Raw genomic sequence first — 57,671 nt, forward strand, 5'->3', positions numbered from 1 at the left:
TAGGGGGAATCGGTAACAAGTGTCAGACTCGGAACACTAGGCATGAGAAGCTTTCTGTTCCTTTGCCACGAACGCAGAAAGACCTGACGGAGTCATGCGACTTTCCTGTTCTTCCTGACAGGCCAGGAGAACAGACCGCAACGCTTCCAGCCGGATTGGCTTTGGCAGATGGGCGTCAAACCCGGAGGCAAGATAAAGTGTCAGATCAGAGGACAGGGCATTGGCCGTCGCCGCCACGGCATAGGCGGGTGTACGGTGCCGATCCTTCTCCAGCTGGTGCAGGTGATGCAATGTCTCGATCCCCGAAAATCCGGGCATCGAGATGTCCAGCAGATAGATATCGAAGGCCTGCTGTTCGGTCATCCTGATCGCGGCATGCCCGTCTACGGCAATCTGCGGCTCTATCCCCAGCTGGCGCAGCATCGCACGCAAGACCATGAGATTGACCGCGCTGTCATCGGCACACAAAACCTTCAGCGCCGAGAAGTCATGCAGTGGGACCAAAACCGGGTCGGTCTCGACCTCTTTGACAGGTGTGGCGCGGTCCAGCGGCAGGGAAATGGTAAAGCGGGTGCCCTGCTGCGGCTGGCTTTCAACCGCAATGGTCCCGCCCATGGCCGTGACCAGCCGGTGGACGATTGTCATGCCCAGTCCGGTGCCACCAAAGCGCCGCGTGATGCCTTCATCCGCCTGATTGAATTCATCGAACAGGGTCGCGACCTGAACCTCGGTCATGCCAATTCCGGTATCTTCGATCACGATCTGCAATGCCTCGGTGCCGCTGATTGCAACCCTGACGCATCCGGTTTGCGTGAACTTGACAGCGTTTCCGACAACGTTTTGCAGGATCTGGTTCACCCGATGCCCATCTCCCAGCCAGTCTCCGGCGGCCTCGGGCCCAAGCTCTACCGTCAACGCGATTCCACGCTCGCGGCATTTCGGGTCATGACTGGCCCGGATTTGGTCAAGCAAGGTCTCCGGGTCGAAGGGGCGTTTCTCCAGCGTGACGGCATTGGCCTGCAGTTTTGACACATCCAGAATGTCGTTCAGGATGTAAATGAGCAAATCCCCCGAATGCTGGATATGGCCAATCAGCTTGCGCGCATCCGGTTGTTTCACGATCCCTTGCAACACATCCGCCAGCCCGATGACAGAGTTCAGTGGCGTGCGGATTTCATGGCTCATATGCGCCAGAAACCGGGCGCGGGACTCGGCAAGCTCATAGGCACGTTTCTGTTCACGGTTGAGAGACTGATTCAACCGGGCCGCGCGCAGGGCAATCAATGCAAAGCTCCATTGCAGGGCAGAATAGGCCAGAGCAAAGGCAATCAACGCAGTGGTCGTCAGATGCACCGAAAGCGGTGCACCCGTCGCAAGCAAGGCCAGACGAAGCATGTATCCGCTGAACAGCACAAAAAATGGAAAGCTGACCAGCAGCCGCAACTCGCGCTCATAAGGTTTTGACAGCCGCAGGATGATCACAGCCATGATCAGGGTATAAATGCTGTTCATGACAGACGTGGTGACAAACAGCACCGTGGCCGCCGGCCCGGTCAGCACAAACGCCCAGTGCAGCCCCACATTTATCGCACTGACGGACCCAAAAAGCCAATAGCGCGGGCGCCTACCCAGGCCGCGGTACATGGCAAAAAAGCCGAACAATATGCCGAAATGTGCCCCACAGATTATGATGCATGCGCCCAGCCAGAACGGCAATGCCTCGTGAAACAGCAAAGCGATGGCAGCCGTCAGCATGGCCACATTGGACAGGCTCAGCCAGGTTGAAGCTGTTTTCAGGTCCGCGTCGAAAAACCGCGTTCTGCGCTCCAGAAGGCAGATCAGCAGCGCGAAAAGTGACATTGTCGCTGCAATCAGGACAACGACGCTGATTTCTACAGTGGTGCTCAATCTGTTTCCTTTGTCAGGTCAACGCCTGACCCGTTCATGGTGCTGGCCCGGATGTAGACGGCTTCTGGCCGTCGTGCGGCATCGCGGGAAGTTCGGAAAACTCGTGTACTCGTAAAGAACATCTATATGGCAGGCATACAGGCGATTACGGCGGTCTTATGTTTGAATGCAGCAAATACAGTACACTGACCGGCGATTGGGGCGCCGGCCACGCCTGCCGCAGCGAACATGTCACCTTTTGACAGATTCGCCTGAAATGGCACCGTGATCAAGCTGCATTTCCAGAACCGCGCTGGCGATCCCTGACCGAGGCTGGCAGGACAGTCTGACCGCAGGTGTCAAAGTCGGGTCTGTGCGGGCCGGGTGCGGAAGATTTTGTAATGCTGAGCAAAAAGACACTTGCTCCTCGCGCCAATCCCCGCGACTCTTCCGGAAGTTGATGAAGCTTTACCGAAAGAGTGCCTTATGAACGCACAAATTTGCAGTTTGGCCGACCGGTTTCCTACAAACCAAAGGGTCGACATGCGATGATTGATTGGCAAATTGCAAACGATCTGAAACAGGCAATCGGTGCAGACGTGTTCGATGAAGTGATTGCGGTTTTTTTTGCGGAAGCCGACGACACCCTGACGCGAATGATGGCTGCAACCACTGCCGAGGACATGCAGAATGAGTTGCATTTCATGAAGGGCAGTGCCCTGAATCTGGGGTTCAGCGACATGGCACAGCTTTGCCAGAGGCTTGAGCTTCGCGCCGAAGCGGGTGACACGGATCTGCCGCTGGCGCAGGTGCAGACAGTCTATGCCGCCTCTCGGGAAGAGTTTTCGCTGCGCCGCGCCCAGATGCTCGACTAAGGCCAAAGCGCGGAAAAGCACGCGGGCCTTTGGCTATCCGCGCGGCGCGTGGGCGAGGCCGAGGTTTTTCCTGCGATGATGAGCAGACTGCCGGTTGTCATGGGCTACAGGGGGCGATGCGGATGGATTGCTCCGGCGTTTCCCCAAGCGTGTGGCAGGTGGCCCCGTCGCAAAGCCGCCAACCCGCGCCCGTGCTGCCGGATGCAGCGAGGTGCAGGGCGGGCACCTCGGTTCCCGGCGACCAGACCCACCAGCCGTCTTGCTGCACCGCCCCCGGCCCGGGCTCCATTCCCGCGCCCGTTCCTTTGATGCGGGCCCGGGTCAGGCGCAGGCCCTGTGGCTGAACCTGCCAGTCCTCGACCCATTCGGTTTTCTCGACCGAATGGGTCCAGTGCAGCGAAAAGGCGGGGCCTGACAGGGCAAGCACCATGGCCCCGGCCATCAGACAGGTCACGCGGCGGCCTTCCGGCGCAGCAGCAGGATATGCTGGGCGGCAAAGGCCAGCACCAGCGCAAAGCCGATGCCATCGGTCGCGGGCAAAGCAACTACAAGCGCCCCTGCGGCAACCATGGCAAGCGCGCGCTGCCACAGCTGCAACGGCGTACCAAACCACCCGATCACCGCGATGCCCCACAAGCCGATGGCCAGCACGGTCTTGGTGACCACATAGATCACGGCCGGGATAAAGCCGATGGCTTCGGCCAGCGGCCCGCCGTTCTGCAGCATCAGGGCGGGGGTGTAGACCGCCATGAACGGGATCACGAACCCCGCCGCTGCAATCTTCACCGCATGGATCGAGATGGTCAGCCCGCGCTCTTTGGCAATCGGAGCGGCGGCAAAGCAGGCCAGCGCCACTGGCGGGGTCAGGTCCGCCAGGATGCCGAAGTAGAACACGAACATATGGCTGACGATCAGCGGCACACCCAGTTCCAGCAGCGCAGGGCCAGCGATGGAGGAGGTGATGATGTAATTGGGGATGGTCGGGATGCCCATGCCCAGCACGATACAGGTGATCATGGTCAGCACGAGGCTAAGAAACAGGCTGCTTTCTCCCACGCCCACGATGAACTGGCCAAAGGTGTTGGCCGCTCCGGTCAGGGTCATGGTGCCGATGATGATGCCGACCAGTGCGCAGGCGATGCCCACCGGCAGCGCGGTTTTCGCACCATCTGCCAGTGCATCGCGGCAGATGATCAGCGTCTCGCGCCCGCCCTTTGACAAGGCGTTGAGCGCGATCAGTGCGGCGACCACGGTTGCCACCACCCAGATGCCCCATTGCAAAAAGGCTCCGGCGGCAAAGCCAAGCCCGATCCAGAACATCACCCGGATCACGCCCGCAGGCAGGCCAAGCGCCACGCTGGCCCCAAGGATCAGCATCAGGGTCAGGCCAAGGCCGACGGTGCCCGCGAACAGCGGCGTGTAGCCGGAAAACAGCAACCAGACCAGCACCGCCAGCGGCAGGATCAGATGCCAGCCTTTTTTGATCGCGGCCATGGGTGAGGGCAATTCGGCCTTTGACAACCCGCGCAGGTCCAACCGTCCGGCTTCCAGATGCACCATCCAGAAGGCCGCGGCGAAATACAGGATCGCCGGAATGATTGCGGCGCGGACCACCTCAATATAGGCGACCCCCAGCGTTTCGGCCATGATGAAGGCCACCGCCCCCATCACCGGCGGCATGATCTGCCCGCCCATGCTGGCCGTGGCCTCCACCCCGCCCGCGAAAGCGGGGCGGTAGCCAAAGCGTTTCATAAGCGGAATGGTGAACTGCCCCGTGGTGACCACATTGGCCACGCCCGACCCGGAAATCGTGCCCATCAGGCCGGAAGACAGAACCGAGACCTTGGCTGCCCCGCCCATCTTGTGCCCGACAAGCCCAAGTGAGACATCGGTGAACAGCTTGATCATCCCGGCCTTTTCCAGAAAGGCCCCGAACAGGATGAACAGGAAAATGAAGGTCGACGACACATAGGTCGGAATGCCGTAGATGCCTTCGGTGCCGTAGGCCATATGTTCGACCACCTGGGCAAAATCATAGCCACGATGGTTCAGGGGGGCGGGCAGATACTCGCCAAACAGGCAATAGGCCAGAAAGGTGCCTGCGATGATCGGCAGGGCGATGCCCATCATCGCCCATGCCGCCCCGAACACTGTGGCAAGCGCTATGACGCCGATCACAATATCCAGCGGCAGTGGATCACCGGCCCGCATCAGCAGCGGCACGTATTCCAGCCATTGATAGAACGCCACCCCGACCGACAAACCGGCCAGACCCCATGCAATGACCCGCACCACCGGCCCCGCGCCACGCATCAGTGCCAGTAGCGGGAAGCCCAGCAGCAGCAAAAAGCCTACGTGAATGGCACGGGTGATCTGGCTGGCAAAATCCACCAGATGCGCCGCCGTCAGGATCTGGAAGACTGAAAAGGCAATCGCGATCCAGAACAGCGCGCGGCCCTCCCAACCGGGCGGAAAGCCAGCGGCCAGCGGATCATGCGGATTGTGCGCCTCTACCACGGCGTCGGCTTTGTCTTTGGTCATCATAACCCTCCCTGGCCCGATGCAGACGGGCCGTTTGGCCCGCCTGTTCCAGTGTTTCGTGCTGGGTTACTGGATCAACCCGGCTTCGCGGTAATAGCGTTCCGCGCCCGGATGCAGCGGCACCGGCATGCCGTCAAGCGCGGTTTCCAGGGTGATGGCCGTCGCCGCCTGATGGGCTGCCGCAAGCGCAGGCAGATTTTCGAACAAAAGCTTTGTCATCTGATAGGCGGTTTCCTCGTCCACACCGTCATGGGTCAGGAAGAAGTTGCCAACCGCAAGGGTCGGGATGTCCTCGGTCTGGCCTTCATAGGTGCCAGCCGGGATGATCGCCGACAGGTACGGCGCACCCAGCGTTTCGGCCACCTCTGGCGGGACCGATACGATGGTGGTGGACACCGAGGTCGCCAGATCCTTGAGCGAGGACACGCCCAGGCCCGCCGATTGCAGTGTGGCATCCAGCTGGCGGTTCTTCATCAGCTCGACCGATTCCGCAAAGGGCAGGTATTCGGTCTTGCTCAGATCGTCATAGCTCATCCCCAGTGCGCCAAGGATGGCGCGGGCATTGAGTTCGGTCCCGGATTTCGCGGCACCGACCGACAACGACATTCCCTTGAGGTCAGTAACAGTGACGATGCCGCTGTTGGCGCTGGCCGCAATCTGGATGTAGTTCGGATAGGCCGCGGCGATGCCCCGCAGCTTGTCCAGCGGGGCGCTGAAGCCCGCATCGGCATCGCCTTCCCAGGCCAGTTTTACCGAATCGCCCAGAGCGATGGCAAACTCGCCCTTGCCCTGCTGCAACAGATTCAGGTTTTCCACGCTGGCCTTGGTGGCCTGCACCTGGGTGCGTGCGCCTTCGATGCCGTCGGCATAGATTTTCGACAGGCCCACGCCGATCGGATAATATACCCCCGACGTGCCGCCGGTCAGGATGTTGATGAATTGCTCGGCCTGTGCCGACATTGGCACGACAGTCAGCGCCGTGCAGGCAACGAGCGCGCGAAATCCGCGCGTCATGGAAATGGTCATGTGATCCTCCTCTGATCCGGACAGGGTTTGCCTGCCCCTCCTTTTCCCTGCTCCTCAGCGGGATGGTCTACCTTGGCGTATAAGTGCTGCAGAACGAAAGGGGTTTCTGAGTGTGGCACTAGTAGCTTTGTGATGATCCGCCACCAGGTTTTGCGTGGAACGCTGCCAAAACAAACGGGCTGCGACATAGGCAAAGCGGACCACGCCCCTGCGTCAGGGTGCCCCAAAACCCATCGAAGACTTTCTTTACCTGTCATGTTCTGTCAATGTTCCAAGGGTTCACCCTTCACCGTGAGTCTGCAAACGCCCATGTGCAACCTGTATTCCCAGACCAAAAGCCAGGATGCGATGCGCCATGTCTTTGATGAGATGGTGGAGGGGGATGAGCCGGTCGAGGATGCGACAGGCAACCTGCCGCCGATGCCGGGGATCTATCCTGACTATGCAGCCCCCATCCTCCGGCACCGGGATGGTGGCGGCTGGCAGATGGTCATGGCGCGTTGGGGGATGCCCACACCGCAGGTGTTTCTGGCGGGCAAGCGCACCGATCCGGGCGTGACCAATATCCGCAACACCGCCTCGGCACACTGGAAACGCTGGCTTGCGCCTGCGCACCGCTGCCTCGTGCCCTTCACCAGCTTTTCCGAGATCGACAGCCGCCCGGGTGCGCCGCGCAACCACCCGGTCTGGTTCGCGCTTGGCGCGGACCGCCCGCTGGCGTTCTTTGCCGGAATCCGCACCGAATGGACCTCGGTGCGGAAGCTTAAAGAGGGGGAGGTAACGACAGAGCTGTTCGGCTTTCTGACCTGTGACCCGAATGCCGAGGTGAAACCGTTTCACCCCAAGGCGATGCCGGTGATTTTGACCACGCCGGAAGAGTGCCGGCTCTGGCTGACCGCCCCCGTGGCGCAGGCGCTGACCCTGCAACGGCCTTTGCCCGATGGGATGCTGCAGGTTGTCGCGGAAGGGGGGCGTCAGGATGCGGCCTGACCCTGCCCCCGCCGACCCCTTTGATCTGCGCAAAGCCCGCGTGCATGAGGCCGAAGGGCGCGGCCGCCGTGCCTTTGCCCTGTTGCAGGCCGCGCGGCATCCGGGGCCGCTGGTCTGGATTCTGCCCGGCCATGTGCCGGAACTGCCCATGCTGCGCGGCCTGCCGCAGGGGGTGGGGGCACGGCTGCACCTGTTGCGCCCGGCCAGCGAGGTCGATCTTTTGTGGTGCATGGAAGAATCGCTGCGCGCCGCCCCGGTCGGTCTGGTGATTGCCGAGCCGGAAAAGCCGCTGTCGCTGACGGCAGGCCGCCGGTTGCAGTTGGCGGCGGAAAAGGGCCGCACCACCGGCCTTGTGCTGATCCGTCAGGATGCGGGAAGTCCGGCCACGGAAACCCGCTGGCACTGTGAAGCGATGGCAGGCCCGGTTGCGGACTCGACTCTTCACGATTGGACTCTTACAAAGAACAAAAAGGGAACATTAGGACATTGGGTTGTAAACTGGGATGGCACGTCGGCTGCTTTCACTCTGGTTCCCAAGGTTGGCGAGCGACGTCAGCTTGCGGAACCGGCCCGTTGAAGGGCCCTTTGCTCTGACCCATCGGTCGGGCAATTCCGATCATCTGCATTGCCTGAACCTGGCCGCGGATCAGCGCGGGTTGCACCGCGGCATGCCGCTGGCCGATGCGCGCGCGATCTGCCCGGATCTGTCCACCCGCCCCGCCGATCTGGTACGTGAAGCGGCGGCGCTGGCCAGCCTGCGGCGCTGGGCCAGCCGCTATGCGCCGATGGTCGCCAGTGACGGAACCGACGGGCTGATCGCCGACATCACCGGGGTCGCGCATCTGTTTGGCGGCGAGGCAGAGCTGCGCGCCGACCTGCACGCGCGGCTGACCCGCGCCGGGCTGCAGGCCAGCAGTGCCGTCGCGGGCACGCGGGGCGGTGCGCATGCGCTGGCCCGCCATGGCGGCGGGATCATCGCCGATGGCGCGCTGGCTCAGGGCCTTGGCCGGTTGCCAGTCTCGGCCCTGCGGGTCGATCATGACACGGCCGAAGCGCTGGCCCGTGTGGGTCTGGCCCGGATCGCTGATCTGGCCCATCTGCCACGCGCGCCGCTGGCCCGCCGCTTCGGGGCGGGGCTGGTGTTGCGGCTGGATCAGGCGCTGGGCGTGCAGGCCGAGCCGGTGGCGGCAGAACCCGAAGCGCCACATTTCGGGGTGCGGATGACCCTGCCAGACCCGATCGGCCTGCAATCCGATGTGATGGCGGGCCTGTCTCGCCTGCTGGACCGGCTGTGCGCCAAACTCTCCCTGCACCGGATGGGGGCACGGCGCGTGCGGCTGGAACTTCGCCGGGTAGATCGCGGCACAGCGCAGGTCGAGATCGGTCTGGCACGCGCCATGCGCGACCCTGCCCGCATCGCCGCGCTGTTTGCCAAGGGCGTGGATGAGATCGACTCGGGCTTTGGCATCGACGCGATGCGCCTGACTGCGCCTGTGACAGAGCCGCTGGCCCCGGAACAGATCGGGGGCGGCCCCGATGCCCGGCATCAGGATGCGCTGGCGGATTTTCTGTCCTCGACCGGCAACCGCATCGGCTTTGACCGGGTGCTGCGGCTGCTCCCCGCCGAAAGCCTGATCCCCGAACGCAGTTTTCTGCTGGTCCCGGCGGCCTATTCGGCACCGGAGCCGGCCTCGCACAGCCATGGCTCCGCCCGTCCCGCCCTGATCTTTCCGCCCGAGCCGGTGGATGCCGCCGCTGGTTCCCCCCCTGCCAGTTTCCGCTGGCGGCGGATGCGCTTCACCACGCTGCGCGCGCAGGGGCCGGAACGGATCGCCCCGGAATGGTGGTTTGACGATCCGGCATGGCGCACCGGCCTGCGCGATTACTGGCGGATCGAGACCCGCGAAGGCCCACGCCTGTGGCTGTTCCACACGCCGCAATCACCGGAATGGCGCATTCAGGGGGAATTCGCCTGATGCCGCTTCCTCACGGCGAAGATACTCTGGGGGGGGCGGGGGACAAAGCCCCCCGGCTTTCTACCGAAGATGGGCGGGGCAAAGTCCCTCTGCTGTCCCAAAGGGTTCCCCAGCCTTATGCCGAACTCTGCGTCACCTCGAACTTCACCTTCCTGACCGGGGCCTCACACCCCGAAGAACTGGTGACCCGCGCGGCAGAACTGGGCCTGACCGCCATCGCCATCACCGACCGCAATTCGGTGGCGGGCGTGGTGCGGGCGTTTTCCGCGCTCAAGGAATTGGCGCGCCTGCGCGAAGAGGCGCTGGCCACTGATCACGCCGCGCAAGACGGGCCGAGCATCCGGTCGCAGCATGTGACCGATCATTCCAGTCGCCAGACCGTGCCGCATTTCACCGGGGCCACTGCCGCGCCTGTGTTGCCCGACAGTCCGCTGCCCCGGCTGATCCCCGGCGCACGGCTGGTGCTGACCGATTCCCCCGTCGAATGGCTTGCCCTACCGACCGACATTTCGGCGTGGTCCCGGCTGACTCGGCTGCTGTCCGTCGGAAAACGTCGCGCGCCCAAAGGTGACTGCCACCTGACGCAGGCCGATCTGCTGGAATGGGGCAAGGGGATGATCCTGATTGCCCTGCCGCCCGACCCGCTGGAGGATCGCGCGTTGAAAACCACCCATACCGCGCTGCTTGCCATTGCTCGCGCATTTCCCGGCCAGTGCTTTCTGGGGGCCACGCCGCATTATGACGGTCGCGATCAGGCCCGGCTGGACCGTCTGGCGGCAACGGCGCAGCAGACCAATCTGTCGATGGTGGCCTTGGGTGATGTGCTGATGCACCGCGCCGCGCGCCGCCCTTTGGCCGATGTGCTGACCTGCCTGCGCATCGGCTGCACCATCGACGCCATCGGCCAGCATCGCCTGCCAAATGGTGAGCGCCGTTTGAAGTCGGGGACCGAGATGGCCCGGCTGTTCCACCGCTATCCCGCCGCCCTGCGCCGCACGGTGGAAATTGCCAATGCCTGCGCCTTCCGCCTTGATGAATTGCGCTATCAATACCCCGATGAGGCGCTGAACGGCGAACCCGCGCAGGCAAGGCTGGAGCGGTTGACCCGCAACGGTTTGATCTGGCGCTATCCTGACGGTGCCTCGCCCAAGATCGTCGCCCGGGTGGAAAAGGAACTCGCCCTGATCCGCGACGTGGAATACGCACCCTATTTCCTGACCGTGCATGACATCGTGGCCTTTGCCCGCGCGCGCGGCATCCTGTGTCAGGGGCGTGGGTCGGCGGCCAATTCGGTGGTGTGCTACCTCTTGGGCATCACCGAAGTGCCGCCTGAATCCATCACCCTGATCTTCGAGCGCTTCATCAGCAAAGAACGCGGCGAGCCGCCGGATATCGACGTGGATTTCGAGCACGAACGCCGCGAAGAGGTGATCCAGTGGATCTATGAGCGCTATGGCCGCGAGCGTGCAGGCCTGACCGCCACCGTGATCCACTTCCGCTCCCGCGCTGCCATCCGCGAGGTCGGCAAGGTGATGGGTCTGTCACAGGACGTGGTCGCCCGCCTGTCAGGCCAGATCTGGGGCTGGTCGTCATCGGCGCCGGGGCAGGACCGGATGCGCGATGCGGGCCTTGACCCGACCGACAGGCGGATGATGCTGACCACCCGGCTGATCGCCGAGATCATCGGCTTCCCGCGCCATCTGTCGCAGCATGTCGGTGGCTTTGTGATCACGCAAGGCCGCCTCGATGAACTCTGTCCCATTGAGAATGCCGCGATGGATGATCGCACCATCATCGAATGGGACAAGGATGACATCGACGCTTTGGGCCTGTTGAAGGTGGATATTCTGGCACTGGGCATGCTCACCTGCATCCGCAAGGCCTTTGGTCTGCTGAAAGACCATCGCGGGCTTGGCCTGACACTGGCCAATACCCCGGCAGAAGATCCGACGATCTATGACATGCTGTGCCGGGCCGATGCCATCGGGGTGTTTCAGGTGGAAAGCCGGGCGCAGCTGAACTTCCTGCCCCGTATGCGCCCACGCGAATTCTACGATCTGGTCTGCGAGGTCGCCATCGTCCGCCCCGGCCCGATTCAAGGGGGCATGGTGCACCCGTTCATCAACCGCCGTCAGGGGCGCGAGCCGGTCGAAGACCTTGGCCCCGCCATGATGGAGGTGCTGGGCCGCACCTACGGCGTGCCGCTGTTTCAGGAACAGGCGATGCAGATTGCCGTGGTGGCAGCGGGGTTTACCCCAGCGGAGGCCGACCGTTTGCGCCGCAGCCTTGCCACCTTCAAACGCATGGGCACCATCGGGTCGTTCCGTGACCGATTCGTGTCGGGCATGCTGGAGCGCGGCTATGGCGCCGATTTTGCGCTGCGCTGCTTCGCGCAGATCGAAGGCTTCGGCAGCTATGGCTTTCCCGAAAGCCATGCTGCCAGTTTTGCGCGGCTGGTCTATATCTCGGCCTGGCTCAAATGCCATCATCAGGCGGTGTTCACCTGCGCGCTTCTGAACAGCCAGCCGATGGGGTTCTATGCACCCGCTCAGTTGGTGGGCGATGCCCGCGATTGTGGGGTGGAGGTGCGGCCGGTCTCGGTCAACCATTCGCAGTGGGACTGCACGCTGGAACACCGCGCCGATGGCGCTTTGGCGCTGCGGTTGGGGTTCCGGCAGATCAAGGGGATGCGCGAAGAGGATGCCGATTGGATCGCTGCCGCGCGCGGCAACGGCTATCCCGATGTCGAAAGCCTGTGGCGGCGCGCGGGCGTGCAGCCGGCCACGCTGGAACGGCTGGCCGAAGGAGATGCCTTCGCCGCCCTTGGCCTGTCGCGCCGTGATGCGCTCTGGGCCGCAAAGGCTTTGCGTGCGCCTGCCCCCCTGCCGCTGTTCGGCCCGGATGGGGAAGGGGGCATCGAACCCGCCGTCACCCTGCCGCGCATGACCCTTGGGCAAGAGGTGATTGAGGATTACCTGTCGCTGCGCCTGTCCCTACGTGCTCATCCGATGGAACTGCTGCGCCCCCGCCTGCCCGAAAGCCTGCCCAACGACCGTCTGGCGCAGACCAAGGGCCGCGTCACCGTCACCGGCCTTGTCATCACCCGCCAACGCCCTGGCACCGCATCGGGTGTGATCTTCCTGACGCTGGAGGATGAGACCGGCACCGCGAATGTGGTGATCTGGAAAAAGGTCTACGAGACCTTTCGCAAGGCGGTGATCGCGGGGCGTCTGGTGCAGGTGCGGGGCCGGATCGAACGCGATGGCCCGGTGATCCACCTGATCGCCGAACATGTGGAGGATGTCTCGCCCCTGCTGGCCACGCTTGGCCGTCCGGTGATCATCCCGTCAAACGACGGGCGCGCGGACGAGACCAAGCGCCCTGTCATCAGCCGGGGCCAGTCCAGCGCCCGCCACCCGCGTGAACAGGCGCGAAAACTGTTCCCAAGCCGCGATTTTCATTAAGGCGGCGGGGCATGCCACCATACTGACGTCACATCCAGGCTTCAAAAAGCCAAATGATCACAAAACCAGCCATGGTCATAAATGCAAGGCACTGCCTACCCTTCCGGCTGCAAAGCTCCGACCAAGCCATCCCGAAACCCGCTTCGGTCTGGACCATCGCAGGAATGTGGGTCACAGGTCCGGTCAGGACAGCGGAGATGACAGAATGAAGGTTGCCCTGGTCGGATGCGGATCCCGGCATCAGATGTTTCGCAACGCGCTGACCGGCCCCTATGCCGACCGGCACGAGCTTGTAGCCCTGTGCGACAGCAATCCCTATCGCCTGTCACTTTCGGCCGCCGCTGTGGCAAAGCCCGGCACCAACGGGATCGCCACCTATCTGTCTGCCGATTTCGACCGGATGCTTGCAGAGCAAGGCGCGGATACGGTGCTGATTTCCACGCCCGACAACACCCATGCCGGTTATATCGTGCGCGCGCTGGAGGCTGGGTGTGACGTGATCTGCGAAAAGCCGATGACCATCGACCTGCCCTCCTTGCGCCAGATTCTGGCGGCGCAGGACCGTACGGGCCGCAAAGTGCGCGTGGCCTTCAACTACCGCTATGCCCCGGCCCGCCAGCAGATCCGCGCCCTGTTGGCCGCCGGAACGATCGGCACTGTGACCGGGCTCGATTTCCGCTGGCATCTGGATCAGGTGCACGGATCGGATTACTTTCGCCGCTGGCATCGCGACAAGGCCAATTCCGGCGGGCTCTTTGTTCACAAGGCCACGCATCATTTCGACCTGATGAACTGGTGGCTGGGAACCACGCCTGCCGCCATTTCTGCCTCGGGCGGGCGCCATGCCTATAGCCCGGTCCGCGCGGCGGAACTGGGGCTTGTGGGCCATGGCCCGCGCTGCACGGGTTGCCCGGTCGCCTTGCGCTGCCCCTATCCGCTTGATCTTGATGCCGACAAACGGCTGGCTGCCCTCTACCGCGACGCCGAGGCCGAGGATGGTTATCACCGCGATCAGTGCATCTTTTCGCCCGAGATCACGCTGGAAGACACGCTTCAGGCCCAGATCCGTTTTGCCAATGGTGCCACCGCCAATTACAGCCTGACCGCCTATGCACCGTGGGAGGGGCTGGAGGTGATGTTCTACGGCACCGGCGGGCAGCTGAGCCATCGCCATGTCGAGGTACATGGCGTGTTTGGCGGCAAGCGGCCCAAGGAAAAGCAGTCTGTCACCACCACCCTTCATCTGGCGGGGCAGGATCCCACAAACCTTGCCGTGCCAAAGGCACAGGGCGACCATGGCGGGGCAGACCCTTTGATGCTGCAAGACATCTTCGGCGAAGGCGGGTCTGAAACCCACGCATCAGACCATCGCGCAGGGGCCTGGTCGATCCTTGCCGGGATCGCGGCCAATGCTGCGCTGGCGTCGGGTCAGGTCGAGGAGATTGGCGATTTGCTTGCACAGGTTGGCATCGCCCGCATCTGAAGCGGCAGGCTCCGACCGAAATCTGCGAGGCTCAGACCAACGCCGGGCGGGCCGTCAGGCGCGTGGCCCCAAAGCCCTCGATGCAGGCCGTGATGATCTGCCCTTCTGGCTGATCCTGCGCGAAATCCACCTCGGTAAACTGTTCTGTCCGGCCCATGCGGGGGCCCTCCATCAGAATGCGATGGGTCTGGCCGGTCTGCGCCGACAGGTGCTGCGTCAGCGCAGCCTCTCCCTTGGCGCGCAGCTGGGCCGCGCGGGTCTTGATCTCGGGCCCCTTCAGCTGTGGCATCCGGGCCGCAGGGGTGCCTTTGCGCGGGCTGAACGGGAACACATGCAGAAAGGTCAGACCGCAGTCATCCACCAGCTTCAAGCTGTTGTGGAACATGGCTTCCGTCTCGGTCGGGAAGCCCGCGATGATATCGGCCCCGAACACCATGTCGGGCCGCAACCGGCGCGCGTCTTCACAAAACCGGATCGCATCGTCGCGCAGATGGCGGCGCTTCATCCGTTTCAAGATCATGTCATCGCCCGCCTGCAAGGACAGATGCAGATGCGGCATCAGACGCGACTCGGTCGCGATGGCCAACATCAGGTTGTCATCTGCCTCGATGCTGTCGATGCTGCTGATGCGCAGGCGCGGCAGATCCGGCACCAGCCGCAGGATCCGCATCACCAGATCGCCCAGACGCGGGAGGCCCGGCAGATCCGCCCCCCATGACGTCAGATCAACGCCGGTCAGCACCACCTCGTTGAATCCCTTGTCCACCAGCCGCTTGATCTGTTCGATCACCACACCGGCGGGGACAGACCGCGAATTGCCGCGTCCGAAGGGGATGATGCAGAATGTGCAGCGATGGTCACAGCCGTTCTGCACCTGCACATAGGCGCGGTGGCGGCCAAAACCGTCAATCAGGTGTCCGGCGGTTTCGCGTACCGACATGATGTCATCGACCTGCACGCGTTCAGTCTGGCCGATGAAATCGGGGCCGGCGATGCCCTGCCAGGTTTTGGCCTGCATTTTCTCGGTGTTGCCGATCACCCGCGTGACCTCGGCCATCGCAGCAAAGGTTTCCGGTTCGGTTTGCGCGGCGCAGCCGGTGACGATCACCGCAGCGCCCGGGTTTTCGCGCGACAGTCGGCGGATCTCCTGCTTGGCCTTGCGCACCGCCTCAGCCGTCACGGCGCAGGTGTTCACGATTACCGCGCCCTGCAACCCGGCAGCTTCGGCCAGCTCTTTCATCGCCTCGGATTCATAGGCGTTCAGGCGGCAGCCCAGCGTGGCGAAAACTGGCGCGGTCATCGGTGGGCCGCCAGAAAGGCAGGCGAGAGCCAGCCGTCAAACACATGCGCCACTGGACCGGTCATCCAGACGCCATCCTCGCGCCAGTCGATTTCCAGCACGCCCCCGTCAAGGGTCAGTGAGACCCGTCGCCCGGTCAGCCCGCGCAGGTGGGCAGCTACAGCGGTGGCGCAGGCACCGGACCCGCAGGCCAGCGTGATACCCGCCCCGCGTTCCCATACCCGCATCCGAAGGTGGTCGGGGGCGAGAACAGATGCGAACTCCACATTCGTGCGCTCTGGAAACAGAGGGTCATGCTCATAGCGTGGGCCAAGGCCGGCCACGTCCACCGCTTCGGCATCATCGACAAACAGCACGCAATGCGGGTTTCCCATTCCCACCGCCACCGGATCGCCGGGCAGGGGCAAGTGCAACAAGTCCATATCCCGCACCAGCGGCACCGATGGCCAGTCCAGCTGCGGTGCACCCATGTTCACGGACACCTGACCATCGGCCAGCCGTACGGCGAACAGGCCGCCGCGCGCGGTGATCAGTGTTACCGCGTCCCGCCCCAGCCCTCGCATCACGTAATCCGACACGCAGCGCGTGGCATTGCCGCAGGCTCCGGCCAGGCTGCCATCGCTGTTCCAGAAATCCAGCGTAAAGTCGGCACCATCGGTGCCGTCCCGAATCTCGGCCAGCTGGTCAAAGCCTACACCACGGTTGCGATCCCCCAGCGCCCGTGCCAGCGCAGGCGTCACCACCGCGCCCGCACGCCCACGCGAGTCGATCACCACGAAGTCATTGCCGGCACCGTGCATTTTCATGAAGGGCAGGCCGTCTGGCGGGGTCACTTGGTCCATTCGCGGGCATATACGCCCGATCCGGCAGATTTGCCAGAGCCCTGCATCTTTTGTCCTTGACCCCACCCGTCTCTGACCGTAATCAGCGCCCCAGTCGTGGGCCGGTAGCTCAGTTGGTAGAGCAGCTGACTTTTAATCAGCGGGTCACAGGTTCGAATCCTGTCCGGCTCACCACGATTCCAAAAACCCGGGCCTTCGCCCGGGTTTTTTGATTTCTGGGCCACCAATGATCATGAAAAAACCCGCCGTTTCCGGCGGGTTATGTCTTAGAATTCCAGCAGCCGGTCGCTAGAGGCATCCTTGATGCGCGTGGGCAGCCCGATCTGGTTCAGCAGGTTGATGAATGGGGCAGGGTCCATGTCTTCGACATTCGCCATCGCGCCCACATCCCAGGTGCCATCGGCAATCAGCAACGCCGCAGCGACCGGCGGGACGCCAGCGGTGTAGCTGATACCCTGAGAGCCGACTTCCTCAAAGGCCTCTTTGTGATCCGCCACGTTGTAGATCAGCACCTCAACCGGCTTGCCATCCTTGGTACCCTTCACAAAGTCACCGATGCAGGTCTTGCCGGTATAATCGGGCGCAAGGCTGGCGGGGTCGGGCAGCACGGCCTTGACCACCTTCAGCGGGATCACCTCCAGCCCTTCAGCGGTTTTCACCGGCTGTTCCGACAAAAGGCCAAGGTTTTTAAGCACGGTAAAGACGTTGATGTAATGGTCGCCAAAGCCCATCCAGAACCGCACATCCGCTTGTGGATAGCGCGCCGACAGCGAATGCACCTCATCGTGCCCGGTCAGATAAGCCTTCTGGGTGCCCACAACCGGCATGTCAAATGTCTGGCCGACCTCGAACATGGTATTCGATTGCCAGGCCCCGTTTTGCCAGGAGTAGACCGTGCCGGTGAATTCGCGGAAGTTGATCTCGGGGTCGAAATTGGTGGAAAACCATTTGCCATGCGACCCGGCGTTGATGTCGACAATGTCGATGGAGGTGATGGTATCCATCAGCCCTTCGGCCACGCGGGCATAGGCGTTGACGACACCGGGATCAAACCCCACGCCCAGAATGGCGGTGACGCCCGCGGCTTTGCAAGCCTCGCGCCGTTTCCATTCGTAATTGCCATACCACGGCGGCGCTTCGCAGACTTTACCCGCGTCTTCGTGAATCGCGGTGTCCATATAGGCGACACCCGCCTGAATGCAGGCATCCAGCACCGGCATGTTCACGAAGGGTGAACCGACGTTGATCACGATCTGGCAGCCGGTCGCCTTGATCAGCGCGACCACCGCCGCCGTGTCCATCGCGTCCAGCGCATGGGCCTGAAACACGCCCGGCACCTTCATGGCCGCTTTGGCATGAACGGTCTCAATAATCGCTTCGGCCTTGGCCACAGTGCGGCTGGCGATATGCAGGTCGCCCAAGCGGTCATTATGCTGCGCCGCCTTGTGCGCCACCACCTGTGCCACGCCGCCCGCGCCGATGATCAGAACATTCCGTTTCACTTCGAACCGTCTCCTTTAAGGACAGAGGGAAGGGTGCAACTTTGGTTACCCAAGGTTGCCTTCAAAATCGGCATAGCCGAATTCACGCGCGACGGTCATCGACCCGTCCAATTCCTTGATGACGATGCCCGGCATCTTCACCCCATTGAACCAGTTCTTCTTGACCATGGTATAGCCCGCCGCATCGGCGATGCTCAGCCGGTCGCCCACCTGCAGGGGTGCTGGGAAATTGAATTCACCGAACACATCGCCCGCAAGGCAGGATTTGCCGCAGATCTGGACGGGGTGATCGCCCGTCGTCTCGATCTTGCCAGAAATGCGGTAGATCAGCAAATCCAGCATATGCGCCTCGACCGAAGAGTCGACCACCGCCAGATCCTTGCCGTTGTTCAGCACGTCCAGCACAGTCACCTCAAGGCTGGCCGCCCCGGTGATCGCAGCCTCGCCCGGTTCCAGATAGACCTGCACGCCGAAGCGCTCGGAAAACGCTTTCAGCCGCGCGGCCAGTTTCGCAACCGGGTAGCCTTCACCGGTGAAATGGATGCCGCCGCCAAGGCTGACCCATTGCAGGCGGCTGAGCAGCGCGCCGAACTCGTCCTCGATTCGTGTCAGCTGGCTGTCGAACAGGTCGAAATCGTCATTCTCGCAATTGTAATGGATCATGAAGCCGGAAATCCGGTCCATCACCCGCTCGATCTTGGTCGCATCCCATTCGCCCAGACGGCTGAACGGGCGGGCCGGGTCTGCCAGATCAAACCCGCTGGTGGAAAAGCGCGGGTTCAGGCGCAGACCACGGTTGATGCTGGCCGACTGGTTGTCGAACCTCTCCAGCTGTCCGATGGAGTTGAAGATGATCTTGTCGGCATAGCCCACCGCTTCGGCAATTTCGTGATCGGCCCAAGCCACCGAATAGGCGTGCGTCTCTTTGCCGAACCGCTCCCGTCCCAGTTTCAGCTCATACAGGCTGGAGGACGTCGTGCCGTCCATATGCTGGCGCATCTGGTCAAACACCCCCCAGGTGGCAAAGCATTTCAGCGCAAGAAGGGTCTTTGCCCCCGACGCCGCGCGCAACTGGTCCATGATGGCCATGTTCCGCGCAAGCTTGCTGCGGTCGATCAGGTAAAACGGCGTCTGGATCATCGCATCCCCCCTCAGGGCAGCCTAAAGGACAAGAGGGGCGCTATGTAGAACCCCCCACCCCCCTATGCAAGCCCTGTGACGGGAGGATGACGCTCAGACCATGCGGATCACGTCCTTGCCGACCGCCAGAACATAGCCGCGCCGGGCAATGGTCTTGACCAGCAATTCGCTGACCAACTGATTGCCCAGCGTGTCGCGCAGGCGTTTGACCCGAGTGGCCCCCGCAGCCTCGTCGCAATCCACCTCGTTGCGGCCCGAAATCACCGATTCGATCTGTGCCCCGGTCAGCACTTCGTCATCCATCCGCGCCTCGGCCAGCACCGACAGGGTTTCCAGTGCCGCCTCGGTCAGCGCGAATTCCATGTCATTGATATAAACCGCCCGGCCTTCACGGCTGATCATCAGGCTTGCCACCTGAATGCCCGACCGCTGGATGGCGGAGATCCGGCGGTTCAGGGCGATGATCATCACCAGAAACACCAGTGCCGAAATCAACAGCGCGGTCGAAAACACCAGCAGCACAAAGATCACCATGCGGTAGCTTTGCAGCACCTCGGAAAACGAGGTGCCTGATTGCGCCAGGATCTCCAGCAGCTTGATCTCGGCCCCGGTGGTCAGGTTGTCGTTTTCGACAAACAACCGCTCCACCCGCGCATTGAACGCATTGGCATCCGGCAGGCTGAGGAACAAAAACAGAGCCGCCCCGAGCAGGATCAGCACGATTGCCGCTATGCCAAAGCTGACAACGCGGTTGCCCGCCTTGAGACTGTCAGTAACGGAGGTAGTACTCTCCTGCACTCGCTTGCCTTTCGCCGAGGCCCTCGGGGCCGAAAGTGGACAACACGTTCAACAACGTCCAGCCCGCCGATGCAAGCCGGGGCTTCAACTCGCCCTGCGCGGCACCGGGCGAGCAGTTGCCGTCGCTGACTTGCGCCACACCATAGTGCAGGCGCAAGGGGTTATCCTGCTTGGCCTTGTAATCTGCGTAGCATTCCGCCGAGGCAGGCCCGGCCAGCGCGAGGGCAACGAAGGCCGCGAAGATCATGGAACGTGATGTCATCTCTGTCTCCTGCGCGGCTGCTCTGGCCTTTTGCTCCTTGTACAGTTGCGCGTGTTTCGCCTGATATTCAATATCAACCGGTGTCAGTATGGCGTGACAGTGACTGTTATCGCATATCAGCCCGCCGATATTGCCTGTCTTTGGCGGCGCGCGGCACCGTCAGGGCACCCGTCTGGTGCGATGGTCGCACCCGGCAGAGTGCACGCTTTACAGACAGGAGGCTCCCATGTTCGCCGCACTTCCCGCCATGTCACCGACCGCCATGTCGTCCTGCATGCCGCGCCCGACACCGCAGCCCTTGCGCCGGGTGGCCGCTGCGCTGGCCGCCGCCGTTACCATTCTGGCCCTGCTGGCCGGCAGCGCCGTCCCCGCCCGCGCAGACCATCAAGGCAACACGGTGGCAAAGTCACTGGTGCCCACGCTTGCTGTCGGCACCGTCGGGCATCCGGGCAACAAAGATCGTACAAATCTTGCCCCCGTGTCACCCCCGGTTCAGGTGCGCAGCCCGCGTGTGCCTGAGGTTTGTGCCGTCGAGATTTCCGGCGCGCGCCGCGACTTCACTGTTTATCCGGAACGCTGCCTGCGGCGCCAAGGCTTTGACTACCGCCTGCCGCGCCAATGCGCGTTTCAAGCCCGTGTCTTTGGTCGGGCGGACCGGGTCTATGCCAAGGACTGCCTGCGCAATGCCGGTTTCCGTGTCGATTCCGGCCGGGGCCACGATCGGGGGTATCGCGACCATGGACGCGGGCATGGCAGGGACCATGGCTGGGGCCGTCCACGTCAGGCCTACTGATCGTGCCCTCGCAGATGCAGCGCGGTCTTCGTTCTTCTTCCCCTTTTTTCTGGCTGTGCCCCGCGTTATGCCGGAGGAATGACAAGACCCGCCCCCGATTTCACGCATGAGCAGGCCGCCCTGTCGCAAGGGGCGGCTTTCGTCGTCGGGGTGGACGAGGTGGGCCGTGGTCCGCTGTGCGGCCCGGTCACCGCCGCCGCTGTCCGGCTCGACCCGGCCCGCATTCCCGCCGGCCTTGGTGATTCCAAGACCTTGACCGCCGCCCGCCGTGACCGCCTCTTTGCCGAACTGCTGGAGGTCGCACAGATTGCCATTGCCCATGCAAGCGTTGAAGAGATCGACTCGCTGAATATCCTGCGCGCCAGCCATCTGGCGATGGAGCGGGCAGTGGCAGCACTTGGGGCCGATTTCGCACTGATCGACGGCAACCTGATCCCCCGTAACCTGCCCTGCAGGGGGGTAGCGATCATCAAGGGCGATGCCAAATCCCTGTCGATCGCCGCCGCGTCGATCTGCGCGAAAGTGACCCGTGACCGGATCATGGTGGATTTGGCGCAACAATACCCCGGCTATGGCTGGGAGGTGAACGCCGGTTATCCGACCAAAGCGCATCTGGCAGCCCTTCTAAATCTTGGGGTAACCCCCGTTCATAGACGTTCGTTCAAACCGGTCCACAACATCTTGTATCAAGAGAAATACATAACCCCTTGATTCAATAAAGAATTTGACGGCGAATCATCTCTGACTCATTCTTATCCACAGATACGGCGCGCCAAATGACGCCGGGGACAGAGGCAGAAGATGACGTCAAAGACCAAAGCACCAGGTGCAGATCTGCCCCTGAACCAGATCCTTGCAGGCGACTGCATCGACGTGATGAACAGCCTGCCAGCGGGATCGGTAGACCTGATCTTCGCCGACCCCCCCTATAATCTGCAGCTCAAGGGCGATCTGCACCGGCCCGACAATTCCAAGGTCGACGCGGTGGATGACCACTGGGACCAGTTCAGCAGCTTTGCCGTCTATGATGACTTTACCAAAGCCTGGTTGAAAGCGGCCAAGCGCTTGCTGAAACCCAATGGCGCGATCTGGGTGATCGGCAGCTATCACAACGTGTTCCGCCTTGGGGCCGAGCTTCAAAATCAGGGTTACTGGCTCTTGAACGATGTCGTCTGGCGCAAATCGAACCCGATGCCAAATTTTAAGGGCAAGCGCCTGACCAATGCGCATGAAACCCTGATCTGGGCCTCGCGCGATGAATCTGCGAAATACACCTTCAACTACGAGGCGCTGAAGGCACTGAACGACGGCATCCAGATGCGGTCGGACTGGGTGCTGCCGATCTGCACCGGGCATGAGCGGCTGAAGGACTCCAATGGCGACAAGGCCCATCCGACGCAAAAGCCCGAAAGCCTGCTGCACCGCATCCTTATTGCCACCACCAATCCCGGCGATGTGGTGCTGGACCCGTTCTTCGGCACCGGCACCACGGGTGCCGTGGCCAAGATGCTGGGCCGTGACTTCATCGGGATCGAACGCGAGGAAGCCTACCGCACCGTGGCCGAAGCCCGCCTTGCCCGCGTGCGCAAATTCGACGCCTCGGCGCTGGAGATCACGGGATCGAAACGGTCTGAACCCCGCGTGCCCTTTGGGCAGGTGGTGGAGCGTGGCATGCTGCGGCCGGGCGAAGAGTTGTATTCGGTCGGCAACCGCTACATGGCCAAGGTCCGCGCCGATGGCACTCTGGTGGGGAATGACGTCAAGGGCTCGATCCATCAGGTTGGTGCCGCTTATGAACGTGCGCCAAGCTGCAACGGCTGGACCTACTGGCATTTCAAGCGCGACGGCAAGATGATTCCCATCGACATCCTGCGCCAGCAGATCCGTGCCGAGATGGAAGCTGATCACGCGCGGCCGAACTGATAGCGGCCTGACGCAGTGGCGGGGTGAACCCCGCCCTACCCCCCTGATATTCCGTGTACGCCAGCACTGCAGTCCGCCTGCAGTGCCACTTGCCCCGCCATGTCTGCATGGCGGGGTTTTTTAGTCTGTGGTGGCGGCAAGGCGGCACCCTCCGGGGCTCTGCCCCCGGATCATTGGTTTCTCGGACCAATGGCGACTCCACTGCGCAACCCGGGATATTTTTGAACAGGAAATGACCAAGCGGGGGTGATTGTTGCCATCAGCTCTGTTCCGGGTCAAAGAAGCAGATGGGCAGAGGGAGCGGTAAGGGTGAAGCAGGTGATCCATCAGGTCTTGCGATCCGCATGATTGACGCGCTCGTCATTGGCGCAGGCCCCGCCGGTCTGATGGCGGCAGAGGAACTGGCGCGTGCCGGGCGCCGCGTTGTGGTGGCCGAGGTCAAGCCGTCCCCGGCCCGCAAGTTTCTGATGGCCGGAAAGTCCGGATTGAACGTGACCAAGGATGAACCGCCCGCCCCCTTTGCCGCCGCCTTTGACAGCGACTGGCTGGCCCCGATGCTGCGTGATTTCGGCCCGGAACAGGTGGCGCAGTGGTGTCGGGATCTGGGGCAGGACGTGTTCACTGGGAGTTCTGGCCGGGTGTTTCCCAAGGCGATGAAAGCGTCGCCGCTGCTCCGCGCCTGGTTGCTGCGGCTGGCCGGGCAGGGCGTGGACCTGCGCACGCGCTGGCACTGGCAGGGGTGGGACCGCGACGCCTTGCGTTTTGCCACAGCCGACGGGCCACAGCTTTTGCGCCCACGGGTGACCGTTCTGGCACTTGGCGGGGCCAGTTGGGCGCGGCTGGGGTCTGATGCGGCTTGGGTGCCGTGGCTGGCGGAACGGGGCGTCACGCTCGCTCCGTTCCGCCCGGCCAATATGGGGTTCGGCGTGGATTGGTCGCCTCATATGACCCCGTATTTTGGCCAGCCGATCAAGCCCGCGCTGCTCATGGCAGGGTCGCAATCGGTGCGGGGTGAATTTGTGCTGTCCGCGCGCGGGGTGGAAGGCAGCGCGATATACGCCCTTTCCGCGCAGTTGCGGGACGGGGCCCCGCTGACCGTCAACTTGCTGCCTGATCTGGCCCCCTTGGCCGTGTCGTCCCGCATTGCGCGGTTGAAACGCGGCGACAGTCTGGCCAACCGGCTGCGCAAGCTGGGCCTCTCTCCGGCCGCGGCTGCGCTGGTCATGGAGTTTGGCCGCCAGATGCCGCTGGAACGCGCCCTGACGGCGCTGCCGCTGCAACTGACCGGGCCAAGGCCGATCGACGAGGCGATTTCCACCGCCGGCGGCATCACCCGCGACAGCCTGACGGACGGGCTGGAGCTGCGGGCTGTGCCGGGCGTCTTTGCCTGTGGCGAGATGCTGGATTGGGAGGCCCCGACCGGGGGCTATCTGCTGACAGGCTGCTGGGCGACCGGCCGTTGGGCCGGGCGACACGCGGCACAGGTCTGACCGCAAAGCGGTTAGACCGGGTTACCGCTGCTCTCTCCGCCCGCCAGACGGGTTGATCCTTGGGGCGAGGCGGGTGGTACCGGCCGCGCACCCTGCCAGAAGCACAGCCGGATGTGATCGCCAAGCTGCGGGTCGGCCAGATGATCCCAGGCCAGACCAAAGCCCTCCATCAACAGCCCCTCGGCATAGAACACGATTTCTTCGGCATCTAGGCTTTCACCCGCAGCATCCGACCATGCGGTGTCCTTGTGCCAGTAGACATAGGCCTCGATGGTCTTGTGCTTGCGGGTGATGCGGGCCAGCGGGTCCAGCACGGCTTCGAACTCTGACATTCCAACACTCCCGCAGGTTTCTGGCATCGCCTACCGTGTATCCTGCCGCCGCGCCATCGCCAACCGGATCAGCGCCCGTTCCATCAGCGCCATGCCCGGCGCGCGCGACGTGGATCGCAGGGTCAGATCGGTTTCCAGCAGATCTGCCACAGCCTTTTCCAGCGTGCGCATCCCCAGAGCCAGGGCCTGCCGTTGCATCTGGTCGCGCCGTGGCCCGAACACCCGCGCCCTTTGCAGCCCATTCGCCACGCCCGACGGGTCCGAGGCCGCGATGTGCAGCGCCCGGAAGTGCCGCAGCGCCTGAATGCAGATCGTCACCGGCAGCACACCCTGCCCCTCCAGCCGCCGCATCAGCAGCCCGATGGCTGGGGCCCGGCCATCTGCCACCGCGTGCAGCAGGTCATCGACCTCTGCCTCCAGCGTTGCCGGGGCCATGGCGGCCACATCGACGGGGGTCAGGGCCGTGGGGTCGCCATGCTTGTAAAGCGCGATCTTTTCCAGCGTCTGCCGGAAATCACCCGGGTCCAGCGCCCGCGCGAGCGTGGTCAGATCGGCCATCGCCTCGCGGTCTATGCTGGTCAGCCCCGCCTTTTTCAACGCATCCGCGATCTCTTCGCGCGTGGGCGGGTCGTCATAGAGGATCGCACAAAACGCGTTGGGGTGTTTTTCAAACAGCATCTTCAGCGCCGATTTTGCGGTCAGATTGCCAGCCGTGACCACAATAGTCGCATCGCCCGATTTCCAGTCCTTCAAAGCCGCCGCGATGGTCGGGGCCAATGTGTCTGTCGCATCCTCGGCAAACGCCACGCGCGGACCGGGGAAGAAACCAACCGCCTTGACCGCATCCAGCAAGGCCGCAGCATCCTTGCGCATCTCAGATGCCTGAATCCGGGTCAGGCGCATCTCGCCCTCGCCTTCCGGTCCGATCAGGCCCGCAATCAGCTCTTGCCGTTTCAGGGCCACACGCATCGGGTCGGCCCCGGCGATCAGCACGCCGGCTTTGGTCGGGTCGGGCTTTGCGAAATAGCGGCTGGCTTCGATCCCCTTCAGGATCATGCCCAGGCACCCGAGGTGGCAATCAGACGGGTCACGATCTGATCGGCCAGAATCCGCATCAGACGAAAGGCTGCGTCTTCTTCGGCTGTCAGCCCCGCCACGGTGCTGCCGGTAGCGGAATAGGCGGTGAACCCCTGCACCCGCCCGCCGGTCGCCCGTTGCCCCGACTCGCGGCTGATCAGGGTCCAGTCGATGACTCCGGTCAGGTGATAGCGGGTGATCGCATTTTCGGGCGTGATCCCCAATGTTTCTGCCCTGGTCACGATGGTGTAATTCAGATCGAACCGGGGGGCTTCGGGCCGGCCCAGCCGCTCTTCCAGCCGCTCGACCAGATCGAACCCCCGCTTGTCATTAGGGTCCGCGACCCGGACCCGACCCTGCAGACCCTGCGCTGCACCCCCCGGCCCAAAGGCCGGGGCAAAGCCACAGCCCATCAGGGCCAGTGGCGCCAAAAGCACAAATCTGCGGTCAGGCAACGACATTTATGATACGCCCCGGCACAACGATGATTTTCTTCACCGGCTGACCGGCAAGAAACCTGATCACATCCTCATCCGCCAAAGCAATCTTTTCAATCTCTGCCGCAGGCATATCCTTGGGCACGCTGATTTCCGCCCGGCGCTTCCCGTTGATCTGGATTGGCAGGATCACCGTGTCATCAATCAGCAACGCCGGATCGGCAGAGGGCCAAGGGGCCTGACAGCACAGGCCCTGACCGCCCTGCAAGCTCCAGATCGACTCGGCGATATGCGGCACCATCGGCTGCATCAGTTGCGCCAAGGTGCGGATCGCTTCCTTCATCACCGGCGTCGAGGCGTTGGCGCGTGCCAGCGTATTGGTGAACCCGTAAAGCCCCGCAATTGCCTTGTTGAAGGCAAAACCGTCGATGGACTTCGTCACCTCGTCAATGGCCTTTGCGGTGGCGCGGCGCAGATCATCATCGCCGGTCCCCACATGATCCGCAGGCATATCGCCGATCCGGCTGCACAGGGTCCAGACGCGGCTCAGATGCTTGAAGGCGGCCTCCGCTCCCGAAGAGGTCCATTCCACATCCCGCTCCGGCGGGCTGTCCGACATCACGAACCAGCGTGCAGTATCGGCCCCGAAGCTGGCGATGATGTTCATCGGGTCAACAACATTCTTCTTTGATTTCGACATCTTGGCCGAAGGAATTACTTCGACCACGGTGCCATCTGCCAGCGTTGCGCCAGAGTCGCTGCGCTGAACATCTTCCGGCAGGTGATAGACCGGGCGGCCGTTGGCATCGGTGGTCTTGTAAATCTCATGCGTCACCATGCCCTGTGTGAACAGCGCATTGAACGGCTCAATCGCCGAGTCGGGCAGATGCCCGGTTTTGGCCATCGCACGGGCGAAGAAGCGGGAATACAAAAGATGCAAAATCGCATGCTCGATGCCGCCGATATACTGGTCGACGTTCATCCAGTAATCGGCATCGGGCAATGATGTCGGCGTCGCCGCACGCGGGGCAGTGAAGCGGGCGTAGTACCACGACGAATCAACGAACGTGTCCATCGTATCGGTTTCCCGCCGTGCAGCATGGCCGCACTTCGGGCAGGTGCAGTCGCGCCAGGTCGGATGCCGGTCCAGCGGGTTGCCGGGCACGTCAAAGCTGACATCGTCGGGCAGGCGGATCGGCAGGTTTTCCTTGGCCTCGGGCACCACGCCACAGGCCGCGCAATGCACCACTGGAATCGGGCAGCCCCAATAGCGCTGGCGGGAAACCCCCCAATCGCGCAGGCGGAACTTGGTGACGCCGGTGCCGTAGCCCTGCGCCTCCGCATGGGCAATCGCCGCTGCCACCGCGTCATCGCCGGTCTGCACCACATTGCCGGAAAAGCCGCGGACATACCGCACGCGCTCGGATTTCATCGGGACGAACGCCTCGGTCAGCGGCCCGTCATCCCCGTTTTCAGGCCCAAAAACCGCGTCAATCGGCAAGCCGTATTTGCTGGCAAACTCAAAGTCGCGCTGGTCATGCGCCGGGCAGCCGAAGATCGCCCCGGTGCCATAGTCCATCAGCACGAAATTCGCGATCCACACTGGCAATTCCCATGTCGGATCAAGCGGATGCTTCACCCGTATACCGGTATCATAACCGATCTTCTCTGCCGTCTCGACCTCTTCCGCCGACGTGCCACCGCGACGGCACTCGGCCACGAAAGCCGCCACTTTCGGGTCAGACTCCAACGCCCGCGCCAGCGGGTGATCTGCCGAGATCGCGGCAAATGATGCCCCCATCAGCGTGTCGGGCCGCGTCGTATACACCTCCAGCGTGCCGAAACCCTCCGGAGCGCCCACCGTCTCAAACCCGAACTGCAACCCGCGCGACCGGCCGATCCAGTTGGCCTGCATCAGCCGCACTTTTTCCGGCCAGTGGGTCAGCCCATCCAGCGCGGACAACAGCTCTTCGGAATAATCCGAGATCTTGAAAAACCACTGCGTCAGCTCGCGCCGATCCACCGCCGCACCAGACCGCCAGCCCTTGCCGTCGATCACCTGTTCATTGGCCAGCACGGTCATGTCAACCGGGTCCCAGTTCACCACCGCATTCTTGCGGTAGACCAGATCCGCTGCCATCATGTCGATGAACATTGCCTGCTGCTGGCCGTAATACTCCGGGTCGCAGGTGGCGAACTCGCGGGTCCAGTCAATGGACAGACCCAGCGGCATCATCTGGCCGCGCATGTCGGCGATGTTGCTGTAGGTCCAGTCCTTCGGGTGGCCACCACGTTCCATCGCCGCGTTTTCGGCAGGCATGCCGAACGCATCCCAACCCATTGGATGCAATACCGAAAATCCACAGGCCGACTTGTAGCGCGCCACCACATCGCCCATGGTATAATTGCGCACATGCCCCATGTGGATGCGCCCTGACGGATAGGGAAACATCTCCAGCACGTAATACTTCGGCTTTGCCGGATCGCGCCTGGCCAGAAAGGCCTGGGCCTGATCCCAGGCGGCCTGCCATTTCGGTTCGATCTGGGCGGGTTCGTAGCGCGACATGAAAAACCTCCGGGTGCTGGGCGGAGTTACACCGAAGCGAGGCAAAAGGTCCAGTCGTCAGGCGAAACCGGCTGTAAAACGAGGCTGCGCGCGGCAGCCAAACGCAAACGGGGCACCAGTGGTGCCCCGTCACATCCCACCGGGACAAATCTTACAGCTTGCTGTCGCGGATGCGCAGCTGGCGCGCGCGGGTCAGAATCGCGTCTTCGATGGACCTTGCGGTTTCCGTCGCCACCGCCCCGCCGCCGCGCGTTTGCAGCGCCACGCGCAAAGAACGCGCATCCAGCGCCGGGTCCTGCACATAGACCGTGGCGCGGTAAGCGCGGCCGCCACCGGGAGGCGTGCCATAGCCAGTAGAAATCACACCGGTAAACGGATCAACCGATTCGACCGGCAGGAAGTTCAGAATCTCAAGGCTGGCCTGCCACAGATACTTGTTCACCTCGACGGTGGTGTTCGGGTCGTCGCGGTTGCCGAACAGATCCCAGATGGTGGACCCCTGCTCTTCTTCGCCCGCAGACCGCGCGAGGGCGGCGCGCTGTGCGTCGGCGCGGGCCTTCTGGTCAAGCTGGCGTTCGCTGGGAATGCCGGGCGTGCGGCGGAACAAACCGCTGTCGCCGCTGGCAAAGCCGCCGCCGCAGGCCGCCAGCCCGCCGACCAATCCGCTGAAAATGACAACCCGTGCCAGACGGTGAAAGAACATCCGCACCCCCGCAATCTCTTTAACGGTTGTCTAGCCTAGGGCTTGGGGCGTGCCAAGGCTTTTCACAGCCCGCCCGGCACCACCTTATGGATGGCGCGCGCAGCCATAGTGGCCCGCCCGGCCATCTGTTGCATTGCTGCACCACGCTTTCCCGGTTTTTGGCGGCAACTGCGGTCTTCGTTGCAATCCGGGGTGTCCGGGTAGAAAACACCCTCATTCCGACTGCGGATTCCCCTGCGGCGGGCTTACCTTGAGGAAAGAGGGAATAACATGAAAAAAGTTCTTCTCGCGTCGACCGTTCTGGCAATGACTGCCACCGTCGCCGCTGCTGAAATCACCGTGTCGGGTTCGGCTCGCATGGGCGTAATTTACACCGAAGATCGCCAAAAAGCTTTCTTCGATGTTGACAACAAACAAGAGCTTCAGTTCTCTAGCCGAATCCGTATTGTGTTCACCGCTTCGGGTGAAACCGACACGGGTCTGGCGTTTGGTGGTACCATTCGCGCAGACAACGCTGCCGGTGGTAACGCTGGTACGGCTGGCTCAGTGTTCATGTCTGGCGCGTTTGGCAGGCTGAGCATGGGTGACGTCAACGGCGCTGCAGAACAGATCGTTGGCGACCTGGCTGGCGTCGGCTTCACCGGGCTGGGTGACAAGAGCGACAACATGTTCCTTGGTAACGGTGGCATTGCGTCGATTATCAATGACGAATTTGAGCTGCCATTTTTCTTCGACGAAGACCAGACTGCAATTGGAGTTCGGCCAACTGCGCTGTATGTGTACAGCACGGGTGGTTTGACCTTCGCACTGTCGGCTGACAATCCAGGTAACGATGTTAACGGCGTTCTTGAGCGGGTGCTTTCGGTTGCCGTGGGCTATTCTGTTGATTCCTACTCTTTCGGGGTGGGTTATGAAAGCGCTAAGGCTGATGGCGTGTCGATCGATCATGTCGTAGCTTCGGCGGGCGCGTCGTTTTCGGGCGTTGACCTGAAAGCAGTCTATGGTCGTTCGTCTGACTTGGACTTCAAACAGTACGGTTTGTCTGCTTCGTACTCCGTTGACGCGATTGGCGTGTCCGCGTTCCACCGCGTGGAAGACTTTGGCGGCGATAAGACCCGTTACACGGGTATTGGTGCAAGCTATGACCTTGGCGGTAACGCAGCAGTGGTTGGTGGTCTCGTGAACACCAAAGCTGATGGCGCGTCTGGTCGGAACACTGCTGACCTTGGTCTGACATTCTCGTTCTGATCCTAACCGATCAACATGATGGAAAGAGCGGGCCTTGTGCCCGCTCTTTTCTTTTGTGCTATGGGGCACACCACACACAGGGGTTTCGCCATGTCACTTGCCGCCATCCAGTCCCGCCTGACCGCCGCCTGCGCCGCGCATGGCCGCACGCCAGAGTCTGTCCAGCTGATCGCCGTGTCAAAGGTGCAACCGCTTGACCGCGTGGTCGGGGTGCTGGACCAGGGCCACCGCCTGTTTGGCGAAAACTATGTGCAGGAAGCGCAGGCCAAATGGCCCGACCTGCGCGCCCGCTTCGGCGCGGTGCAGGTCCACATGATCGGCCCGCTGCAAACCAACAAGGCCAAGCTGGCGGTTGATCTGTTCGACGCCATCCACACCGTCGACCGCCCGTCACTGGCCGAAAAGCTGGCCAAACTGGCGCAGACCCGTGGCTCCAGCCCGCAGCTGTTCATTCAGGTCAACACCGGGGCCGAGCCGCAAAAGGCCGGCATCCTGCCCAACGATACCGATGCCTTCATCACCCAATGCCGCGCGATGGATTTGGCCGTGCAGGGCCTGATGTGCATCCCGCCCGAAGGCACAGACCCCGCCCCGCATTTCGCCATGCTGGCCGACATGGCCGCCCGCAACGGGTTGAGCGGCCTGTCGATGGGCATGAGCAGCGATTTCGAGGTGGCCATCGCCCATGGGGCCACCCATATCCGCGTCGGCAGCGCCATTTTCGGCGCGCGCGACTACGGCTGATCAGACCAGCCAGACCCGCGCATAGGGCGGCAGCGCCACCGCACCCTGATGGGTTTCCACCGGGTGATCCGACAGTGCGTCGTGCATCTGGCTGATCCCCTGCGCGCGGCACCAATCCTCCGGCACATGCTGCCAGTCTTCGGTAAAGTTGAACAGGCACAGCACCACGCCCGTAGGGGCCAGCCGCTGAAACGCAAACACGCCGCGCGAGTCCGGGAACACCACCCGCGTGCCATTGCCTGCATGCAGCGCTGCCACTGCCCGCCTGCGCGCCAGAATATGCCGCGTGCCCCAAAACACCTGCGCCGCCGGGGTGTCTTCCTCATTCCGCCGCGCCACCGCCTGCCAGTCCATGCGCGGGCGGTGAATCCAGCGGCTGTCATGCGCGTGTTCGGGCACGTCCAGATAGCCATGGTCATTCGGCAGGGCCAGTTCATCCCCCATATAAATCAATGGGATACCGCCAAAGCTCGCGATCAGCGCATGGCCCATCAGAATACGCTGCACCGCCAGCGCCACCCCCGCCGCATCGCCCGCCGCCTGCGCCCGGTCCAGCCCCGCAAGGGCGGCGAAGCTGCCCGATATGCGTTTGTCGCCCGTCGCCTCATTCACCTGAAACAACGTGCCTTGCGCGAAAGACCCCGGAAAGCCGCCCTCATAGAAATCGGACAGGAACGCCCGATGCGCCGGGCCGGACATGCCCACCGCCCGCGCATCCTCATCCGTTATCGCCCAACCGATATCGTCATGGCAGCGGATATAGGTGGCATAGGTCGCGTTGCGCAGGGTTTCGGGAAAATGCGTCGCCAGCACATGCCCCATCAGCCCCGTATCGCGCGTGGCCAAGGCGCTCCAGAACTGCACCATCAGGCTGTTGTGATAGGCAAGGTTGCCCTCTTTGCCATCATGCTGACCGCGCCCCAGATAGGGCAGCATCTCGGAGGGCGACACAATCGCCTCCTCCAGATGAATAACCGCCGGGGCGGCAATCCGGCTGCACGCCCGCAGTGCCTGTAACAGCATATGCACCTCGGGCTCCGACTGGCAGCGCGTGCCCAGCCGTTTCCACATGAAGGCCACCGCATCCAGCCGCAGCACATCGACTCCGCGATTGGCCAGATGCAGCATGATCTCGACGATTTCCAGAAACACCTGCGGGTTGGCCCAGTTCAGATCCCACTGGTGTTCGTTGAACGTGGTCCAGACCCACCGGTCAAACGCCGGATAATGGGTGAAATTCCCCGGCGCATGTTCGGGAAACACTTCGACCAGCGTCTCAGAGTAGCGCTCCGGCATCTCGGGCGAATCGAACATCAGGTAATAGTCCTGATACCGCGCATCGCCCTTGGCCGCCTTTTTCGCCCAAGGGTGCTCTTTGGCGGTGTGGTTCAGCACCAGATCAATGCACAGCGACATGCCCCGCGCCCGCAAGGCAGCGCTGACCGCCTCAAAATCCGCCATCGTGCCATAGGCCGGGTTGATCTGGCGGTAATCCATCACCGAGTAGCCGCCGTCACTGTCACCGGGGCGGGGTTTGAGACAGGGCATGAAGTGCACATAGGTGATGCCCAGGTCGCTCAGGTAATCCAGTTTGTCCAGCACACCGCGCAGGGTGCCGGCAAAGCGGTCGATGTAGAACACATAGCCCGCCATGTCCGACCGCTGAAACCAGTCTGGCTCCAGATCACGTTTCAAGTCCAGCCGTTTCAGGTCGGCGGGCCGCGCGGCCCAGGCTTTCTTCAACGCCTTCAGCAGGTTGGCGCGAAATGCGTCAAAGGCCGGGTGGCGACCATACAGCGCCTCCAGCATGGGCCACAGGTCAGAGGCAGACCGGTCAAGACGCAGCGCGAAGATTTCATCATCCGCCGATGCGGGTGCCAATGCCATGGTTGTCCTCCCCTGATGTCGAGAGCAGATTAGGCAATCCAAAGCGGTTTGGAAAGGGGCTACACCTTGACGATCAACCGCGTCCGATGCCGTATGCGCGCCGCAATCCACAGAAGATCGGTCCGCGCAAACCCAACGCAGCCCGCGGTGGGAAAGCGCGGACTGCGCCATGTGTGGATGAAGATCGCCGAGCCGCGCCCCGGCTCCGCCTGCGGCCAGTTCCAGTCTGTGATCAGGATCAGATCATACAGCGGATCGGGCCGTTGCAACCGCTCATGACTGAATCTGTGCGGCAGGCGGACCATCAGATTGTAGTCGGGATCATCACTATCATCCGACCAGCGATCAGAGTGCGTTGTCGGCAGCGCCCAATCGGCCGGTGGGGTCAGCCGCGCCGGGTGATACAGCATCCCGACAATCCGGTGGGTGCCCGCAGGCGTGGCCCCGTCGCCCTCGCGCTTGGCGCGCGCGGGAACAATCCCGCCGCGCCCAACCGCGCAGGCAAACCGCCGCCCCATGAACCGTGCGCCCCAGCGTGTGACCACCAGATCGAGGGGCGTCACAACAGATGCCCCGATTTTGCCGCCTTGGTCGCCAGATACCCTGCGTTCTGTGCGGTCTGGCCCACCTGCAGCGGCACCCGCTCCACCACCTGCAACCCGCAGGACTCCATCATCGCCAGCTTTTTCGGGTTGTTGGTCAGCAGCCGCACTGCCGAAAAGCCCATCCGCCGCAAGATATCGGCACCGATCCGGAAATCGCGCTCGTCATCCTCGAACCCCAGCCGGTGATTGGCCTCAACCGTATCAAACCCCTGATCCTGCAAGGAATAAGCCCGCATCTTGTTGGCAAGGCCGATGCCGCGTCCCTCTTGATTGAGGTACAGCAGCACCCCCGCGCCCTCGGTCCCCATTTGGGCCAGCGCTGCGCGCAACTGCGGGCCGCAGTCGCATTTCAACGACCCCAGCACATCGCCGGTAAAGCACGCCGAATGCAACCGCGCCAGAACCGGTGCCTTGCGGTCGGGTTGGCCGATCTCGATCGCGTAATGTTCATCCCCGCCGTCTTCGGGGCGGAAGATATGCACGCGGCCAGCGTCAGAGGCGACCATCGGCAGCCGGGCCGATGTAACCTCATGCAGGGGTGACAGCAGCAGCAGGGCAGGGGCCACGGCATCCAGGGGCAGAAAGGTCAGCCCCAGTTCCGCCGCCAGAGCAAGGCCGTTCGGTACCGGCACCACCAAAGCTGCGGGCAACAGATGCGCCGATTTCGCCAGCGCGATGCCCGCGCGGTGCAGGTCCGCTGGCCCCTCGCGCACAGACCGCAGCGGTCCCTTCATCGGCATCCGCAGATCATCCGCCGGGTCGGCCAACGCGCGCAGCCAAGCGACATCGGCCGCCGCAGGCACCATGATCCGCGCCAGATCGCCATCATAGGCCCGCGCCTTCAACGTCTCGGCCCGCCGCGCCGTCAACGCAAGCTCTGCCGCACCCAAGGCGCGCAGCGCCGCCAACCGTTCCGCCGTCAGTGCCTCGACCGCCACCACCAGTGCCGCGCGACCGCCCCCCGACAGCACCACCGGCACACCCATGCGCAGATCCCCCCGCGCGCGGGTCAGCCGTTCCGTAATGGTGGGTGCAAGGGTCATGGCGCTCTCCTGCGCTTATCTCTAGCCGGGGAATTGCGGAATTGAAACATATCCACGCCATGCGACACGTCCGCGTGAGGCAAAGGTTACAATTCTTGTGACCGCCGATACGCACGCTCATGTGATATCCCAACAGAACAAGGGAGACCCCGATGGCACAACTTCGCAAGATCCTGCTGGTGGACGATGACGACGATCTGCGCGAAGCGCTGAGCGAGCAACTGGTCATGACCGAGGATTTCGACGTGTTCGAGGCCAGCAATGGTGCCGAAGGCATGGAAAAGGCCAAGGCCGCTCTTTACGATCTGGTGATCCTGGATGTCGGCCTGCCCGACACCGACGGGCGCGAACTGTGCCGCCGGATGCGCAAGCAGGGCGTCAAATGCCCGATCCTGATGCTGACCGGGCATGACAGTGATTCGGATACGATCCTGGGTCTGGATGCCGGTGCGAATGATTATGTGACAAAGCCGTTCAAATTCCCGGTCCTTCTGGCCCGCATCCGGGCGCAACTGCGCCAGCACGAACAGTCCGAAGACGCGATTTTTCAGCTTGGTCCCTATACCTTCAAACCGGCGCAGAAAATGCTGCTGGATGACAAGGAAAAGAAAATCCGCCTGACGGAAAAAGAGACCAACATTTTGAAATTCCTGTACCGGGCGCAATCCGGGGTTGTGGCGCGCGATGTGCTGCTGCACGAGGTCTGGGGCTATAATGCTGGCGTCACGACCCACACGCTGGAAACCCATATCTACCGCTTGCGGCAGAAAATCGAGCCAGATCCCTCAAATGCGCGCATTTTGGTCACAGAAAGTGGTGGATATCGACTGGTGGCCTAACGTCCTATTGTCGCCGTATTCACGCTTATTATACCTTTAGGGTTGAATGTAGACGGATTGGTTCCCCTTGTCGTGTCGGGGTTATGGCACGGCACCTCCCTGTTGGACCTGGCCGGGCCTCGTGCCCGGCCTTTTTTTGGTCGAGGGCCCAGTGGCGGGACTGAGATTCCGAATATTTCGCAAGCGACGGGAACCAGATGGCACAGGCAGAGGTTGCAAAGAGACCTCCCTGTTGGACCTTGGCCCGGACCGAAAGGTTCGGGCCCTTCTTTTCCCGAGTCTTCCGGGGCCACCGCTCAGACCCTGCGTGGAATCCGGATCATGGCCACCACCGCCACCATCACCATCCCCACCGCCGCCACCACAAATGGCAAGCGCAGCGCGACATCGCGGCCCAGATCTGCCTCGGCCAGCGTCACGATCAGCCCGCCAGCCAGTGCGCCGAACGGCATCGAGCCCCAGCCAAAAAACCGGTAAATGCTGTTCACCCGCCCCAGAATGGCACCCGGAATGATGCGCTGGCGATAAGACACCGTCACCACATTCCACAGCATGGACGCTGCCGCCTCGATAAACAGCGCTGCCCCGGCAGTGTAGGCATTCGGCGACACGGCCATGATGACATAGCCCCCGACAAACCCCGCCAGCGCCAACAGCAGGCTGGCCTTCATCCCCAACCGCACCGCAACCCAAGGCGCGATCAGCCCGCCGATCACCCCGCCCGCCGCCCCCACGGTCAGCAACAGCCCGTGGCCTGCCGCACCCAATCCCAGCACCTCCTGCGAATACAACACCAGCATGGTGACGGCACCCACATGCAGGAAGTTCACTGCCCCCAACATCAGCGCCAGCGTCAGGATCACCGGCTGCGCCCTGATCCATACTATGCCCTCGCGCAGCGCCGGCCAGAAGGCCTGCGGCACCGGCAAGGCGCGCGGCGGCATCGCGATCAGCCAGATCAGCACCGCCGACAGCGCAAAGGTCAGCACATCAAGGCCGAAGGGCACCGCCAGCCCCAGCCCGATCAGCACACCCGCCAGCGGTGGGCCGATGAACTCGCCCGTCACCTTCTCGGCGCTCCACATCTGGCCATTGGCGCGCTCCAGATCGCGGCTTTCCACCACCGATGGCAGGATGGTCTGCGCTGCATTGTCCCGGATCACCTCGACCGCGCCCAGCAGAAACGCCAGCAGCGCCAGCGGCCAGATCAGCAGCGCCTGATCCGGGGTAGCCGACAGCGCCAGCATCAGGATGCCCGTAGCCATCACCGCCCGCAGCGCATCGGCGCGCCAGATCAACCCGCGATGATCGGCCCGGTCGGTCCACACCCCTGCAGGCAGCGCGAACAACAGCCACGGCAAGCGCTGCGCCATGGCGACCAGCGCCACCAGTATCGGATCGCGTGTCAACACGGTGGCCAGCCAGGGCAGGGCCAACGCCAGCACCCCGTCACCAAGGTTCGACACGACCGAGGCGGAGAACACCAGCCGGTAATTGCGGTTCTGTATCAGCAACATGCGCGCACCATCGTTTTGCGCAGCTTTGCGCAACAGCACACCCACGACAAGGGTTGAGATGCGCGCGCCTGCCGCCTAACCTGCGCGCAACCAAAGGAGACGCGCCATGACCTTCACCCTCGCCACCTGGAACATCAATTCCGTGCGCCTGCGCGAAGGTCTGGTGGCCCGGCTGATGGCCGAGGAGTCGCCCGATATCCTGTGCCTGCAGGAATGCAAAAGCCCGGTCGACAAGATCCCGGTCGAACAGTTTCAGGCGCTTGGCTACCGCTACATGGTCGCGCGCGGGGAAAAGGGCTACAACGGTGTGGCGATCCTGTCGAAGCTGCCGATCATGGATGCCGGGGACCGTGATTTCGCGGCCATGGGCCATGCCCGCCACGTGGCGGCCCGGCTGGAAAACGGGGTGACGATCCACAACTGCTATGTCCCCGCCGGTGGCGATATTCCCGACCGGGACATCAACCCCAAGTTCGGGCAAAAACTCGACTTCCTGACCGACATGCGCGAATGGTGCCGCTGGGACAAGCCCGACCGGTCGATCCTTGTCGGCGATCTGAACATCGCCCCGCGCGAGGATGATGTCTGGAGCCACAAGGCCCTGCTGAAGATCGTCAGCCACACGCCGGTGGAGGTTGAGCATCTCAATCAGGTGATGGAGGCGGGCGGCTGGCAGGACATCACCCGCAAGGATATTCCCGACGGGCTTCTGTACAGCTGGTGGTCCTACCGCGCCGCCGACTGGGATGCGGCCGACAAGGGCCGCAGGCTCGATCATATCTGGGCCTCGACCGACATCGCCAATGCCGGCCATTCCAGCCGCATCCTGCGCCCGGTGCGCGGCTGGCTGCAACCGTCTGACCACGTACCGGTGTTTGCGACGTTTGATTTGTAAGGGAGGCCGCGCAAGGCTTGCCGTCCGGCCTACCGCCCCCGCGTGAACTCTGCGCCGCCCCGCTTCAGCCGCACCGCCAGCGACACGGCGGCATAGGTGGCAAATCCCGGCGGGTCTGCCAGCGCCAGCCGCAGCAGCCCGGCCATGGTCAGCGCAGGCTTGCCTTCGCGCGCCAGCAGCCCCGGATACAGCGTCTGCAACTCGCGCCCGCCGGCATCCTGCCTTCGGCGCACCCGCACCAGCGCAGCAAAGCCCTCGGTCATCGGCCACAAATAGGTGTCGGCCACCTGCACCCGCTCCTGTGGCTCGAACTGCACCCGCACAAAGGTATCGTCCGCAATAAGCGTGGGAAACGCCCCCCAGCGCGCCCGCCCCGCCGCATTCACCGCGAACAGGCCATAGCCGGGGGCCGCCGTCTGGTTGAATGGAAGCGTTTGCCAGAACCGGGCATAGGCGCGTGTGACCGCAGACTGCGCCCGTGGAATGACCGGTGTGCCGCTGGCGTAGCGCGGAGCCTCACCGCCCAAAACCGCCATCAGCGCCGAAAGAAGCCCCGGCGACACGCTGACATCGGCATCCAGATACAGCCGCAGTGGATGCAGCGCCGCCGCATCCCCAGCATTGAGCGCGGTGGGTTTTGAACCCTGCGCCAGTTCCAGCACCGTGCCGATCCACCCTTCCGGCAGATGTTCCGCAAATATTTCGCGCGCGAAACGGGCCGTGGCATCTTGGCAGTCATTCGCCACCACAATCACCTGCACCACCGCCGCATCCGACCCGCACAAGTGGCGCAGACAGGTGCCGATATAGCCAGCCTCGTTCGACGCCGGGATGATCACGCTCAGCAATCAGCGCACCCCTTGGCCAGCACCTGCCAACGTGGGTTGTCATCGCCCAAGTGGCGCAAAGCCCCCCAGCTGCCCCATTTTCCGGGGGATGCCAGATCGACAAAAGCGTTGAAGGGCTCGGGCGTTACCGCAGCCCAGCCCTGCAGCATGCGGTCATACAGCTGCGCCATTTCCGGCGTGTAGCTCAGGTGGACGAAGAAGGCGGTCAGCAGGTCATCATCCACCTGCGCGCCGTTGCCCACCACATGACTGCCGCCCTCATACATCATCAGCCGCAACCCATGCGCCGCCGCCACCTGGGCCTGATGCGGCAGGGTGCGGGTCAGGTAATCTGCCACGCTGTCTTCGGGCATGCCGGTCAGACCCCCGGTTTCCAGCTCGGTCGCTGCCATCGTAACCGCCCTGTCAAACCGGTGTGCCGCCACAAACGCATCGGCTGCGGCACCTTGCAGGCCCTGAGCTTCCGCCCCGTCCCGCGCCGTCGCCTCGGAGTCTGCAATCCACTGACGCACCACCGGGGCCTTGTCATCGCTGCCCAGCAGCGCGCTGAAATAGCCGGTGATAGCCCAGGCGTCGAACAGCGTCGCCGGTGCGGGGCGACCCTCAGCCATCACATCCGGCGCGGTCAGGATCTGGTCTTCCAGCCCCAGCCAGCCGGTTTGTGTCGCCAGAACCCGCACGAGCCGGGTGTCAGCCTCGTCGCCATAGACATCTGCCCAGATCGTCGCCACCTCACCCGCGCGCAAGGCATAATACTGCACCCATTTCGACTCTGCGCCCCAGCGCGCGCGGCCCTGCTCTTCGGCCCAGACGGCCTGATCGAACTGCCAGTTCCACACCTCGTTCGAATACTCGACATGCGCCAGCAGCCCCGGGTCTAGCCCGTCGCGCGCTGCGGTGGCGTAGAAGCGCACCAGCTCATCGCTCGCCAGATGCGGCATCGTGAACCATGGGTTGGCCCCCAGCTCATTGGCCAGCGACACCATAACCTCAATCGGCGCGCCGATGCGGGTCCAGGTGTAATCCTCCGGCTTGGGCCGGTCTTCCAGCCGCGCAAGCGGGCTGTCATTGGTGCGCATCCAGTCCATCAGCCGGATGGTCTTGACTCCGCGCAACCGCGCCAGCCAGTCGGGGTTGAAGATCTGCCCCGCCGCCAGCAACGCCGCCCGGTCCGCCCGCACGATGACGATATCGCGGATCGGGTCTGCCGCATCAATCGCGTCCAGATGCAGAAAGACGCCACCTTCCCCGGGGGTGAAGTCGAACTGCGCCGTGCCTTCGGCCATGACCATATTCGTTGCCCGCCCGTCGATCCGCAGGTCGCCCTTGCCGGCAAAGCTGACCAGATACCGCCCGGCAACCCCGCCCGCATCGGCGGGCAGGTCCACCAGCACCAGCGTGGAGATCCCGGTAACCCCGGGTGGGATGGCGATGGGCCAGCCGTTCGGCCCCAGCACCCCCGCCGCCGACAGCCGGTCATGATCCCAGCCGCCATACTGGCCGGGCAGATGGCCGGTCCAATCGCGGGCGGTCTTCATCACATCAAGGAATGGCTGCTGCACCGACCAGTCGGTGATGCCATGCAACCCCAACGCGAGATTGGGGTTGGTGATCGGCGTCAGCGCGGTAAGGTCAACGACGGCCTGCGCGACGGGCGGGGCAGGCGGCGGGGCGACCGCCGGTGCCGCATCCGCCTGCGCCATGGCCACCGGTTCTGGCTCAACGGCTGCCGCCCTATGGGGCGCGTAGTCGCGCACCGCCTCCCACGCCAGCTGCTGCAGTGCCGCTGCCAGATCATCCGCGATCACCGCCTCGCGGCTGCGCCAGCTTCGGGTCATCTGGGCGGGCAGTCCTTCGGGCGACGCGCCGGTGATCGCCGCGATATGGACCAGCGCCACGAAATACCTGCCTTTGTCCGAAAGATGGATGTCGTCGGAAAAGAACACCTCCATCGACGTCACACCCGGCACCGCCCCCGCCTCTACCGCATCCGCCAGCCGCACCATTGCCTGACCCGCCGGGATCAGTGCCACATCCGCACCAGACTCGCGCAGTGCCCCCTCCCACAGCGGCAGGTCCGCCGTCAGCCGGTCGGGCCACGGCAAGGCCGAGTTCGGCTCGCCCTCAACCGCGCCTGCCGTGCGGCTGTGCCAGGTTTCATAGACAAACACCCGCGCGGCAGGGTTTGCCGCCTTTGCCAGCTCTGCATAGGCCGCAATTGCGCCCGCCGTGTCGTTCCAGCGCAGATGTTCCAGCAACGGGATCGCTTCGGTCAGGATCAGCACCTCGGTCTGGCCCTTGGCCAGTTCAGCCCGCGCATCCACCCCTTCCGCCGTCGCCCCGTTCTGCAGATTGAACCGCAATGGCGCGCCATTGATGATCTGCGCCGACACGCTGGCGGGCCGGTCCATCAGACGCAATCCGCCTTCGACCAGCGGCAGCAGGTCGGGGCCGACAAGGCTGTGGCCCACAAACAGAATATCCGTCAACAGCGCGAAGAAACCCACCTGATCACCTATCCATCCGCCATCCCCACCAGACCATAGCCCGAGACGACCTGCCAGACTATCCGTTGCAGGGCCTGCGCAGTTTCGGCCGATAGCACCGGCCACTGACTGCCATCGGCACGGGTCAGGGTATGGGGCATCCCCTCGGGGCTGCGCTGGTAAATCACCGCGTAATGCGTCAGCGCCATCAGATAGGCCCCGGTCTCGTTGACATGGATGGTATCCACCGCACCGCTGACATCGCGCGCAAACAGATCGTCGCGCGATGTAAGCCCCGGCACCGCGCCTGCCCCTATCGCACGCACTGCCGCCGCCATCACCGGGCCGCCGGGGATGACGTAAATCTCGCCCACCCCCTGCTGTGCCATCGCCCCGGCCAGCAGATCGCCGTGCCAGTAGCGCGCGCCGTCGCCGTCGATGCGCTGCAACCAGCCTTCGGGGTCATCGGTGTTGTGCCATGTCTCATACAGGTACAGCCGCACATCGGGCCGCGCGGCCCGCGCTCGCGCCGCCCACCGTGCCAGATGGCGCGCACTGTCGTGATAGCGGATGGCATCGCGGATCTCGACCATCTCGGTCAGCACCACCACCGGGTAATCGCCACTGTCCAGCGCCGCGCCCGCCGGGCGGTGGTTGGCATGCGCGTTCTCGGTCTCAAACCCTGCCACATCGCCGGTCCAGTGATCCTTCAGGCTGCTGCCCCAGCCCAGCTGGCTGGCGTGGTCATGCCCCGCCATCTGCGCCAGCATCACCAGCATATCGCGCCCGACCAGCGAATGCCCAAGATGGTACACCGCCACCGGTCCCAACGGTGCTGCCACTGGCACCGCCAGCCGCGCCGCCAGCACCTCGGGCGTCAGCGGCCTGGCCATCCGTGCCTGTTGCCACCACCACAGCCCCCCGGCCACAGCTGCAACCACCAGTGCAAGCATCCCTTTGCGCATCGCTTTTCCCCTGTTTCCCGCTGTCATATCTGATAATCCACAGATCGAAAGACCAGATGGAGGCCATCTTTTGCTGACCTTTCTCATGACCCGCACCGCCCAACGCCGCGCCCGGTTCTACCGGGTCGAGGTTGCCTACAACCTGTTCGGCGAATATTCCGTGGTACGTGAATGGGGGCCGAAGGGCCGGGGCGGGCAACATCTTCTGGTCTGGTTTTCGAACCTGCGCGATGCCTGCATGGCCGCCGAACGGTGGCGCAGGCGGGCGATGCGGCGGGGCTATGTGACCGAAGGAACACCTGTATGACACATCTCTGGGTCCGGGCCGAACAACGCCCGAATGAGGAACGCGTGGGCCTGACGCCCGAAGGCGCCGCCGCACTGGTGCAGGCCGGTCTGCGGGTGACGGTGGAAAAATCGTCGGTCCGCGCCATTCCGCTGGAGGGCTATGTGCAGGCGGGGGTTGAGATCGCCGAAGAAAACACCTGGCCGCAGGCCCCCGCCGATGCGATCATCTTCGGTCTGAAGGAACTGCCCGAAGACGGCACCCCGCTGCCGCACCGCCACATCATGTTCGGCCACGCCTACAAGGGCCAGCCCGCCGGGCGCGAATTGCTCAAGCGTTTCAAGGCGGGCGGCGGCACGCTGTATGATCTGGAGTATCTGGTGAATGATGATGGCCGCCGCGTCGCCGCATTCGGCTATTGGGCGGGCTATGCCGGGGCGGCTGTCGCGCTCAAGACATGGGCCGCGCAACAGCGTGGCGCATTGATTGGCCCGGTCGCCAAGTATTCGGGCCGGCAGGCGCTGCTCGATGATCTGGCGTCGGAAATGCACGCCATGCTGCGCCCGCGTGCCATCGTCATCGGCGCGCTGGGTCGGGTCGGCACCGGTGCGAGTGATCTGTGCGAGGCACTCGGCGTCACTGTCACCAAATGGGACGTGGCCGAGACCGCAAGCGGCGGCCCCTTCCCGGAAGTGCTGCAGCATGAGATTTTCCTCAACTGCATCCTCGCCCGTCCGGGCTGCCCGGTCTTTGTGCCTGCATCGGCCAAAACCGAGTCCCGCGCGCTGACCGTGATTGGCGATATCGCTTGTGATCCCACATCGGATTTTTCGCCGATCAAGGTCTATGACCGCGCCACCGACTGGTCGGCCCCCGCCCTGCGTGTGGCCGATGTGCCGCCATTGGACGTGACGGCAATCGACAACCTGCCCTCGCTTTTGCCTGTGGAAAGCAGCGAGGATTATGCGGCGCAGCTGCTGCCCAGCCTGCAGACACTCACCGCGCTGGATGCCGGCGTCTGGGGGCGGGCAAAGGCGGAATTTGACCGCCACATCGCAACGGTCTGAAGGGATAAACACATGACAATTCATTGGTGCGGCACCGGCCTGTCCTCGGTCCCCGGTCTGCGGCGGCTGATCGACGGCGGGCATGACGTGGTGGTGTGGAACCGCACCGTCGACAAGGCGCGCGAGGCGGTGGGCGACATTGCCAGCGATATCCGCGCGTTCTCCATGCAAGCGCTGTCGGATGCCCTGCACCCCGGCGATATCGCTATTTCGATGCTGCCTGCAGACCAGCACGTGCCAATCGCGCTGCTGTGTCTGGAAAAGGGCGCGCATTTCGTCTCTTCCAGCTACATTGCGCCTGACATGCGCAGCCTGGATGCGCAGTTCCGCGACAAGGGACTGGTTTCTTTGAACGAAATCGGGCTCGACCCCGGTATCGACCATCTGATGGCGCATGATCTGGTGGCGCGCTACCGCGCCAGCCCGGGCTATCACGCCGACAATGTGCTCAGCTTCACCAGCTATTGCGGCGGCGTGCCCAAACAGCCCAATGCCTTCCGCTACAAATTCTCATGGGCCCCCGCAGGGGTGTTGAAGGCCTTGCGCTCGCCCTCGCGTTCGTTGCGAAACTTTTCAGACCTTCGAGTCAACCGCCCTTGGGAGGCGATCACCGCCTATGACGCGCCGCTGCCGAGCCCTGAGACTTTCGAGGTTTACCCGAACCGCGACAGCCTGCCGTTCATCGCCGATTACCGCTTTGATCCTGCATGGCGCTTGCGCGATTTCGTGCGTGGCACCATCCGCCTGAACGGCTGGGCCGAGGCATGGGCCCCGATTTTTGCCGAGATCGAGGGGCTTGAAGGATCGGCTCCGGCGCAGATTGACGCCGCTCTGACCGCACGCGCCGCCGCGTTGCTGAAAGACAACGCCTATGCGCCGGGGGAACCCGACCGTGTGGTGCTGTTCGTCAGCCTGAAGGCGGAACATGACGGCAAACCCGTCTTCCATGAAACATGGGCGATGGATGCCGAAGGCGATGCACGCGGCACCGCCATGGCGCGGCTGGTGTCGGTTCCGGTGTCGCTGGGGGTCGAGGCGGTGGCCGCCCGCCAGATCCCTGCCGGTGTGCATGCGGCCCCGCACGACCCCAAGCTGATCGCTGACTGGATGGCGCAGGTACAGGGGTTGGTGCAGTATCTGGCCCGCGTTGACCATCTGGCCTGAGGACCAACGCTACGCGGGGTGACAGACACCCCGCGCATCGGCTATGGTCGGGCCTGACAAGCATCGGGAATCCGGGCGGGCAGGGCAGGCGGAACCTTATGGCCTTTTATCGCGCATCTCAGGGCGGCTTTGGCGCGGGTGGCTGGCGCGCGCGTCTTGCCGTCTGGCGTGCAGCGCGCGGCCCGGTGGCGAATGGCTTTGCCTCCTCTCCCGAACCCCGGTCTATTGGCCTGTTCGCCAAGGGGCGGCAGCTGGTGGCAGGGAATTACCTGTTTGCCGGGCACCTGATCGAATCCCCCGGCGCGGGCCTGTGGGATATTACGCCCCCCGACATCGACTTTGCGGCCGAGCTTCAGGGCTTTGGCTGGCTGGATGATCTGGCAGCCCTTGGCGATGCTCAGGCCCGCCTGCGCGCCCAAGGTTGGACGCAAGACTGGATCACCCGCTTTGGCGCGGGGCGTGGCCTCGGCTGGACGCCGGATCTGACCGGGCGGCGAGTGATCCGCTGGATTCACCATGCGCTGTTCCTGCTCAACGGTGCCGAGCGTGACGCGACCGATGCCTATTACCGCACCCTGACCACCCAGACCCGCTATCTGTCTCGACATTGGTCACAAGCAGCGCCCGGCCTGCCAAGGTTCGAGGCGCTGACCGGTCTGGTCTACGCGGGCCTGTCGCTCATCGGGATGGAGCCGCTGGTCGCCCCAGCCGTCGCCGCCCTTGCTGCCGAGGCGAAGGGAGAGGTGGACGAAGGCGGCGGCATCACCACCCGCAGCCCCGAAGAATTGCTGGAAGTGTTCACCCTGCTGAACTGGGCCGCGCAGGCCCTGACCGAAGCCGGCCATACGGTTCCCAACGACCACCTTGACGCCATCGAGCGGATCGCCCCTACCCTGCGCGCGCTGCGCCATGCCGATGGTGGGCTGGCCCGCTTCCACGGCGGCGGCAAAGGGGCCGAAGGGCGGCTGGATCAGGCACTGGCTACGGCGCGCATCCGCCCGCACAAGCCGGTGGGCCATGGCAGCGACCCCGCGATGGGCTATGTGCGGATCTCTGCCGGGCGCACGTCTATGCTGGTCGATGCCGCCGCCCCGCCCGGCGGGCGCGCCGGTGGGTCTGCCCATGCCTCTACGCTGGCGGTAGAGGTGACATCGGGCCGCAGGCCTTTGGTGGTCAACTGCGGATCGGGCGCGCCCTTTGGCACCGAATGGCGGCGTGCGGGCCGGGCAACGCCGTCACATTCCACGCTTGGCATAGACGGTGTGTCATCCTCGCGTTTTGGCGCCGGAGCGGGGGAGGTGCTGGAAGAACGCGCCGCCATCCTCACCCTGCGCCAGCAGGCCACCGCCGAGGGGTCGGCGTTCCACGCGGCACATGATGGTTGGGCCCTGACCCACGGCTTGACCCACGCGCGCGATCTGGCAATGTCTGCCGATGGCCGCCAGATCGCCGGGGCCGACACGCTGATCTCGCTCAACCCGCAGGGCAAGGCCCGGTTTGAACGGGTGCTGACCGCGACCGGGCTGCAGGGCGTGGCATTCTCCATCCGCTTTCACTTGCACCCGGACACTGATTCGACGCTCGATATGGGTGGCAACGCTGTATCGGTTGCCCTGAAATCGGGCGAAATCTGGGTGTTCCGCCACGACAGCCGCGCCCGACTGTCGCTGGAGCCGTCGGTTTATCTGGAAAGGGGGCGGCTCAAGCCGCGTGCGACAAAACAGATCGTGCTTTCGGGCTTTGCGGCCCAGATTGAGACCCGTATCGGCTGGACCTTGGCCAAAGCACAGGATACTCCGCTGGCCATCCGCGATCTGGACCGCGATGACACCCCGGTCCCCCTCTGACCAAAGGGCTGCCTCATGACCAACCTCGTCCCCGTCGGCCGCGCGCTGATCTCTGTCTCCGACAAATCCGGCCTCTTGGATCTGGCCCGCGCGCTGCACGCCATGGGGGTAGAGCTGATTTCCACCGGCGGCACATCAGGCATGCTGCGCACGGCAGGGCTGCCGGTCCGCGATGTGGCCGATGTGACGGGCTTTCCGGAAATGATGGACGGCCGGGTGAAGACGCTGCATCCGGCGGTGCATGGCGGGTTGCTGGCGCTGCGTGATGATGATGAGCATCTGGTCGCCATGGCCGCCCATGGGATCGAGCCGATTGATCTGTTGATCGTCAACCTCTACCCGTTTGAGGAAACCGTGGCCAAAGGCGCCGATCACGCCACCTGTATCGAGAATATTGACATCGGCGGCCCGGCGATGATCCGCGCGGCGGCCAAGAACCATAAATTCGTCGCCGTGGTCACCGACCCCGCCGATTACACCCCGCTGCTGGATCAGTTGAAGGCGCAGGATGGCGCGACCAGCCTTGGTTTCCGGCAAAAGCTGGCGCTGTCGGCCTATGCCAAGACCGCCGCCTATGACACCGCCGTCAGCACCTGGCTTGCGGGCGAGATCAAGGAAAAGGCCCCGCGCAACCGGTCTTTCGCAGGCAAGCTGGCGCAGACCCTGCGCTACGGCGAAAACCCGCACCAGTCTGCGGCGTTCTATACCGACGGGTCAAAGCGCGAAGGCGTGGCCACTGCGCGGCAATGGCAGGGCAAGGAGTTGTCCTACAACAACATCAACGACACTGATGCCGCCTTTGAACTGGTCGCCGAGTTTGCCGCCGATCAGGGCCCGGCCTGCGCCATCATCAAACACGCCAATCCCTGCGGTGTGGGCCGTGCCGGCAGCCTGAAAGATGCCTATATCCGCGCCTATCACTGCGACCAGACTTCGGCCTTTGGTGGCATCGTCGCGCTGAACCAGCCGCTGGATGCCGAAACCGCCGAGGAGATCGTGAAGATCTTCACCGAAGTTGTCATCGCCCCCGGTGCCAGCGACGAGGCCAAGGCGATCTTTGCCACCAAGAAAAACCTGCGCTTGCTGACCACCGCCGGTCTGCCCGACCCGCGCGCGGGCGGGCTTGCGTTCAAACAGGTGTCCGGCGGGTTGCTTGTGCAGGATCGTGACAATGGCTTTCTCACCCATGCCGACCTGAAGGTCGTCACCAAGCGCGCCCCGACCGATGCCGAACTTGCGGACCTTCTGTTCGCGTGGAAAATCGCCAAACACGTCAAATCCAACGCCATCGTCTACGTCAAGGATGGAGCGACGGTCGGCGTCGGCGCGGGCCAGATGAGCCGCGTCGACAGCACCCGCATCGCGGCGCGCAAATCTCAGGACATGGCCGAAGCGCTGGGTCTGCCGCAACCGCTGACCATCGGCTCTGCAGTGGCTTCCGACGCGTTCTTCCCCTTCCCCGACGGGTTGCTGACCGTCGCTGAGGCCGGGGCAACAGCGGTGATCCAGCCCGGTGGCAGCATGAACGACGCGGCGGTGATCGCGGCAGCAGACGAGGCGGGCCTTGCCATGGTCTTCACCGGCATGCGCCATTTCCGGCACTGATCCGTGCTGCGCCCGGCCCTTCTGTCCGCGTTGGTTGCAAGCGCGGTCGGTGCCGTACTAGCCCTTGCGCAGGATGCGCAGGCAGTGCTGCAAGACCTGTTTTCGGGCAGAAGCGTCGCCTATGCCCTGATTTTCTGACCGCCGTGCCAGAGAATCAGGTCACCGCTCTTGTAGACGGTCTGCGCGCGGAAATCGGGCCGGTCCTCTTGGTTGATCTGTCCGGTGGCCGGGGGCATGTGCAGACGGCCAGCCACCGTGTGCCGGTGCGGATCACGCTGGATGCGCAGGGGCGCATTGCGGGGCTGTTTGTGGAACCTGCCGAACGGTTGGTCACCGACCTTGCAGCAGCACTCACCGCCCTGCGTGATGTGGCTGACAATGCGGTTTGGTTGGTGAGCCGCGATGGCGAAGTGCTGGCGGCCGAGGGGGCCGATTATCCGGTGCCGGTGGCCTCTGCCTTCAAGCTGAGCGTGCTGTCGGTGCTGGCAGATGACCGCAGGTCAGCGCGACTGGGCCGATGTGGTGCGGCTGGATAGTCATAACACTTCATTGCCATCGGGCCTGATGCAGGACTGGCCCGTCGGGTCGTCTGTCACCCTGCACACCGCCACGCTACTGATGATTGCCGAAAGTGACAACACTGCAACGGATCTGCTGATCGACCTTCTGGGTCGCGACAGGATCGCGGCCCGGCTTGGTCTGGCCACGCAGGATCTGCTGACCACCCGGGAATTTTTGCGCTCAAGGCGGGTCCGGCGGCAGTGTCAGACTGGCTGGCCGCTGCGGATGAGCGCCCGGCGATCGCGGCAGAGGCCGCGCTGACCCTGCCCGACAGCATCAGGGCCTCTGGGCCGCAGGTGCCGGGGCTGGGCTGGTATGTGCCCCTGACCCGCCTCTGCGCATTGACGGACAGGGTGGCTGATCTGCCGCTGATGGCCGTCAATTCCAGCCCCGTTTCGCCCGGCCCGTGGACTGTGGCCTTTAAAGGCGGGTCCGAGGCGGGCGTCCTGAACATGACCGTCCAACTGCGGGATGCGGCGGGGCATCGCACTTGCGTGGCGGTGAACTCGAACAGCGACAGCGCCCCTGATACCGCACAGGCGACCGCAGCCCTGCGCACTGTGATCCACCATCTGGTCCAGCAATGAAGCCGGGGTTTCCTTTGCGCCCGGTTTTGCCTACACCCGGCAGGACAGAGTTGCTGCGGGGGCATGGATGAAACTGGCATGGATTGTCGCGGCGGCGACCTTTACCCTCGACCAGATCACCAAACTGGCCGTGGTTCAGGGCCTGAACCTGATCGAGCGTGGTGTGATCGAAGTTGTGCCACCGTTCCTTGTGTTCCGCATGGCGTGGAACCGGGGGATCAACTTTGGTCTGCTGGCCAATGATGCCGATCTGGTGCGCTGGGGCCTGATCGTGGTGTCGCTGGCCATATCTGCCTGGGTCTGGCTTTGGGTCCGGCGGGAAAATCCCGGTCGGTGGACACAGATTTCCGCCGGTTTGCTGGTTGGGGGCGCGCTAGGCAATGTGATTGACCGGGTCATTTATGGGGCTGTGGCCGATTTCCTGAACATGTCCTGCTGCGGCTTTGAAAACCCCTATGCGTTCAACGTGGCCGATATCGCCATCTTTGCCGGGGCCGCGGGTCTGGTGTTGTTCAGCGGCGGCGATAAAGACAAGACCCCGCGCAAACCGCGCCGAAAGACCCCGTGACGCGGGGAGTGGATTGGGTTAAGACAAGAGCGTTGGACTTGGTGGAGGCGATGATGCAGACAGGACGGATACTCCTCGCAATGACATGCGCGGCTGTTCTGGCTGGCTGCGCCGGTGGCGATACGCCTCAGCTGATGAACATCCGCTCCACCAGCGCCGGACCGGATGAATTTGGCATCCTGCCGCCCAAGCCACTGGAAATGCCTGCAGATCTGGCGCAACTGCCCGAACCCACCCTTGGTGGCACCAACCGCAGTGACCCCACGCCAGAGGCGGATGCGATCATTGCCCTTGGCGGCCGTCCTGGTGCCGGGGCTGGGCTTGATGCCGGGCTGGTCAACCATGTCTCGCGCTATGGCGTGGCGGCTGGCATCCGCCAGACTCTTGCCGCCGAAGATCTGCAATGGCGCCGCGACAACAATGGCCGCGTTCTGGAACGCCTGTTCAACGTGAACGTCTATTACCGCGCTTACGCCGACCAGCAGCTGGACCAGCACGCCGAGCTGTGGCGCTGGCGGCAGCGCGGGGCCCGCACCCCTTCGGCCCCGCCGCCGAAAGAGAACGAATGATCCGCATCTGATCTGCCCCCTGCCGGTCACATTGCCGTAGGCAGGGCTTGCGCATTGCGCCGCGCCGCGTAGCTTTGCCGCACAACGATCAAGGATTATTCCGCAATGCTGCGCCGCACACTTGCGCTTTGCCTGCTGGCCGCCACCCCGGCCCTTGCCGAAGATGTCACCACCTTTCAGCTGGACAACGGGCTGGAGGTTGTGGTGATCGAAGATCATCGCGCGCCCGTCGTTACCCAGATGGTCTGGTATCGCACCGGCGCTGCGGATGAGGCCCCCGGCCTGTCGGGCATCGCACATTTTCTGGAACACCTGATGTTCAAGGGCACCGATACGCTGGCCCCGGGTGAGTTTTCCGCCACGGTCGAGGCGCAGGGCGGAAATGACAACGCCTTTACCAGCTGGGATTATACTGCCTATTTCCAAAGGGTTGCCGCCGATCGGCTGGATCTGATGATGCAGATCGAATCTGACCGCATGCGCAATCTGAAGATCTCGGAAGAAGACATTACCACCGAACGCGCCGTGATCATCGAAGAGCGCAAGCAGCGCACCGACAGCAGCCCCGCTGCATTGCTGCAGGAACAGATGCGCGCTGCGCAGTTCCTCAACCACCCCTACCGCATCCCGATCATTGGCTGGATGCACGAGATGGAGGCGTTGGACCGCGATGATGCGCTGGACCACTACACGCGGTTTTACGCGCCAAACAACGCCATTCTGGTCGTCGCAGGCGATGTGACGCCTGAGCAGGTCCGCGAGATGGCACAAACCCACTACGGCCCGCTCGCCCCTTCGGATGCGATCACCGACCGCGTCCGCCCGGCAGAACCGCCACAGATCGCCGAACGCCGGCTGACGCTGGCCGATGCGCGCGTGTCGGAACCTTACGTCCTGCGGACCTACCTTGCCCCGGAACGCGATCCGGGCGCGCAGGAACAGGCGGCTGCACTGACCATTCTGGCCGAATTGCTGGGCGGCTCTGGCCAAACCTCGCTGTTTGCCCAAGGGCTGCAATTCGGGGTCAATCCGGTGGCTGTCTATGCCTCGGCCTATTACAGCGGCACCGCGCTGGATGACGGCACCTTTGGCCTGGTCGTGGTGCCGATGCCCGGTGTCGATCTCGCCACGGCAGAGGCCGCAATGGATGACCTGATCACCACCTTCATCGACACCGGCCCCGACGCTGACGATCTGGCCCGCATCAAAACCCAGATCCGCGCCAGTGAAATCTACGCCCGCGACAACGTCGATGGCCTCGCCCGCCGCTATGGCGAGGCGCTGGCCGTGGGTCTGACCGTGCAGGATGTGCAGGATTGGCCCAATGTGCTCGAAGCCGTAACCGCCGAACAGGTGGTCGAGGCCGCGCGCGACACGCTGAACCGCGACCGCGCCGTCACCGGATGGCTGATGCCCGAAGCGGAGGCTGCAGAATGAAAATGCTCAAGCTCGCAACCCTGTTGATCGCCTGCGCCCTTCCCGCGCGGGCTGAAATCAACATCCAGACCGTCACCTCACCCGGCGGCATCACCGCATGGCTGGTGACAGAGCCGGATATCCCCTTCACCGCGCTGGAAATCCGGTTCCGTGGCGGCACCTCGCTGGACGCGTCGGGCAAACGCGGTGCCATCAACCTGATGACCGCACTGATCGAGGAAGGCACGGGCGATCTGGACTCCGTGGCCTTCGCCCGCGCCCGCGATTCCCTTGCCGCCAGCTACAGCTTTTCCGCCGATCAGGACTCGGTGGGCGTCTCTGCGCGTTTCCTGACCGAAAACCGAGATCAGGCTGTGGATCTGCTGCGCCGCGCCCTGACCGAGCCACGCTTTGATGTTGACGCGACTGAAAGGGTGCGTGGGCAGGTGCTTGCGGGTCTGCGGCAGGACGCCAAAGACCCCCGCACGCTGGCCAACCAGCGCCTGCGCGAGATGGCATTTGGAGATCACCCCTACGCAACCACAGGCGACGGCACCATCGACTCGGTGTCGGCCCTCACGCGGGATGACATGGTCACGGCGCATCTGGCCAGCATCGCCCGCGACCGCATCTATGTCGCTGCAGCGGGGGATATCACAGCCGAAGACCTGGGCCCCATGCTCGACACGCTGCTGGGCGGGCTGCCCCCCACCGGGGCCCCGCTGCCCCCGCGCGCGCCGATGAACCTGACCGGCGGCATCACCGTGCAGGACTTCCCCGGCCCGCAAGCCACGGTGCTGTTCGCACATGAAGGCATCAAGCGCGACGACCCCGACTTTTTCGCCGCCTCTATCCTGAATGAAATCCTTGGCGGCGGGCGTTTCTCGGCCCGGCTGATGACCGAGGTGCGCGACAGACGTGGCCTGACCTATGGCATCGGCAGCTATCTGATCGGCTATGATCAGGCCGAAATGCTGATGGGTCAGTTTTCATCGGCCAACGGCACGGTGGGACAGGCGGTTGAGGTGATCCGCGACGAATGGCGCAAGATTGCGACGGAGGGCGTGACCGAGGCGGAACTGGAGAAGACCAAGACCTACCTGACCGGAAATTACCCGCTTCGGTTCGATGGCAACGGCCCCATTGCCGGTATGCTGGTCGGTATGCAGATGATCGGTCTATCCCCGGATTACCCCAAAACCCGCAACGCCATGGTAGAGGCGGTCACAATGGAAGACGTCAAACGCGTGGCCGCCACCCTGTTCCGCGAGGGCGATCTGCGCTTTGTCGTGGTGGGTGAGCCCGAAGGGGTCACGTCCACCGACTGACCAAGGGGCAATCCGAATCTATGGCCCTTCTGTCTGCGCGGTGCTAGACTTGGGGGTATGAACATGGCCACCCCCAACATATCCACAGACCGCCCGGTCATTCGGCCGCTGGATGAGGCCGCGATCAACCGCATCGCGGCTGGGGAGGTGGTGGAACGCCCCGCCTCGGCCGTCAAGGAACTGGTGGAAAACGCGATCGACGCCGGGGCCACCCGCATCGCAGTGGAATTTGCCGATGGCGGCAAGACCCTGATCCGGGTGACGGATGATGGCTGCGGCATGACGGGCGCCGATCTGCCGCTTGCCATCGCGCGGCATGCCACGTCAAAGATCGACGGCACTGATCTTCTGAACATCCACAGCTTCGGCTTCCGGGGCGAGGCGCTGGCCTCGCTTGGCTCTGTCGGGAGGTTAGTGCTGATCTCGCGCGCGCAGGGTCATGACGCGGCGCAGATTACGGTGGCCGGTGGCCGCATCGGCGATGTACGCCCCGCCGCTCTTTCCCGGGGCACTGTGGTGGAACTGCGCGATCTGTTCTATGCCACCCCGGCGCGGCTGAAATTCCTTCGCACCGACCGGGCCGAGGCGCAGGCGATTGCCGAGGTAATTCGCCGTCTGGCCATGGCCGAACCGCATATCGGCTTTACTCTGACCGAAACCACGAACGGCGAGGCGCGCGTGATTTTCCGCGCCGACCCGCAGTCGGGCGATTTCTTTGACGCGCTTCACGGTCGGCTTACGGGCATCCTTGGGGCCGATTTCACCAGCAATGCCCTGCGCATCGACATTCCGCGCGATGGGATGCACCTGACCGGCTATGCCGCCCTGCCCACCTATTCGCGCGGATCGGGCGCGCAGCAGTTCGTTTTCGTCAATGGCCGCCCGGTGCTCGACAAGCTGCTCTTGGGCGCGCTGCGGGTGGCCTATTTCGACTTTCTGTCGCGCGACCGCCACCCGGCCGCGGTGCTCAACCTAGCCTGCGATTCCGAACGGGTCGATGTCAACGTGCACCCCGCCAAGGCCGAGGTGCGGTTCCGCGAACCCGATGCCGCGCGCAGCCTGATCATCACCGGCCTGCGCACGGCATTATCCGGGGCAGGCCACCGCGCATCGACCACCGTCGCCGGTGAAACGCTCGCCGTGATGCGCCCCGGACCGCGCGTCTATCAGATGGATCGCCCGTCACAGGCCACCTTTGCCCGCGCTTTCACCTTTCAGGCCCCCGCGCCCGAAGGCTTCGCCGAAGCGCCGACCGCCCGCCTTGACGCGCCCGGCGACGCAGGCGAAACCAGCCATCCGCTCGGGGCTGCCCGCGCTCAGGTGCATGAAAACTACATCATTGCCCAGACCGATACCGGCATCGTCATCGTCGACCAGCACGCCGCCCACGAACGGCTTGTCTACGAACGCCTCAAGCGTCAGATGGCTGACACCGGCATCACCGCACAGGCGCTTCTGATCCCCGAGATTGTGGAACTTTCCCCCACCGACGCCGCCCGCATCCTCGACGTCGCGCCCACGCTCGCCGAAATCGGCCTGACCGTTGAGCCCTTCGGCGGCAGTGCCATCGCCGTGCGCGAAACCCCGGCCATCCTTGGCACCATCAACGCCGCTGCCCTGATCCGCGATGTGCTGGACGAGTTGGCCGACACCGGCCACAGCGCCAATGTCCGCGCAAAGATCGATGCAGTTCTGTCGCGCATGGCCTGCCACGGCTCTGTCCGCTCCGGCCGCCAGATGCGAGCCGAAGAGATGAACGCGCTTTTGCGCGAGATGGAGGCGACGCCGCATTCCGGCCAGTGCAACCATGGCCGCCCGACCTATGTCGAGCTGAAACTCCACGATATTGAACGGTTGTTCGGACGCAGATGATCACCCTTTTTGGCCAGAGTTTCGCGATCACCGACCCCGAGGTGCTGCTCCTTGGCGGTGCGGCGCTGATCCTGTTGATCTTCCTTGTGCTTATCCTGCGCGCGGCTGGACGGTCGGCCACCATGGCAGCACCTTTGATGCGCGAAATGGGCTGGCTTTCCCAACGCGTGCAGCAGCTGGGCGATGGGCAGGAACGTCTGGCGGGCGGCTTGCACCATGTGTCCGAAGCGCAGGCGGTATCCCAGACCGCCATGCTGCAGGTGATGGAACAACGTCTGGCCGAGGTGTCACGCCAGATGGGCGAAAGTTTGCACGGCACCTCTACACGCACCGCGCGGTCCTTGGGAGAATTGCAGCAGCGGCTGGAAACCATCGACAAGGCGCAGGCCAATATCGAGAAACTGTCCGGCAATGTTCTCAGCCTGCAGGACATCCTGTCTAACAAGCAGACCCGCGGTGCTTTCGGCGAGATCCAGCTGCATGACATCGTGCAAAAAGCGTTGCCGAAAGACGCCTATACCATGCAGGCGACGCTATCGAATAACCGTCGCGCTGATTGCCTGGTCCACCTGCCCAACCCGCCCGGCCCCATCGTCATCGACGCCAAATTCCCTCTGGAGGCGTATGAGGCGATCCGCCGCGCCGAAAACCCGCGTCAGGCACAAGAGGCCGCGACCCTGATGCGCGGCGCGGTGCGCCAGCACATCAAGGCGATCGCCGAGAAATACATCATTGAAGGCGAGACCGCCGATGGGGCGCTGATGTTCCTGCCGTCCGAAGCTGTTTATGCCGAGTTGCATTCCAACTTCCCAGAAATCGTGCGCGAAGGCTTTGCGGTCAAGGTCTGGATCGTGTCGCCCACCACCTGCATGGCAACGCTGAACACGATGCGCGCCGTGCTGAAAGATGCCCGCATGCGCGAACAGGCAGGCGCAATCCGCAAAGAACTGGCGCTGCTCTATGCCGATGTCGACCGGCTGGGCACGCGTGTCGAAAATCTTGACCGGCATTTTACCCAGGCCGCCAAGGATATCGAGGACATCAAGATCAGCTCTGACAAAGCCACCAAACGCGCCCGCCGTCTGGACAATTTCGACTTCGAGGAAATCGCCAACACCCCGCCCACGCCGGTCATCGCCCCCAGCGCAGCAGAGTAATCAGATCCGGAAGAACGGCTGTGCCAATCGCGGCAACAGGGCGTTGAACTTCAGAGACCCTTGCGTTGCCGCCAGACAGATGCAGGCCTCACCGGCTTCGGCGACAGGCGTATGCTCGACCGAGGCGTCGGCAACCTCGATGTCGCCACGGCCAAACCGGTCCGCCTCATCCCGGAACGCGCCCTGCAGCACCAGCGTCAACTCCAGGCCGCGGTGGCCATGGTCGGGCATCGCTGCCCCCGCCGGAATGTACAGCAGACGCGCAGATGCCCCCTTGTCGCCGATCCGCAAAATCGACTGACGCACCCCCATGCCAAGCGCGCGCCACTTCACCGCCTCCAGCCCGCCGCCGACATAATCCAGCACCGGCGCCGGCAGCACACGGTCGCCGCGCCGCATGCCAGTGGCTGGTGCCTGTGACAGGCCGTTGATCCGCGCCATGCAGGCTTCCAGACTGCCCGCTGACATCTCGCAGGTGCTGTCCTCGATCACGGCGCCGCCAAGGGCGTCAAAGGCCATCGACCGCGCCCGGCATTCATCACACATCGACAGATGTGCTGCGATCACCAGATTGAACGCTTCGGGCAATTCTGCCGCCGCATAAGCCATCAGCAATTCATCCGACAGGTGGTGCTTGATCGTCATTTTTCCGTTGCCTTCACATCCATCTGCTGGCGCAGCCGGTCCAGCGCCAATCGTATCCGCGACTTTATGGTGCCAAGCGGCAACCCGGTTTCTGCGGCAATCTCGCTGTGCGACAGATCGCCGAAATAGGCCCGTTCGATCAGGACCCGCTGTTTCAGCGGCAGCTGGGCAAGTGCCACACCCAGCCGTTCGGTCTCTTGCTGTGCCTCGTACACCTCGGCCTGATCAGGTTCAGGCTCTGGCCCCCAGGGCAGATCTTCCGGTTCGGGGCGGCGCGATTTGCGCAGCGCGTCAATCCGGCGGTTGCGGGCGATTGTGAACACCCAGGTGGCCACCGATGCCCGCTCGGCATCAAACAAACGCGCCTTTTGCCACAGCGTTGCCATGACATCCTGCGCACATTCCTCGGCCAGGGCCTCACTGGCCCCAGACTTCATCAAGAACGCCTTTACCCGTGGCGCAAAGTGCCGAAACAAGGCGGCAAATGCCGCTTTGTCCTGATCATCGCGCACTCG

General features: G+C 63.6%; 52 protein-coding genes and 1 tRNA gene (1 of these 53 running past the window's edge). 29 read left to right on the top strand and 24 right to left on the bottom strand.

The window, feature by feature from the left end; all coding sequences use genetic code 11:
• Nucleotides 1-36: 36 nt before the first annotated feature.
• Nucleotides 37-1,908, bottom strand: a complete 1,872-nt coding sequence (locus tag EEB11_RS02660; RefSeq protein ID WP_135428886.1) for an ATP-binding protein — start codon at nt 1,906-1,908, stop codon at nt 37-39.
• Nucleotides 1,909-2,435: 527 nt separating this feature from the next.
• Between EEB11_RS02660 and EEB11_RS02665 the strand changes: the two genes are divergently transcribed.
• Nucleotides 2,436-2,762, top strand: coding sequence for an Hpt domain-containing protein (locus tag EEB11_RS02665; protein ID WP_135428887.1), 327 nt, complete (start codon nt 2,436-2,438; stop codon nt 2,760-2,762).
• Between the two features lie 97 nt (nt 2,763-2,859).
• Here the strand turns inward: EEB11_RS02665 and EEB11_RS02670 are convergent, their stop codons facing one another.
• The 3 genes from EEB11_RS02670 to EEB11_RS02680 form a co-directional block, all read right to left on the bottom strand.
• Nucleotides 2,860-3,216, bottom strand: coding sequence for a DUF1850 domain-containing protein (locus EEB11_RS02670; protein WP_245298749.1), 357 nt, complete (start codon nt 3,214-3,216; stop codon nt 2,860-2,862).
• On the bottom strand, nt 3,213-5,303 hold the full coding sequence (locus EEB11_RS02675; protein ID WP_135428888.1) for a TRAP transporter permease: 2,091 nt from the start codon (nt 5,301-5,303) through the stop codon (nt 3,213-3,215). The genes EEB11_RS02670 and EEB11_RS02675 overlap by 4 nt, the downstream gene beginning before the upstream one ends.
• Before the next feature lie 66 nt (nt 5,304-5,369).
• Nucleotides 5,370-6,329 (bottom strand): TAXI family TRAP transporter solute-binding subunit, encoded by a 960-nt coding sequence (locus EEB11_RS02680; protein WP_256370706.1) that lies wholly within the window; start codon nt 6,327-6,329, stop codon nt 5,370-5,372.
• A 291-nt stretch (nt 6,330-6,620) separates the two neighbouring features.
• Here EEB11_RS02680 and EEB11_RS02685 point away from each other — a divergent pair, with 291 nt between their 5' ends.
• The 5 genes from EEB11_RS02685 (at nt 6,621) to EEB11_RS02705 (ending at nt 14,242) form a co-directional block, all read left to right on the top strand.
• Nucleotides 6,621-7,319 (top strand): SOS response-associated peptidase, encoded by a 699-nt coding sequence (locus EEB11_RS02685; protein ID WP_354002079.1) that lies wholly within the window; start codon nt 6,621-6,623, stop codon nt 7,317-7,319.
• Nucleotides 7,309-7,896, top strand: coding sequence for an ImuA family protein (locus EEB11_RS02690; RefSeq protein WP_135428889.1), 588 nt, complete (start codon nt 7,309-7,311; stop codon nt 7,894-7,896). The genes EEB11_RS02685 and EEB11_RS02690 overlap by 11 nt, the downstream gene beginning before the upstream one ends.
• On the top strand, nt 7,877-9,295 hold the full coding sequence (locus EEB11_RS02695; RefSeq protein ID WP_354002080.1) for a Y-family DNA polymerase: 1,419 nt from the start codon (nt 7,877-7,879) through the stop codon (nt 9,293-9,295). Before EEB11_RS02690 ends, EEB11_RS02695 begins: the two co-directional genes overlap by 20 nt.
• Nucleotides 9,295-12,759, top strand: a complete 3,465-nt coding sequence (locus EEB11_RS02700) for an error-prone DNA polymerase (RefSeq protein ID WP_135428891.1) — start codon at nt 9,295-9,297, stop codon at nt 12,757-12,759. The genes EEB11_RS02695 and EEB11_RS02700 overlap by 1 nt, the downstream gene beginning before the upstream one ends.
• A 205-nt stretch (nt 12,760-12,964) precedes the next feature.
• Nucleotides 12,965-14,242, top strand: coding sequence for a Gfo/Idh/MocA family protein (locus EEB11_RS02705; RefSeq protein ID WP_135428892.1), 1,278 nt, complete (start codon nt 12,965-12,967; stop codon nt 14,240-14,242).
• 31 nt (nt 14,243-14,273) lie between these two features.
• Here EEB11_RS02705 and mtaB read toward each other — a convergent pair whose 3' ends face one another.
• Nucleotides 14,274-15,542 (bottom strand): tRNA (N(6)-L-threonylcarbamoyladenosine(37)-C(2))-methylthiotransferase MtaB, encoded by a 1,269-nt coding sequence (mtaB, locus tag EEB11_RS02710; RefSeq protein ID WP_135428893.1) that lies wholly within the window; start codon nt 15,540-15,542, stop codon nt 14,274-14,276.
• Entirely contained in the window at nt 15,539-16,384 is an 846-nt protein-coding gene (gene dapF / locus EEB11_RS02715) for a diaminopimelate epimerase (RefSeq protein WP_135428894.1), read from the bottom strand. Before dapF ends, mtaB begins: the two co-directional genes overlap by 4 nt.
• A gap of 98 nt (nt 16,385-16,482) precedes the next feature.
• On the opposite strand from dapF, the gene EEB11_RS02720 reads away from it, so the two are divergent.
• Nucleotides 16,483-16,558, top strand: a tRNA-Lys gene (locus EEB11_RS02720).
• Nucleotides 16,559-16,650: 92 nt separating this feature from the next.
• Here EEB11_RS02720 and EEB11_RS02725 read toward each other — a convergent pair.
• The 4 genes from EEB11_RS02725 to EEB11_RS02740 form a co-directional block, all read right to left on the bottom strand.
• A complete protein-coding gene (locus EEB11_RS02725) occupies nt 16,651-17,886 on the bottom strand; it encodes a saccharopine dehydrogenase family protein (RefSeq protein WP_135428895.1) in 1,236 nt (411 codons plus the stop codon).
• A 45-nt stretch (nt 17,887-17,931) separates the two neighbouring features.
• Entirely contained in the window at nt 17,932-19,026 is a 1,095-nt protein-coding gene (locus tag EEB11_RS02730) for a carboxynorspermidine decarboxylase (RefSeq protein ID WP_135428896.1), read from the bottom strand.
• Between the two features lie 93 nt (nt 19,027-19,119).
• On the bottom strand, nt 19,120-19,824 hold the full coding sequence (locus tag EEB11_RS02735) for a winged helix-turn-helix domain-containing protein (RefSeq protein ID WP_135428897.1): 705 nt from the start codon (nt 19,822-19,824) through the stop codon (nt 19,120-19,122).
• Nucleotides 19,796-20,086: a hypothetical protein gene (locus tag EEB11_RS02740; protein WP_135428898.1), complete on the bottom strand. Its 291-nt coding sequence runs from the start codon at nt 20,084-20,086 to the stop codon at nt 19,796-19,798. The genes EEB11_RS02735 and EEB11_RS02740 overlap by 29 nt, the downstream gene beginning before the upstream one ends.
• Before the next feature lie 226 nt (nt 20,087-20,312).
• Here EEB11_RS02740 and EEB11_RS02745 point away from each other — a divergent pair, with 226 nt between their 5' ends.
• The 4 genes from EEB11_RS02745 to EEB11_RS02760 all read left to right on the top strand — a co-directional run bounded on the left by EEB11_RS02745 (nt 20,313) and on the right by EEB11_RS02760 (nt 24,292).
• Nucleotides 20,313-20,879, top strand: a complete 567-nt coding sequence (locus EEB11_RS02745) for a hypothetical protein (protein WP_135428899.1) — start codon at nt 20,313-20,315, stop codon at nt 20,877-20,879.
• A gap of 78 nt (nt 20,880-20,957) precedes the next feature.
• A complete protein-coding gene (gene rnhB, locus EEB11_RS02750; RefSeq protein WP_135428900.1) occupies nt 20,958-21,590 on the top strand; it encodes a ribonuclease HII in 633 nt (210 codons plus the stop codon).
• Between the two features lie 90 nt (nt 21,591-21,680).
• Nucleotides 21,681-22,802 carry a site-specific DNA-methyltransferase gene (locus tag EEB11_RS02755; RefSeq protein ID WP_135428901.1) on the top strand — a complete coding sequence of 374 codons (1,122 nt, stop codon included), beginning with the start codon at nt 21,681-21,683 and terminating at the stop codon, nt 22,800-22,802.
• A gap of 347 nt (nt 22,803-23,149) precedes the next feature.
• A complete protein-coding gene (locus EEB11_RS02760) occupies nt 23,150-24,292 on the top strand; it encodes a TIGR03862 family flavoprotein (RefSeq protein WP_135429280.1) in 1,143 nt (380 codons plus the stop codon).
• Between the two features lie 11 nt (nt 24,293-24,303).
• Here the strand turns inward: EEB11_RS02760 and EEB11_RS02765 are convergent, their stop codons facing one another.
• From EEB11_RS02765 to EEB11_RS02785, 5 genes are all read right to left on the bottom strand, one after another.
• Entirely contained in the window at nt 24,304-24,624 is a 321-nt protein-coding gene (locus EEB11_RS02765; RefSeq protein WP_135428902.1) for a hypothetical protein, read from the bottom strand.
• A 30-nt stretch (nt 24,625-24,654) separates the two neighbouring features.
• Complete coding sequence (gene holA / locus EEB11_RS02770; RefSeq protein WP_135428903.1) at nt 24,655-25,680, bottom strand: DNA polymerase III subunit delta; 1,026 nt, start codon at nt 25,678-25,680, stop codon at nt 24,655-24,657.
• On the bottom strand, nt 25,677-26,162 hold the full coding sequence (gene lptE / locus EEB11_RS02775) for an LPS assembly lipoprotein LptE (RefSeq protein WP_135428904.1): 486 nt from the start codon (nt 26,160-26,162) through the stop codon (nt 25,677-25,679). The genes holA and lptE overlap by 4 nt, the downstream gene beginning before the upstream one ends.
• A complete protein-coding gene (gene leuS / locus EEB11_RS02780) occupies nt 26,149-28,704 on the bottom strand; it encodes a leucine--tRNA ligase (RefSeq protein WP_135428905.1) in 2,556 nt (851 codons plus the stop codon). Before leuS ends, lptE begins: the two co-directional genes overlap by 14 nt.
• A 151-nt stretch (nt 28,705-28,855) precedes the next feature.
• Nucleotides 28,856-29,407, bottom strand: a complete 552-nt coding sequence (locus EEB11_RS02785) for a DUF3576 domain-containing protein (protein ID WP_135428906.1) — start codon at nt 29,405-29,407, stop codon at nt 28,856-28,858.
• 270 nt (nt 29,408-29,677) lie between these two features.
• Between EEB11_RS02785 and EEB11_RS02790 the strand changes: the two genes are divergently transcribed.
• Both EEB11_RS02790 and EEB11_RS02795 read left to right on the top strand, forming a co-directional pair.
• Nucleotides 29,678-30,655, top strand: a complete 978-nt coding sequence (locus EEB11_RS02790) for a porin (protein ID WP_135428907.1) — start codon at nt 29,678-29,680, stop codon at nt 30,653-30,655.
• 90 nt (nt 30,656-30,745) lie between these two features.
• On the top strand, nt 30,746-31,399 hold the full coding sequence (locus tag EEB11_RS02795; protein ID WP_135428908.1) for a YggS family pyridoxal phosphate-dependent enzyme: 654 nt from the start codon (nt 30,746-30,748) through the stop codon (nt 31,397-31,399).
• Here EEB11_RS02795 and EEB11_RS02800 read toward each other — a convergent pair whose 3' ends face one another.
• Genes EEB11_RS02800 through ribA form a run of 3 tightly spaced genes read right to left on the bottom strand, consistent with a single transcriptional unit; the run spans nt 31,400 to nt 34,934 of the window.
• Nucleotides 31,400-33,286, bottom strand: a complete 1,887-nt coding sequence (locus EEB11_RS02800) for an amylosucrase (protein WP_245298750.1) — start codon at nt 33,284-33,286, stop codon at nt 31,400-31,402. It abuts the gene before it with no gap.
• Between the two features lie 59 nt (nt 33,287-33,345).
• Entirely contained in the window at nt 33,346-33,849 is a 504-nt protein-coding gene (locus EEB11_RS02805; protein ID WP_167852644.1) for a L,D-transpeptidase family protein, read from the bottom strand.
• Nucleotides 33,846-34,934: a GTP cyclohydrolase II gene (gene ribA / locus EEB11_RS02810; RefSeq protein ID WP_135428909.1), complete on the bottom strand. Its 1,089-nt coding sequence runs from the start codon at nt 34,932-34,934 to the stop codon at nt 33,846-33,848. The genes EEB11_RS02805 and ribA overlap by 4 nt, the downstream gene beginning before the upstream one ends.
• A gap of 152 nt (nt 34,935-35,086) precedes the next feature.
• On the opposite strand from ribA, the gene EEB11_RS02815 reads away from it, so the two are divergent.
• Nucleotides 35,087-35,773, top strand: coding sequence for a response regulator transcription factor (locus EEB11_RS02815; RefSeq protein WP_135428910.1), 687 nt, complete (start codon nt 35,087-35,089; stop codon nt 35,771-35,773).
• Nucleotides 35,774-36,069: 296 nt separating this feature from the next.
• On the opposite strand, the gene EEB11_RS02820 is transcribed toward EEB11_RS02815, so the two are convergent.
• Nucleotides 36,070-37,290, bottom strand: a complete 1,221-nt coding sequence (locus tag EEB11_RS02820) for an MFS transporter (protein ID WP_135428911.1) — start codon at nt 37,288-37,290, stop codon at nt 36,070-36,072.
• Between the two features lie 106 nt (nt 37,291-37,396).
• Here EEB11_RS02820 and EEB11_RS02825 point away from each other — a divergent pair, with 106 nt between their 5' ends.
• On the top strand, nt 37,397-38,185 hold the full coding sequence (locus EEB11_RS02825; protein ID WP_135428912.1) for an exodeoxyribonuclease III: 789 nt from the start codon (nt 37,397-37,399) through the stop codon (nt 38,183-38,185).
• Nucleotides 38,186-38,214: 29 nt separating this feature from the next.
• Here the strand turns inward: EEB11_RS02825 and EEB11_RS02830 are convergent, their stop codons facing one another.
• Genes EEB11_RS02830 through EEB11_RS02840 form a run of 3 tightly spaced genes read right to left on the bottom strand, consistent with a single transcriptional unit; the run spans nt 38,215 to nt 42,484 of the window.
• On the bottom strand, nt 38,215-39,024 hold the full coding sequence (locus EEB11_RS02830; protein WP_354002083.1) for a glycosyltransferase: 810 nt from the start codon (nt 39,022-39,024) through the stop codon (nt 38,215-38,217).
• A gap of 2 nt (nt 39,025-39,026) precedes the next feature.
• Nucleotides 39,027-41,540 carry a hypothetical protein gene (locus EEB11_RS02835; RefSeq protein WP_135428914.1) on the bottom strand — a complete coding sequence of 838 codons (2,514 nt, stop codon included), beginning with the start codon at nt 41,538-41,540 and terminating at the stop codon, nt 39,027-39,029.
• An 8-nt stretch (nt 41,541-41,548) separates the two neighbouring features.
• Nucleotides 41,549-42,484 (bottom strand): hypothetical protein, encoded by a 936-nt coding sequence (locus EEB11_RS02840; RefSeq protein ID WP_135428915.1) that lies wholly within the window; start codon nt 42,482-42,484, stop codon nt 41,549-41,551.
• Between the two features lie 70 nt (nt 42,485-42,554).
• Between EEB11_RS02840 and EEB11_RS02845 the strand changes: the two genes are divergently transcribed.
• The 14 genes from EEB11_RS02845 (at nt 42,555) to EEB11_RS02910 (ending at nt 56,511) form a co-directional block, all read left to right on the top strand.
• Nucleotides 42,555-42,791 carry a WGR domain-containing protein gene (locus EEB11_RS02845; protein WP_435531092.1) on the top strand — a complete coding sequence of 79 codons (237 nt, stop codon included), beginning with the start codon at nt 42,555-42,557 and terminating at the stop codon, nt 42,789-42,791.
• Entirely contained in the window at nt 42,788-43,837 is a 1,050-nt protein-coding gene (locus EEB11_RS02850; protein WP_135428916.1) for a saccharopine dehydrogenase, read from the top strand. The genes EEB11_RS02845 and EEB11_RS02850 overlap by 4 nt, the downstream gene beginning before the upstream one ends.
• A 12-nt stretch (nt 43,838-43,849) precedes the next feature.
• Nucleotides 43,850-45,001 (top strand): saccharopine dehydrogenase C-terminal domain-containing protein, encoded by a 1,152-nt coding sequence (locus EEB11_RS02855; RefSeq protein WP_135428917.1) that lies wholly within the window; start codon nt 43,850-43,852, stop codon nt 44,999-45,001.
• A 98-nt stretch (nt 45,002-45,099) separates the two neighbouring features.
• Nucleotides 45,100-46,848 (top strand): heparinase II/III family protein, encoded by a 1,749-nt coding sequence (locus EEB11_RS02860; RefSeq protein ID WP_135428918.1) that lies wholly within the window; start codon nt 45,100-45,102, stop codon nt 46,846-46,848.
• Between the two features lie 15 nt (nt 46,849-46,863).
• A complete protein-coding gene (gene purH, locus EEB11_RS02865; protein WP_135428919.1) occupies nt 46,864-48,453 on the top strand; it encodes a bifunctional phosphoribosylaminoimidazolecarboxamide formyltransferase/IMP cyclohydrolase in 1,590 nt (529 codons plus the stop codon).
• A gap of 143 nt (nt 48,454-48,596) precedes the next feature.
• On the top strand, nt 48,597-48,989 hold the full coding sequence (locus tag EEB11_RS02870; protein ID WP_135428920.1) for a hypothetical protein: 393 nt from the start codon (nt 48,597-48,599) through the stop codon (nt 48,987-48,989).
• Entirely contained in the window at nt 48,943-49,275 is a 333-nt protein-coding gene (locus tag EEB11_RS02875) for a serine hydrolase (RefSeq protein ID WP_135428921.1), read from the top strand. The genes EEB11_RS02870 and EEB11_RS02875 overlap by 47 nt, the downstream gene beginning before the upstream one ends.
• Complete coding sequence (locus EEB11_RS02880) at nt 49,215-49,601, top strand: hypothetical protein (RefSeq protein ID WP_135428922.1); 387 nt, start codon at nt 49,215-49,217, stop codon at nt 49,599-49,601. The genes EEB11_RS02875 and EEB11_RS02880 overlap by 61 nt, the downstream gene beginning before the upstream one ends.
• A gap of 67 nt (nt 49,602-49,668) precedes the next feature.
• The gene (gene lspA, locus EEB11_RS02885; RefSeq protein WP_135428923.1) at nt 49,669-50,169 is read left to right on the top strand and encodes a signal peptidase II; all 501 of its coding nucleotides are present in this window, start codon (nt 49,669-49,671) and stop codon (nt 50,167-50,169) included.
• Between the two features lie 80 nt (nt 50,170-50,249).
• The gene (locus tag EEB11_RS02890; protein WP_245298751.1) at nt 50,250-50,738 is read left to right on the top strand and encodes a DUF3035 domain-containing protein; all 489 of its coding nucleotides are present in this window, start codon (nt 50,250-50,252) and stop codon (nt 50,736-50,738) included.
• Nucleotides 50,739-50,843: 105 nt separating this feature from the next.
• A complete protein-coding gene (locus EEB11_RS02895) occupies nt 50,844-52,175 on the top strand; it encodes a M16 family metallopeptidase (protein ID WP_135428924.1) in 1,332 nt (443 codons plus the stop codon).
• On the top strand, nt 52,172-53,482 hold the full coding sequence (locus EEB11_RS02900) for a M16 family metallopeptidase (RefSeq protein WP_135428925.1): 1,311 nt from the start codon (nt 52,172-52,174) through the stop codon (nt 53,480-53,482). Before EEB11_RS02895 ends, EEB11_RS02900 begins: the two co-directional genes overlap by 4 nt.
• A gap of 57 nt (nt 53,483-53,539) precedes the next feature.
• A complete protein-coding gene (gene mutL, locus EEB11_RS02905) occupies nt 53,540-55,354 on the top strand; it encodes a DNA mismatch repair endonuclease MutL (RefSeq protein WP_135428926.1) in 1,815 nt (604 codons plus the stop codon).
• Nucleotides 55,351-56,511, top strand: coding sequence for a DNA recombination protein RmuC (locus tag EEB11_RS02910; protein WP_135428927.1), 1,161 nt, complete (start codon nt 55,351-55,353; stop codon nt 56,509-56,511). Before mutL ends, EEB11_RS02910 begins: the two co-directional genes overlap by 4 nt.
• On the opposite strand, the gene EEB11_RS02915 is transcribed toward EEB11_RS02910, so the two are convergent.
• The gene (locus tag EEB11_RS02915) at nt 56,512-57,156 is read right to left on the bottom strand and encodes a ChrR family anti-sigma-E factor (RefSeq protein WP_135428928.1); all 645 of its coding nucleotides are present in this window, start codon (nt 57,154-57,156) and stop codon (nt 56,512-56,514) included.
• A protein-coding gene (locus EEB11_RS02920) for a sigma-70 family RNA polymerase sigma factor (RefSeq protein ID WP_135428929.1) crosses the window boundary here: on the bottom strand, nt 57,153-57,671 show its 3' portion. The gene runs 69 nt beyond the window's last position; the window shows 519 of its 588 coding nt (coding positions 70-588); its start codon lies off the right edge, out of view — the gene reads right to left on this strand; its stop codon occupies nt 57,153-57,155. The genes EEB11_RS02915 and EEB11_RS02920 overlap by 4 nt, the downstream gene beginning before the upstream one ends.

The sequence above is a fragment of the Pseudotabrizicola sediminis genome (assembly GCF_004745575.1).
Classification (GTDB): domain Bacteria; phylum Pseudomonadota; class Alphaproteobacteria; order Rhodobacterales; family Rhodobacteraceae; genus Pseudotabrizicola; species Pseudotabrizicola sediminis.

Coding starts and splice junctions, on each gene's coding strand:
- EEB11_RS02665 (WP_135428887.1), top strand. CDS start 2,436: ATGATTGATTGGCAAATTGCAAACGATCTGAAACAGGCAATCGGTGCA.
- EEB11_RS02675 (WP_135428888.1), bottom strand. CDS start 5,303: ATGACCAAAGACAAAGCCGACGCCGTGGTAGAGGCGCACAATCCGCAT.
- EEB11_RS02680 (WP_256370706.1), bottom strand. CDS start 6,329: ATGACCATTTCCATGACGCGCGGATTTCGCGCGCTCGTTGCCTGCACG.
- EEB11_RS02690 (WP_135428889.1), top strand. CDS start 7,309: ATGCGGCCTGACCCTGCCCCCGCCGACCCCTTTGATCTGCGCAAAGCC.
- EEB11_RS02700 (WP_135428891.1), top strand. CDS start 9,295: ATGCCGCTTCCTCACGGCGAAGATACTCTGGGGGGGGCGGGGGACAAA.
- EEB11_RS02705 (WP_135428892.1), top strand. CDS start 12,965: ATGAAGGTTGCCCTGGTCGGATGCGGATCCCGGCATCAGATGTTTCGC.
- mtaB (WP_135428893.1), bottom strand. CDS start 15,542: ATGACCGCGCCAGTTTTCGCCACGCTGGGCTGCCGCCTGAACGCCTAT.
- dapF (WP_135428894.1), bottom strand. CDS start 16,384: ATGGACCAAGTGACCCCGCCAGACGGCCTGCCCTTCATGAAAATGCAC.
- EEB11_RS02730 (WP_135428896.1), bottom strand. CDS start 19,026: ATGATCCAGACGCCGTTTTACCTGATCGACCGCAGCAAGCTTGCGCGG.
- EEB11_RS02740 (WP_135428898.1), bottom strand. CDS start 20,086: ATGACATCACGTTCCATGATCTTCGCGGCCTTCGTTGCCCTCGCGCTG.
- EEB11_RS02745 (WP_135428899.1), top strand. CDS start 20,313: ATGTTCGCCGCACTTCCCGCCATGTCACCGACCGCCATGTCGTCCTGC.
- rnhB (WP_135428900.1), top strand. CDS start 20,958: ATGACAAGACCCGCCCCCGATTTCACGCATGAGCAGGCCGCCCTGTCG.
- EEB11_RS02755 (WP_135428901.1), top strand. CDS start 21,681: ATGACGTCAAAGACCAAAGCACCAGGTGCAGATCTGCCCCTGAACCAG.
- EEB11_RS02765 (WP_135428902.1), bottom strand. CDS start 24,624: ATGTCAGAGTTCGAAGCCGTGCTGGACCCGCTGGCCCGCATCACCCGC.
- holA (WP_135428903.1), bottom strand. CDS start 25,680: ATGATCCTGAAGGGGATCGAAGCCAGCCGCTATTTCGCAAAGCCCGAC.
- lptE (WP_135428904.1), bottom strand. CDS start 26,162: ATGTCGTTGCCTGACCGCAGATTTGTGCTTTTGGCGCCACTGGCCCTG.
- leuS (WP_135428905.1), bottom strand. CDS start 28,704: ATGTCGCGCTACGAACCCGCCCAGATCGAACCGAAATGGCAGGCCGCC.
- EEB11_RS02785 (WP_135428906.1), bottom strand. CDS start 29,407: ATGTTCTTTCACCGTCTGGCACGGGTTGTCATTTTCAGCGGATTGGTC.
- EEB11_RS02790 (WP_135428907.1), top strand. CDS start 29,678: ATGAAAAAAGTTCTTCTCGCGTCGACCGTTCTGGCAATGACTGCCACC.
- EEB11_RS02795 (WP_135428908.1), top strand. CDS start 30,746: ATGTCACTTGCCGCCATCCAGTCCCGCCTGACCGCCGCCTGCGCCGCG.
- EEB11_RS02800 (WP_245298750.1), bottom strand. CDS start 33,286: ATGGCATTGGCACCCGCATCGGCGGATGATGAAATCTTCGCGCTGCGT.
- ribA (WP_135428909.1), bottom strand. CDS start 34,934: ATGACCCTTGCACCCACCATTACGGAACGGCTGACCCGCGCGCGGGGG.
- EEB11_RS02815 (WP_135428910.1), top strand. CDS start 35,087: ATGGCACAACTTCGCAAGATCCTGCTGGTGGACGATGACGACGATCTG.
- EEB11_RS02820 (WP_135428911.1), bottom strand. CDS start 37,290: ATGTTGCTGATACAGAACCGCAATTACCGGCTGGTGTTCTCCGCCTCG.
- EEB11_RS02825 (WP_135428912.1), top strand. CDS start 37,397: ATGACCTTCACCCTCGCCACCTGGAACATCAATTCCGTGCGCCTGCGC.
- EEB11_RS02840 (WP_135428915.1), bottom strand. CDS start 42,484: ATGCGCAAAGGGATGCTTGCACTGGTGGTTGCAGCTGTGGCCGGGGGG.
- EEB11_RS02850 (WP_135428916.1), top strand. CDS start 42,788: ATGACACATCTCTGGGTCCGGGCCGAACAACGCCCGAATGAGGAACGC.
- EEB11_RS02855 (WP_135428917.1), top strand. CDS start 43,850: ATGACAATTCATTGGTGCGGCACCGGCCTGTCCTCGGTCCCCGGTCTG.
- EEB11_RS02860 (WP_135428918.1), top strand. CDS start 45,100: ATGGCCTTTTATCGCGCATCTCAGGGCGGCTTTGGCGCGGGTGGCTGG.
- purH (WP_135428919.1), top strand. CDS start 46,864: ATGACCAACCTCGTCCCCGTCGGCCGCGCGCTGATCTCTGTCTCCGAC.
- EEB11_RS02875 (WP_135428921.1), top strand. CDS start 48,943: ATGACCGCAGGTCAGCGCGACTGGGCCGATGTGGTGCGGCTGGATAGT.
- lspA (WP_135428923.1), top strand. CDS start 49,669: ATGAAACTGGCATGGATTGTCGCGGCGGCGACCTTTACCCTCGACCAG.
- EEB11_RS02890 (WP_245298751.1), top strand. CDS start 50,250: ATGACATGCGCGGCTGTTCTGGCTGGCTGCGCCGGTGGCGATACGCCT.
- EEB11_RS02895 (WP_135428924.1), top strand. CDS start 50,844: ATGCTGCGCCGCACACTTGCGCTTTGCCTGCTGGCCGCCACCCCGGCC.
- EEB11_RS02900 (WP_135428925.1), top strand. CDS start 52,172: ATGAAAATGCTCAAGCTCGCAACCCTGTTGATCGCCTGCGCCCTTCCC.
- mutL (WP_135428926.1), top strand. CDS start 53,540: ATGAACATGGCCACCCCCAACATATCCACAGACCGCCCGGTCATTCGG.
- EEB11_RS02910 (WP_135428927.1), top strand. CDS start 55,351: ATGATCACCCTTTTTGGCCAGAGTTTCGCGATCACCGACCCCGAGGTG.
- EEB11_RS02915 (WP_135428928.1), bottom strand. CDS start 57,156: ATGACGATCAAGCACCACCTGTCGGATGAATTGCTGATGGCTTATGCG.